Here is a 57,671-nt window from a genome sequence, read left to right as displayed (position 1 = left end):
TTTTTGTACCTGAATATATTTATGAAATTCATGGTGTTGAAGATCCAAGAATTACAAAAATTGACGACAAGTACTATCTGACTTATGTCACATACGATGGTATAAATGCCTGCGGAGCTGTTGCAGTATCAAAAGATCTGGCTTCATTTAAAAAGAAAGGAATTATTACTCCAAAATTCATTTTACATGAATTTACGAATTTAATCCGCAAACATTTACAAAATCCAAGTGTTGCTAAAATACTGGCTTTTAATACTGCCAGAAATTATCCTTTAAGCGAAACAATTAAGGAAAATTTATTAGTATGGGACAAAAACGTGGTTCTTTTCCCTAAAAAAATAAATGGAAAATTTGTGGCTTTACACCGCTTATTTCCTTCAATTCAGATAGTTTCATTTGAAAAGAAAAAAGATTTAACAGTAGATTTTTGGAAAGATTATCTCAAAAACCTGCCGGATCATATTATTATGGAACCGAAATTCGATCATGAAACAAGTCATATCGGACCCGGCGCTCCGCCAATTGAAACTAAAGACGGCTGGCTCTTAATTTATCATGCCGCCGAAAAACGCGAAAAAGGTCTTGTTTATCATGCCTGTGCCGCTTTGCTGGATCTGAATGATCCTTCAAAAGTAAAAGCCCGATTAACAAAACCTCTAATATCGCCAGCAGAACATTATGAAAGACACGGTTATGTAAATTATGTAGTTTTCCCAACAGGAACTGCCATTTTTGATGACCAATTATATATTTATTACGGTGCCGCCGATGATAAGATTGCGGTGGCTTCTCTGAACCTTAACGACTTATTAACCGAATTAAAACAGAACTCCCATGAAGAAGATATCAAATAAATCGAAAATTGTTTTTCTCTCTACATTCCCTCCTACACAATGTGGAATCGCAACTTATACTCAAGATACAATTAAAGGAATTACCGATGTTTTTGGTAAATCCATAACTTGTGAAATTTGCGAATTGGTCGATAAGCCAAAGGATGTGCCAACACAAGCCTTTACCTTAAATACAAAAGACAGAACTCAATATACTAAAGTTGCCGAAGAAATCAACAAAGATGAAAATGTAAAATTAGTTCATATTCAGCATGAATTTGGTTTGTTTGGCGGTAATTATGGTGATCATTTATTAGATTTTTTAAATACCATTAAAAAACCGGTAACGTATACTTTTCACAGCGTTATTCCTAACCCAAATGAAGAATTAAGAACATTTGTAAAACTGCTTTTAAGCTACAGCAATTCGGCATTTGTAATGACTAACCAATCAAAAGAAATTTTGATAAAAGACTACGATATTAATGAAGAAATAATTACTTGCGTACCACACGGAACTCATATTGTTATTTACGAAACTCCAGAACACGCAAAAGCTAAGTTCGATATTCAAAACAAAATTGTATTATCGACTTTTGGACTTTTGGGCGAAGGAAAAAATATCGAAACCGGATTACAGGCTTTAGCAAAAATTGTTAAAAAAGAACCAGATGTATTGTATTTAATTATTGGCAAAACACATCCAAATTTAATTAAAGACGGCGTCGACGCTTATCGTGATAAACTCGAAGCACTTGTAGACGAATTAGACCTGCGCAAAAATGTTCGTTTTATAAATCAATATTTAGATACCGAAGAACTTTTAGAATACCTAAAAGCAACAGATATTTATTTGTTTACATCAAAAGACCCTAATCAGGCTGTAAGCGGCACTTTTGCTTATGCCATGAGCTGTGCATGTCCATTAGTGGCATCAAAAATTCCGCATACAAAAGAAGTATTGACTTCAGACTGCGGTGTTTTAGTTGATATTGGAGACGCAGACCAATTTGCAGAAGCCACTTTAAAACTAATTGCTGATGAAGAACTTAGACGTGAAATGGGTATTCAGGCTTTTACAAAAATGAGAGCTTCATCTTGGGAAAACGCCGGATTAACTCACATGAATACGTATAAAAAATTAATTGAAAATCCTGCTGATATTAAATACAGCTATCCGGACATTCAATTAAGACATATTAAAAAACTAACTACAGATCTTGGTATTATTCAGTTTAGCAAAATTTCTATTCCAGATCTGGATTCAGGTTATACTTTAGATGATAATGCGCGCGCTTTGATTGCATTTTGCATGCATTACAAATTAACGCGAGACAAAGACGATTTGCCATATATCTTAATTTATCTGGATTTTATTGAAAGATGTCAGAAACCAAAAGGAAACTTTATTAACTATGTCGATCAGGAATACCGCGAACACATAGAACAAAATGCCGAAGTTAACCTGGAAGATTCAAATGCAAGAGCAATTTGGGCTTTAGGAACCGTTGTGGCAAATGCAGATATCCTGCCTGAAAATATTTCAAAAAAAGCTTCAAAATGTTTTTTAAACTCATTAAAATGGGCAGAAAATATTCAGTCGCCTCGTTCTATTGGTTTTGCTACAAAAGGATTGTATCTATACCACACCGCGATTCCAAATTTATATGTAGCAGCAATTATCAATAAATTAAATGCAAAACTGCTGGCTAATTACGAAGATACTGCAACAGAAGACTGGCAGTGGTTTGAAAATTATTTAACTTACGGAAACGGAATCCTGCCGGAATCTATGCTGTATGCTTATTTAGTTACCAATAAACCTGTGTATAAAAAAGTAGCCTTAGATTCGTTAGATTTCCTAATGTCAAAAACTTTTATCGACGGAAATTTCAAAGCCATTTCAAATCAAAGCTGGTACCACAAAGGTTCTGAACCGCAGCAATACGGAGAACAGCCAATTGATGTTACATACACTATTCAGACTTTAAATGCCTTCTATAATGAATTTAAAACTCCTGAATATAAAAAGAAAATGAAAACAGCATTTAACTGGTTTTTAGGAAAAAATCACTTAAATCAAATTATGTACAATCCGGTAAGCGGAGGCGGTTATGACGGTCTTGAAAAAAACAATGTAAACTTAAATCAAGGTGCAGAATCGACTGTATGTTATTTAACCGCAAGATTATTAATGGAAAAGTTTGCACTTTCAGAGTCAAAAGTTATTCCCTTAATGAAATCCAGAACTGGTGTTGCGATCAACTTATAAAAACTCAATTTTTAAAAATCTCAAATTCAAGTTTGTAATTTGATATTTAAAATTTGTAATTTTTGAAAAGCAATAGACTGACCAAAATTCTATTAAACCCGGAAAATCCCTTTCTTAATGAAAGGGATTTTTTGTTTGTAAAACCCGTAACGCCAATTCAATATAAATATTGTAATCAAATGAAAATTATATAAGGCTCAAAAAAAGTTTTGTAAAATATTTTAACAAGTATTGAGGTAACTTTCATATATGATTATAAAACTGAACAAAACTGTTAAATAATTGATTTTGAATAGATAACTAACTTAAATAAAAACATTTTGATTCTCAGCTTAAAAAATACATTCGCACAAATTGGTGATGTCACATTATTTGCCAAGAGGTTTTTTAAGGAGGTTTTTATCCCTCCTTATGAGGCAAAAGAGTTTTTAAAACAATGCTACATCATTGGTTACAAATCATTGCCTTTAGTTGCCATTACTGGATTTATTATGGGCTTGGTTCTTACAATTCAGTCAAGGCCGACATTAGTAACATTTGGAGCCGAAAGCTGGCTTCCCGGAATGGTGGCACTTTCATTAATTAGAGAAATTGCGCCGGTTATTACAGCCTTAATTTGTGCCGGAAAAATTTCATCCGGAATTGGCGCCGAATTAGGCTCAATGAAAGTAACCGAACAAATCGACGCCATGGAAGTTTCCGCCATTAACCCCTATAATTATTTGGTTGTAACCAGAATTCTTGCCTGTACGCTTATGGTTCCCTTATTGGTAATTTTTGCAGATGCAATAGGCATTATTGGTGGTTATGCCGGAATCAATATTCACGGCGATGTTAATTTCTACCGTTACTTAACCCAGATTATTCAGTCACTGGAATTTTCAGATTTAATTCCGGCAACGATAAAAACATTCTTCTTTGGATATTTTATAGGCATGATTGGATGTTATAAAGGATTTAATGCTGCAAACGGAACAGAAAGTGTAGGACGCGCTGCAAACTCGGCCGTAGTTACAGCTTCATTAAGCATATTTATTATTGATATGGTGGCCGTACAATTAACTGATTTAATTTATTAAGATGATTAAAGAAGAAAAAAATATCGAACCAAAATCAAAAGATAAAAAAGGTGCACCAATCATCGAGATTAAGGATTTGCATAAAACTTTTGGCAATGACAACGAAGTTTTAAAAGGCGTAAACCTTACCGTAAATAAAGGGGAAGATCTTGTTATTCTGGGGCGTTCAGGTTCTGGAAAATCTGTTACCATAAAATGCATCGTAGGATTAATCGAACCGGATCAGGGAGAAATAAAAGTTTTTGACGAAAACGTACTTCATCTTCCAAAAGAAGAATTAAATAAAATACGTGTTCGAATTGGCTTTTTATTTCAAAGCGGTGCTTTGTATGATTCAATGTCCGTTAGAGAAAATCTCGCTTTTACACTTCGAACCCACAAAAGAGAATTAAGTACCGAAGAAGTCGAAAATGAAGTAATGGAAGCCTTAGAAAATGTAGGCTTGGCAGATGCAATAGATAAAATGCCTTCTGAATTATCAGGCGGTATGAGAAAAAGAATTGGTTTGGCAAGAACCCTGATTCTAAAACCGGAAATCATTTTATATGACGAACCAACAACAGGTTTAGATACGATTACTTCGAGAGAAATCAGCGAATTAATCCTCGATATAAAACACAAACAAAAAACATCATCGATCATTATTACACACGACATGGCTTGTGCAAAAATGACCGCAGACCGAATTATGGTTCTAAAAGACGGTGTAATTCATGCCGAAGGAACTTATGAAGAACTTGAAAAAGACGAAGACGAATGGGTACGCTCATTTTTTGAATAAAGCAAAATAAAATAGTAGAAATCATGGAGAAGCAATCTGGATATACTTGGAAATTAGGAATGTTTGTAACAGTGGGTCTGTTACTTTTTATAATGGCCATTTATTTTATTGGGAAACAAAAAAACTTGTTTGGCTCAACATTTCACATTACATCAAAATTTAAAACCGTAAGCGGTTTAGAAGTCGGAAACAACGTTCGTTTTTCAGGAATTAACATTGGTACAGTCGAAGAAATCAGATTAATAAACGATTCATCGGTTGTAGTATCAATGGTTATAAAAGAAGACGTACGCGAATTCATTAAAACAGATGCCCGTGCCAGTATTGGTTCAGACGGATTAATGGGCGATAAAGTACTTACCATTACTCCTGGTACAAAATCTACAAAAGTTATTGAAGACAACGGAGCCATTGCCTCTATCAACGGAATAGAAATGAACGACATTATGAAAAGCGTTAAAAAGAGCGTAGATAATGTGGGCGTAATTTCTGAAGAGTTAGCCATTTTCAGCCACAGCATGAACAACGGAAACGGAGCCTTAGCAAGATTAGTCCGCGACGATAAAATGGCAAACAGCGTATCAAATACACTTTCAAATCTGGAAACCGGAACAAAAGGTTTCAGTGATAATATGGAAGCCGCAAAAAGCAATTTCCTGTTTAGAGGCTATTTCAAGAAAAAAGAAAAGGAAAAAGCTAAAAAACAGGAAGAAATAAAAGAAAAAAAAGAAGAACAACAAGAAAAAGAAGCTAAAGAAAAAGAAGCCAAAGCCAAAGAAGATAAAGAAAAACAGGAGAAGGCTAAAGAAGAAAAAGAAAAGCAGGAAAAGCAAAAAGCCGAAGAAGCCAAGAAAGAGTCCGAAAAGAAAAAATAAAACTCTAAGCCATGAAAACCTCATTTAAAAATATAAGCCTTAAGATACTCAAATGGACAGGGATAACAATAGCGGGAATTCTATTATTACTTTTTCTAATTCCCCTTTTGTTCCCCGGAAAAGTAGCCTCAGAAGTTAAAAAAATTGCAAACGAACGATTAGACACAAAATTGGATTTTTCAAAGTCCAATCTTTCGTTTTTTACCCATTTCCCATCATTGACCGTTTCGCTCGACGATTTATCAATGACAGGTTCTGCCCCATTTAGTAACGATACTTTATTAAAAGCAGATCAGGTAGCATTTGGCATCAATTTAAAAAGACTAATTTTTGACAGTGAAGTCAAAATCAACAAATTGTATGTTTCAAATGCCTTAATAAATGTAATGGTAAACGAAAAAGGTCAGGCCAATTACAATGTGTATGTCGCGCCGGAAGATCGAAAAGATAAAAAAGAAGATCCTAACGCACCAGAAGAAGGAACTGCTATAAAACTGGAACGAATTGATTTAAAAAACTGCCACGTAAAATACAACGACAGATCGGCTAAGATTTTGGTCGATGCAAAAGGTTTTAATTATATAGGAAAAGGAAATTTAAGCGACGATATTTTTGATTTAAATACCGATGCTAAAATTGATACTTTGGATTTCTATTACGACAGAACTGCATATCTTAGAAAAAAAGCCGTTAGAGCTGATTTAATTACCAGAATTAATACGCACGCCCTTTCATTTATTCTTCAAAAAAATGAATTGCAGATTAATAAACTGCCGCTAAAGTTTACCGGCTTATTTACCATTTTAAGAGACGGATATAAAATTAACATCAAAGCCGCTTCAGAAAACACAACCGTAAAAGATTTACTTTCTGTTATGCCTCCGGAATATTTAACCTGGCTGGAAAAAACAGAAGTTTCAGGAAAAAGTGATTTAGTACTTTCGTTTAAAGGAGATTATAATGTTTCGAAAAATCAAAAACCCAATCTGGCTTTTAATTTAAAAGTTAAAGACGGTGCGGTCAGCTATCAAAATGCACCCGTTCCGTTAACGGATTTCCAAATGGATTTAAACGCAATTCTTCCGTCACTTGATACAGAACAATTATTGGTAAATCTAAGAACACTTCGTTTTAAAGTTGGCGAAAAAGATTATTTCAACGCCTATCTGCGCAGTAAAGGTTTAAGCGAAATGAATATTGATGCCATCATAAAAGGTGCTCTCGATCTTGCTGTTGTCGACGCAGCCATTGGTTTAGAAAAAATTGATGTAAAAGGAATTTTAAAAACCAATATTCAGGCAAAAGGGCTTTTCAGCACTTCAAAAAAACTGTTTCCTAAAACTATTGGCGGAATTTCGCTTAGAAACGGCTGGTTAAAAACAGACTACTATCCTAACCCAATCACCGATATTACTTTTGTGGCCAATGTACTTAACAAAGCCGGAACTTATGAAGATTTGATTGTCGCCGTCGCACCAGCCTCTTTTGTTTTTGAAGGAAATCCAATGTATGTAAATGCAGCTTTATCTGACTTTAACGATTTGGCTTACAATGCAAAAATTAAAGGCGAATTAAATGTCGGCAGGATTTATCAGGTCTTTTCACAAAAAGGTCTTGACGTATCTGGTTATGCAAAAGCCGATCTTTCGCTGAAAGGAAAACAAAGTTATGCCACAACCGGGCAATACAGCAAACTCGATAACCGCGGTACAATTCTGCTGAAAAATATCAAAGCTACTTCAGAATTATTTCCGAAATCCTTTTTTATCAAACAGGGTAATTTCCGTTTTCAAAATGAAAAAATGTGGTTTGAAAAATTCAACGCCTCTTACGGAAAATCCGATTTTGACATAAACGGTTATCTTTTAAACACGATAAATTATTTCCTTGAATCGCACGGAACACTGAGCGGCAATTTCAACATGAAATCGAAATTGATTAATGTTGATGAATTTATGGCACTTGAAAAAGGCGAAAATACAGATCGCAAAATTGAAGTTGATTATGCAAAAGAAGATCACCCAAAAATGAGCGGCGTTGTTATGGTGCCAAAAAATCTAAATGTTTCGTTGACCGCTAATGCTGACAAAGTTGAATATAACGGATTAAACTTAAATAAACTTTCCGGAAAAGTTGGAATTGCAAAAGGCGGATTTTATTTAGAAAACACCACTTTTAACATCATCGACTGTATTTTAGGAATTAATGCTTCATATAAAGATGAATCTCCTGTTTCAGCACATTTTGATGCACATTTCAGCGCAAAGGATTTCAGCGTACAGCGCGCTTATAAAGAAATCCCAATGTTTCACGATATGGTTACCGCAGCAGAAAAAGCACAAGGAATTATTTCTGTTGATTATAAAATTAAAGGTGATTTAAACGGAAATATGGGCCCAATTTATGAATCGCTGGAAGGAGGCGGAACCATTAATCTTAAAGATGTAAAAATCAAAGGTCTGAAATTATTTGAAGGAGTTAGTTCGCAAACCGGACAAAAAGGTTTAGATGATCCAAAAATGGAAGGAATCGAAATTAAATCAAACATCGATAATAATTTAATATTTATAGAACCTTTCACCTTTAGCGTTGCCACTTTTAAACCAACAATTAAAGGAACTACAAGTTTCGACGGACTTTTAGATTTGCGTATGCGTTTAGGTCTTCCGCCGGGCGGTATTATTGGTTTTCCAATTGTGATTACCGGAACGCACGAAAATCCTAAAATTAAAATTTTTAGTAAAACAGGTCAAAAAATTGTGGGCGCAGTTTACGATGAAAAAAAGAATAAAGTAGTTAAAAAAGAAAAAGCAGTGCCCAAAAAGAAATCTTAATTTATAAAATGCCATGAAAAAGAAAAAACAAAATGGAGGGAGCGCATTTGAAAAGTTTGCAACAAAAGTTTGTAAAGCAGCCGGCAGCACTCCAGCTTTTATTGGTGCTTTTTTGATTGTTGCTGCGTGGGCTGTTTCAGGACCTTTTTTTAATTATTCAGAAACCTGGCAGCTTGTTATTAATACCGGAACTACCATTATTACCTTTTTGATGGTTTTTCTAATTCAAAAAGCACAAAATAAAGATTCACTGGCGATTCAGTTAAAATTAAACGAGTTAGTAGCTTCAAACGAACGCTCAAGTAATAGTCTGGTTGATATAGAAAACATGACCGAAGAAGAAATGATCATTATCCAGAAATATTATCATCGTTTAAGTGAATTAGCCAAAAAAGATGAAAGCATAAGAACTTCTCACTCCATTGCCGAAGCACATTCGCAGCATGAGTTAAAAGATAAAAACAGAACCAAACATCGTGCTGCACGAAATACAGATAAAAAATGAAATTACGCTCAACAGAAACTTTTTGGCCATTAAAAAATGCCATGAATACCAGTTATCCTTCTATTGATGCCGATATTAAAACCGAGATTTTGATTATTGGAGGCGGTATAACGGGCGCATTAATGGCCTATAAATTAATTACTCAGGGGAAAAAAATAGTGTTAGTCGACAGACGCGACGTTGCAAACGGAAGCACGGCAGCAAGTACAGCTCTGCTTCAATATGAAATCGACGTTCCTTTGCACGAACTCATAAAACTTCGCGGCGAACAATGTGCCGTGGAAAGTTATCAAAATGGTAAAAAAGCTATTTTTGATCTCCGAAATATAATTGATACCGTAGAAAGTGACTGCGGATTTGAATTTAAAAAAAGCATTTATTTTACCTCATACAAAAAGGATATTCCTTTTTTAAAGAATGAATTTAAAGCCCGAAAACTGCATGATTTTGATGTTACCTGGCTCAATAAATACGAACTCGAAAAAATGGGCTTAAATGCCATTGCTGCTATCGAATCTAAAACAGCTGCAGTTATGGATCCGTTTAAACTGGCTTGCGATTTATTATTTTATTGTCATGAAAACGGCATGCAGATTTATGACAGAACAAATGTTACTTCTATCCAGACTCAAAAAGGAAAATGCGTAGCCAATACCGATAGTAAATTTACCATAACGGCAGATCATGTCATTCATTGCACCGGTTATGAAAGCACTGAAACGGTTGAAGAAAAAATAGTCGATCTAAAAAGCACCTATGCTCTCGCTTCTGAAGCTGTAGCAGAACTTCCCGCAATTTTAAAAAATGCTGTGATTTGGGATACTTCTTCGCCGTATTATTATTATCGCGCCACTTCTGATAACCGAATTATTATGGGCGGAGGCGATGAAGAATTTAGAGATGCTAAAAAACGTGATAAATTAATTCCGAAAAAAGAAGCATCTCTTCTAAGACAATTTAAAAGGCGGTTTCCTAATATCGACTTCAAATTAGATTATTCCTGGGCAGGAACTTTTGGAGAAACTAAAGACGGACTTCCGTATTTTGGAAAACCAAATCCAAAGAAAAACGAACATTATGTTTTAGGTTTTGGCGGTAACGGAATCACGTTCAGCGTCATTGGTATGAACTCAATAGTAGATTCTATAAACAATAAAAAAAATCCGGATTTGGAGTATTATGGTTTTGGGAGATGAGTTTAATTTATGAGATGCTAAGTTTCTAAGCATCAAGTTTAGAAACTTAGCAGCTTTCCTAAAAAACTAACTCCATCTGTATGTTACATCGCTTATAAGGTGTTTCAAGACCAAAAACTTTCTCGAAACCAAGTTTATAATAAAGATTTATTGCAGGTTTTAAGATCGTGTTACTTTCCAGATAAATCTTTTTGGCTCCCATTTCTTTTGCATTTCTTACAACTGCCTGCCCTAAAAGCCAGCCTATATTTTTGCCCTGCGCTTTTGGTGAAACTGCCATTTTTGCCATTTCAAAATCATAACCATGAACATTGGTTTTTATAAGTGCACACACTCCAACAGGTTCATTTTCGTACAATGCCACGAAAATTTTGCCGCCTTTGTTTAAAATATATTCTTCAGGATTATCTAAAGCTTTATAATCTGCTTCTTCCATTTCAAAATAAGTCGAAATCCATTCTACATTCAACGCTCTAAAAGCTTCTTTATATTCTGATTTAAATTCGACGATTTCAACATCTTTGCTTTCACGAAGCTTTTTCTGTTCGCTTACACGTTTAAAAATTGATTTTTGCTGCAACAGAAATTCCCATTCTTCCAGCGCTGCCCAAAGATTGTGTTTCGATTCTGAAATTAAACCGTCAATAGCTACCTCAATGTCTGCTAATTGCTGCTTCATGTTTTTGGCAAACGAAAGCCCTTTATCAGTCAAAACAACATTATTCTTCCTTTTATCATCCGTTTTTAAACTTTCCTGCACTAAACCTGCAGTAGTCATTTCACGAATAATCTTGCTTACAGAAGGCTGAGAATGTCCAATTTCATTTGCAATTTCGGTAATTGTCAGTTCCCTTTCTTCTGTTAAGGTATAAAAAACAGGAAACCACTTTGGCACAAAATCCACACCATAAAGTTCATAAATTTTAGAAGCATCATCTGTAATTACCGCTGTCATTAAACGCATACGGCTTCCTAATGCCGCCTTGCCTACTTTATCAAAAAAATCCATATTATAATTAATTATATAACTAGTTATGCAAATGTATAAAAAAATCTTTTTTTGCAAAAAGTTTTTTTTAGGTTCTGAGATGTTAAAGTTTAAAGCAGCTAAGCTTTTTATTTTGATAGTAAGCTTAGAAACTAAGTGACTTAGGAGCTTAGAGACAAAAAAAAACTAAGCCTCTAATTGTGGAGCCTTTAAGTTCTCACTTAAAACCTCAGCGAATCAGAGCCTTAGCATTTTTAGTATATCTTGCTTAGAGCTAACGACATTAATTTTTGAGTTTCTAAGATTCTCAGCTATAAGGAAAAAACTCAGCTTCTCAGTATCTTAGAACCTTAACTATTTAAAAATAATTAAGCTGTAATAGCCATTGGATTCAAATTGAATTTGTATTCTTTTGGACTGCAGTTGAATTTTTGCTTAAAAATTTTAGAGAAATAGCTTCTGCTGGTAAAACCAATGCAGTAAACAATTTCAGAGATATTTAAATCAGATGTTCTAATAAGGATTTCTGCTTTTAGAACACGCATGTGTGTAATATAATCGTTTACAGTTCTGTTGTGAATCATTTTAAAACCTTCCTGAAGTTTATTTGGCGAAAGTCCAGATTTTTTACTTAATGATTTAATTGTAAAAGGTTCTTCGGGATTTGCTTTTATAACTTCCGAAAGTTCTTTGATTTCTTCCATTTCGCGCAGATTCAGGCAGTTTGTTTCTTTTGGAAATGCGTTTAAATCGTCTGTATGCTGCTGGATCTCCATTGCCAAAATAATTCTTAAAATTCCTTCCTTCAATAAATTCCTAACAACTCCGGTTTGTGTTACGGCGTTTAACTGCTCTATTTTTTCGCCGATTTTTAGGTTATAAGATCCGGCATAAAAGAATTCTTCGCTTTGGCTTTCCTGAAAAAAGGTTTCTCTTACCATTTGGTTTAAAGAGTTTACCTGACCCTGGGCTGGCTGTGTACCAACAATTATTAAAGTAAATTTTGTTTTTTTATCTTTTTCAAAATATAAAACATTATCCTGATTGAGTTTTGAAGTTACAATAGCAGTTTGAAACATTTTTAGTTTTCTTTCTTCACCATGAAGTCCAAAACTGTGCGAAAGATTTCCTTTAGAACAATATGCAAAATATAATGGTGATGCAGTTCCGCTGATAACATTCAGTTTTAAATCTGCTGAAAAAGTCATGTCAAACTGAACATAGGAAATATTATCGTTAAAAGAAGCACCAATAATAGATCCTTTAGCGAAGTTATTATTAACTTCGAGTGTATATTCATCAACGTCAAAAGTTACTTTTCCGCCGAAATTTGTATTCAATTCTTCAAATATGTTTTGAATTTTCTCTGTATGTATAGTAACTATTTTCATTTTTGTTTCGATTTAAATTCTGTAATTTTAATGAGATTATTAAACCTTGATAATTACGTTTAAAACCCAGATCCAAAGTTCGCCCAATCATGAACCAAAAATGTTATATAATTTTCTGCAATTGTTTTATAATTACTTATCAAGGAAAATTTTAACTCAAATAGATTATTTCTTAATTCAATAAATGAAAAGCTACTCGTTCTCTCCAATAAGTTCTCCTGATTCTAAAATGTTGATTTTAGGCACAATGCCTGGAACAAAATCTTTAGAATTAAATCAATATTATGGACACAGCCAGAATAATTTCTGGAAGTTTATGTTTACTATTTTTAATGAAGATTTTGCAGCTGACTACGAAACAAAAAAAGCGCTTTTACTGAAAAATAAAATTGCGCTTTGGGATGTTCTACAATACTGCGACCGCGTAGGAAGTTTAGACAGCGCAATAAAAAATGAAATCGCTAACGATTTTGAAAGTTTTTTAAAACTGCATCCTAATATAAAGACGATATTATTTAACGGACAAAAAGCAGCTGTATTTTTTAAAAAATATATTCATTTAAAAAAAGAATATACTTTAATAACACTTCCGTCTACAAGTCCGGCCAATGCAGGCAAAACATTTCAATCTAAATTAGATGAATGGAAAGTGATCAGCACTTTATAGATGGCTTTTAATACTTGTTTTTCAATTTTAAAATAATTCAGTTTTGATCATAAAAAAAACAAAATGTTGAAATAATATAACTTTTGAACTTTAAAATATAACACGAAATTTCGCAGCCTGATATAATTTTACAATCAAGAAATCAAAGCCAAAGTTAATACGGATTGATGCTGAAGAAAGGCTTTTTTAAATTATAGATATTACTAAGACAAACTGTTACAAGTTTTGATTATAAAGAGAACATTGGTTATGTTAGTTTATTTTTGAGAAAAAAGCTATTCTAATTTTTTTAGGGTAGCTTTCTTTTTTTAATACAAGTATCTAATTATGAAAATTCAAACCTATTACAATCATATACGATTTTATACACCGCACCATTTTGTATATTATCCTGTTTTAACGCTGTTTTTAGCATTTAGCGTTTACTTTGCTTTTACTACAAATGAATGTCTTATCTGGTCATTTATAAGCGCTGTTTTTGTATTTCTATTATTTCTCGCTTATATGCTTCGCCAGCATTATGCGCTTACGCTGCAAAACAGAATTGTACGACTGGAAACCCGTTATCGCTATTTTACCCTTACAGGAAAACGTCTTGAGGAATTTGAACATAAATTAACAGATGATCAAATATTTGCGCTTCGATTTGCTCCAGATGAAGAATTTCTGCCTTTAAGATGCTTTAAAAAACAACCTCAGCGGTGACGCCATTAAAAAAGCAATCGTACACTGGAGAGCTGATTATCACAGGGTTTAATTCTAGATTGTTGATTTTAGATTTTAGCTTTTTTCTTCGAATTGAATAAAAAGTAAAACAGAAATAAAATAATCCAAACTGAAAATACAACGGCAAAAAATATTGGCATTATAGATGGATGCAGATAATTTGGCTCGTAAAAATAACGGTCTAAAGTCTGGAATTTTTCATTTAATGCCTTATGATCAAAATTATTATCCAGCCCGCCAAACAGCCTGTCCGGATTTTCTACATAATAGAAAATTTCCGGAACGAGTATTTTTGGTTTTACATGGCTTTCAATATTATATTTTTTAAATAAAGTATCCAGTTTAGCAAACTGATATTCCAGCGAATCCTGTTTGTATTTGTACAATAATTTATATCGTTTTACTGCTGCATTGTATTGCTGTTTATTTACAGAATCATTATGAACCGATTTATATAATGATTTGTTTTGCAGAAAAATACAAATATCATCATCATATTCAGGACTTACTTCCTGACCTTTAAAAATAACCTGTGTACTGTCTCCAATAATCGTTTTTTTGATTATTCTGTCTTTTATAATATTTTTATCAAGACCCACAAAATCAAGAATCGAATCTGTTTTGCCTGAAACTTTATTAAAGGTTTCAGTTAAAACTTTTAAGGTATCGATACTATAGTAAGTTGTTTCGGTATTAAACTGATCGTGGTAAAGTAAAACCTGTTTTTCTTCTTTAATTACAGGATATGGTTTTGGATATAAAATGTTTTCGTAATTGAACAATTTCTCAGAATGATAGGAATTCGAACTATATAAAAACGGATTTAGAGTATTTAAAAGCGTTTTGTCTTCATTGTAACTTTTCTGCGATAATTCGCTTCTTAGTTTTGCGTTTTGTCCAAAACTAAAACTGATGAAGAATGTAAAAGTAAAAAAGGAAATCAGCAGCAAAAAGAATCCTATGAGAGATAATTTTCCAAAAGAATACTGTTGTCTAGTATGATTTTTTACTAGAAAAATCAAAAAGAAAAGCAAGAATAAACCGCTTACAAAAAAGTGAGAAATCGACACATCATCATAAAACTTAAACCTGTAAAATTCAGAATATATATCGATGTTTTTAATTCCTTCAAAAGTAAAATAGCCGTATAAAAAATACGCCAGATGCACTATTGCCAAAATAATAAAAGACTTAACGAAATATTGCTTAAGATTTTTGTTCATATCACGAGGTTTATATTCAAATATAGGCAATATGAGCGGGAATGACAAAACAGAAATCTTAATTGGTGTGCGTATTTACAGCACTTTTTTTTCTATAGCTGAAAACAAAATAACTTATCTTATTGAAAATCAAAATAATAACCAAACATATAATTAATTTGAATGATTTTTTTTGTTAACTTTAAATGTTAAAATTTCATTAATAAACCTAAACATCAATCTCATGAAAAAATTAGTTTATTTTTTGATAATTCTACTTTCCTGTATATACGCCAATGCGCAGACTACTGCTGCAATAACAGAAGAAAATATTTTAACCGAAGTTGAGACAAACGACAGGAAAATTCAGAATTTCCAGCCAGATGACCTGCCTTGGCACGGCAGACGTTTTAAAGCCACAGCAGGAATGTTTTTTCCTGTAAATAATACCGAAGTTGAAGTAAACGGAACAAATGGAAACATTGGAACTGATATTGATTTTGAACGGGATTTGGGTTTTCAAAATAATACGGTTTCTTTTTTCGGCACTTTTGAATGGCGCGCTTCCCGTAGATCACGTTTTAATCTGGAATATTTTTACTTAAAAAGAGATTCAAGAAAAGTACTTCAAAAAGAAATAGAATTTAAAGATCATGTGTATCCTGTAAATGCAGAAATTGCGGCTTTTATGGATAACCAAATGATTCGTTTTGCTTATGGTTATGCCATTGTTTCTAAACCTAAATATGAACTGGGACTTTTAATTGGTGCTCATATAATGCTTGCTGATGTTGGAATAAGTCTGGCAGGAAACACCGCTCAGGTTGGATACAGAGATAATGTGAATTTCACAGCTCCACTGCCTGACATTGGTATATGGGGTGAATTTGTTCTGGGAAAAAAAGTGGGACTGTATGCCAACGTAAATTATTTTGCGCTTAAAATTGATGACATCGACGGACGAATTATAAGTTATAATTTATCGGTTTTGTATAATGTTTACAAAGACTTCAGCTTAACGGCAGGTTATACGGGATTAAATTTCAGACTTGATGTTACAAGACCTAAAATTGACGGTTTCTTTAAATGGGGTTATAACGGTCCTACTATTGCGGCAACCTATAGTTTTGGTAATCACGTGAAATTTTACAAACACTAAAATTTATTTTGAATTTAATACTTGTTAAGATTTTGACCGCAAGGCACACTAAGCTTTTAATATAGATCGCATTAGAATCTGTAAAGGTTCGCAAAGCTTTGTATTGATGAAGCTTTGCGAACCTTGCGTTTTTTTTATAAAATACAACAAATAAGAAACTTGGCGTGCCTTGCGGTTAAATTTCAAACCTAAAACCAAAAATAAACCCGATACCTGCACTGATATCGGGTTTATCCACTCAAACTTAACTCAAAATAAACTTATTTTTCTATTGGAGTAAATTTTATAGCTGTTCCTCCTCCAGCTGCCAGTTTTATATTTAACACGCTTTTGTTAGTTACTTTTTGTTTAGAGATTGTAACCGGATACGGATTTGTTTTGTAATTCGCTCCTGCTCCATCGGCATAAATTTCGGCTTCGTATTCTTTTCCGGCATCAAGGAACGATAAAGTTACTTTTAGTTCTCTTGTATTTTGATTTGTTATAGAACCTAAATACCAGTTTTTCTCGTCCCAGTCTTTACGCACGATTGTTGTGTATTCACCAATTTTAGAATCTAAAACTTTAGTGTCAGACCAAGTACAAGGCACATCTTTTATGAATTGAAATTCTGGTTTGCCTACATAATTTTCCGGTAAATCTGACGCCATTTGCAACGGACTGAAAATAATAACATACAATGCCAGTTGATTTGCCAGTGTTGTCTGCACTCTCGCTCCAGATGGTGTTTTGTAATCAAAATTGAAATTCCCCGGCGTGTAGTCAAAAGGACCAGAAAGCATTCTTGTAAATGGCAGGGTTGTTAAATGCTGTGGTGTATTTCCTCCATCTACAGACCACGCATTGTATTCCTGACCTCTGCCGCCTTCCTGAGACATAAAGTTTGGAAACGTACGCTGTAAACCTGTTCCCTTTATTGGTTCGTGATTATCGATCATGATATGATATTTAGCCGCTGTTTCGATTACTTTTCTGTAATGACGAGATGCGTACTGGCTGTCGTGCCATTCTTTTTTGTCTAAATATTTGTTTACATAACCTGTTTTAACCGAGTTTACACCCATTTTTTGATACAGTTTAAAGGCATCTTCAAGCTGGCTTTCGTAATGTTTAGAAGCACCTGCAGTTTCGTGATGTCCTATTAAACGAACATTTTTCATGGCCGCATATTTTGTAATTTCTTCCAGATTAAAATCAGGATATGCTTTTACAAAACTAAATGCACTTCCATCGGCAGTCCAGTCGCCGTCCCAGCCCTCGTTCCAGCCTTCAACCAGAACGCCGTCAAAATTGTTTTTCGCAGCAAAATCAATATATTCTTTTGTGTTTTTTGTAGTGGCACCATGTTTTGGTCCTTGCCCCCAAGTGAATTTTTCTAAGTGCATTCCCCACCAGATACCAATGTATTTTGAAGGTGTAATCCAGGAAAGGTCTTCAATTTTTGAAGGTTCATTTAAATTCAGCATGATCGTGGAAGTTGCAACTTCTCCCGGATTATCACCTACAACAACGGTTCTCCATGGTGTTTTAAACGGAGTTTCGGCATATACTTTTACACCGTCTGCCCAAGGCACCAAATCACTTTTATATTGTTTATCGCTTGTTTTTAAAAGTGTCATCGAAGCAAAATCAGTTAAATTAGCTTCGTGAATGGCAACGTATAATTTCTCTTTTGTTTCAAAAGTAGCCGGTGTATTAATTGTATCCGTTTTGCTGATTGGTGTTTTTCGGTATTCACTTTCATAATAACTGTTTTCACGGTGCACCGGAATCCACCAAACATCATTATTTGATTTGAAAGTAAACTGTGTAATTTCATTCGAGATTTTGACTTTGCCTAAATTAGGCTGTTTTGGAAATTCGTATCGAAATCCTAAACCATCATCAAAAACTCTGAAAATAATATCAACCAGACGCTCCTGTCCTTTTGATTCTTTTAAATGAACAATCAATTCGTTGTGATGATCGCGGACTTTTTTGAATTCTCCCCAAGGCTGTTCCCAGGTTTCATCTGCTGATTTTTCCTCAGTGGAAACCACTTCAAAACCTTCTGTCATTTTTTGGATTCCCTGAAATTCAAATCCCATTAAAGAAGGCTCAATAACTGATTTCCCTCCTTTAGAGAAACTGTACTGAGGCTGTCCAGATGGAGTTAATTCAAAAACTAATTCGGTAACTTTTCCGGGCGAATTGATTTTATATGTTGTTTTAGTACTGCAGGCAAATAACAGCATTGAAGCTAAGGCGATTATACAGTATCTATATCTTATTTTTTTCATTATGTATTGGTATTAATTACGGCTCTTATTTTATTTCGTTTATTAACTGTTTTGCTTTTGCTGGCTGCATTGAAACAAAATAATTAAAGGCCTGATCCAGCTTTTTCTGAACATCGGCATTCCCTTTCTTTTCTACACGCAGATTGTACATTTTGCTTATTTCCGGAAAAACAGATTCGGTATTTTTTACTCCGGCAAATGCTTTTACTTTTTCTATATAAGTGTATCCAAATTCAACGGTTGGTTCGAACATTGTTCCTTCGCCAAAGTCATTCCATGTAATTAGCTGCAGGTAATTTAAATTGGCATTTTTAGCCAGAGCAAGTGTTTCGTCGAGTGTAGCGCCGTTATTATGGTCAATTGTCCACCCAATTGCTGCACCGCCTCCGCCTTCGGCATAAAAATCTTTAAAACCAGGATAAGCACTTCCCATTGCTACACCAAGTTTTGGTTTTGTATTGGTATAATAATTTGTCAGGTAACTATTGTCTTTATAAACCCAGGCATATTCTCCAGAAGCATTTGCACCTGCATCAGAAGACTCGCCCCACAGAGTTAAAAATGTAGGTTTTGTAGTTAATGTATTAAAAACGTTTGTCCATTCGGCAGGCGTTTGCAATACAATAGGGCCAAAATTAAGCAGTAATGGTTTTCCATTTACTTTGATGTAATTGGCATTGTTAAAACAGTTTTTTTCTAAATAAGCTAAATCTGTTTTGGCAGCGCTTGTTACCGAAATTGCTTTTCCGGCATTTACAACATTTGTAGTAACTCTGTCTTCATAAACAATGGCATACTCTAGTCCAACTTTATCAAGAACTGCTATAAGCTGTTCGGTATTTTCTTTTACCATTCGGTAATCATTTACGTCATAAGTTCCGTACCAATCAATTAGAACTCCATCAATTCCTGAATATTTCATCAATAATAAATGGTTTTCAATCACATCTTTATCTCCCGAATGATACGGGCCGATAAGCGGATAATAATAGGAAGCAATTTCTCTGCGGTTGTTTGCTCCTATCGTATTTGGGTTTTTGTTTGCCATTGTCCAGTGATAGCCCCATTTTTTATCGGCACTGCTTTCATTGGTTTCAAACCACGGCATATAATGAACGTAAATTTTGGTACTGTTTGTTTTTTCTATTGCAACTGGTGCAAGTATTTCTGGTTTTACAGGCTCATCTGAACCTTTGTCGTCACTGCTGCATCCGACAATCATGACAATATTCATTAAACCGAAAACCAATGCTGTAATATATCTTTTCATATCGAGGTACTATTTATAATTAATATTTTGAAGATTTAAACACATAGAGACATAGCTTTTTAATCTCAGAAAAAAGGCATTTCATTTGCATCAACAAGTTTGAGAAACGGGTTTCTTTCTTGATTTTATTCTGCACATAAAAATTCTATGTTTCTATGTGTTAGATACATCTTTTACAAATGTGGCTCTGTTAAAATAAATATGTTTAAAAATATGTCAGCCTTCCACGACTAACCAACATGGAAGACTGACAGTATAGTAACCTAATTTACAGGATACCCAGGATTCTGTTTTAAGTTTTTATTTGTTGTTAAAACGGTGCTTGGAATTGGGAAAATTGATCTGTATTCTGGTGTAGCATCTTTTTCCCACCATGGCAGGAAGAATGTTCCAAAACGAATGTTATCTGTTCTTCTTCTTCCTTCAAAAGTAAATTCTCTAAGTAACTCTCTATCTATAAAGTTAAGGTCGATTGTTGCTGGTAATTCTGCACCTGCACGCGTAGTGATCTGCTGCACAAATGGTTTAGCAAGATCCGGAGAACCTAAACGAACGTAACATTCTGCCTGCATCATTAAAATTTCGGCATAACGAATTATAACTAAATCATGATCACGCTCCCATGTTTCTCCTGCTTTCATTTCATATTTTCCTAAACGAACGCCCTGATTATCTTTTGCATCTGCAACGCTGTTAACTTCTTCTGTATAAGTAAGAGGTTCACCGTTATCCATAATAATTACAGTTCCTGTTGCCATGTTGATTTGATCTCCGGCAACCATACATTTCTTTCTTTTATCTGTATCTGCAAAAGAAGAGTAAACACCCGGCTCTGCACACATTCCGTTTGCGCTCCAAGGATAATCATTACCAGAAACAGACATTGTTAATCTGTGCAGATAGTGGCATGACATTGAGTTCATGTAATTTCCAACTGTTCCTGCTTTTGAATCGTAAGGAATTGCAAAAATGATTTCTGGTGATTTTTCATTTTCTGTTGCAAAATTGGTAAAGAAATCAGGAGTCAATGTATATCCAGAAACTTTTTGACACATATTGATACAATCCTGCCAGCGCGGTGTTCCAATGTATACTTCTGAATTAAGATATAATCTCGCCAGCATTGAATAAACCACATTTTTTGTCATTTTAGAATACACCACATTTGATGATAAATATGGAATTGCATCTAAAAACTCTTTTTCAACAAAATCATAAACTTGTTTTCTTGTAGAGTTTGATGGTAATGAAGTGTCTTCAAAATTGGTTACGATAGGCACATTTCCAAATGCATCTAAAAGATTGTAATAGTAATATGCTCTCAATGCTTTTAATTCTGCATAAATTGGTGCTTTTGCCGTTTCTGTTAAACCAGATTTATCGATTTGATAAATGATTGCGTTGATTTTTGCAATTCCGGTGTAGTTGTAACGCCATGCTGCAAGAATTAAACGGTTGTCTGCTTTCCAGGTATGCTTTTGTGCATCCTGATATTGTCCGCCGTCGTACCAGTTTGTTCCTCTTGTTGGAATAGTTGCTTCATCTGAAACTGTTTCATTCAAAAAGAATACAAATTCGCAGGTTGGATAGTTATTTGATATATTATCAGCAAATCCTCTTAATGACGAATAAGCTCCTCCAACTAATGCTTCAACTTCTTTTGGAGTGTTTCCAAAATTTCCATCCTGTACCTTATCATATAAATCCTCATTTAAATCTGTACATGATATCGTAAAAAGCATGCTTACTAATAATGCTGCTGTTATTTTGATTTTCATTTTTTCTATTTTTGAGTTAATCGCCTAGTTGTTAAGCGTAAAATTTAATCCAACAGAAATTGTAGTTGGTCTAGGATAATTGTTGTACTTGTCGATACCTGGAGCTGCTAATCCGGTTTTATCCATTACTCCGGTTTGACCAATACCATCCTGCGCATTTAATCCAATTTCAGGATCTACTCCTTTGTATTTTGTAAATACTGCAAGGTTTTCTCCCATGATATACATTCTAAGTTTAGAATTTTTGAAGTTCAATGGTAAAGTATATCCAATTGAAAGTGTCTGTAATCTAAAGAAAGAAGCATCTTCAATCCAGTAATCCGAATATTTAGGAGCCGATGTAATACCGCTTCCTAAGAAATCATCCGGTACATTGTAAGTTGGCAGCCTGTTAGGATCGTTAAGCATCATGTTTGTAGCATTAAGCGCTTTTTGTCCAAACATTCCGTAACCAGAAATTCCAAGATCAAAGTTTTTGTATGTAAAATTCATTCCTATACCTAAAGTTAAATCCGGCTGAATGTTTCCTAAATCTGTTTTATCAGCATCAACTAAAGCATTTTCTGCTACGATATCTCCTGCTGCATTGTAATACTGAATTTTACCGTTTGCATCAAGTCCGGCATTTCTGAATCCCCAGAAAGTTCCAACAGGATATCCTTCTGCAATAATTTGAGAATACTGTCCAGACATACCCGCTAAACCGTGTAATGATCCGCTGTAAATGACATCTGTTTTATATGTTGGATTTGATAATTTCTCGATTTTCTGAACGTTGTGTCCTAAAGTTAAATTAGCATTCCAGGTAAACTTATCGCCTCTTACGATATCAGCATTTAAAGTTAACTCAACTCCTTTATTAGACATTTCGCCAACGTTTGCCAGCATTGTACCCACTAAATATGGAGGCTGAGGAACTTCATAGGTGTACAATAAATCGTCTGTATTTTTTTGGTACCATTCTAACGAACCCGTGATTCTGTCAAACAAACTAAAATCTACCCCAATATTTAATTGTCTTGTCGATTCCCATTTTAAATCAGGATTTGGATTTTGTGTTGGAGAATATGCTAAACTCCATCTTCCTGTAGCCGGATCGTAGTAACTGTCATTTCCAACTCCTAAAATTGATAACGATTTATATTCGCCAATTCCATCCTGATTACCTGTAACTCCGTATCCTACTCTTAATTTTAAAGAATTTAACCAGTCTTTTGTGCCGCTCATAAATTCTTCATTAGAAATTCTCCATGCAGCAGATGCAGATGGGAAAGTTCCCCATTTGTTATTTTCACCAAAACGGCTTGAACCATCTCTTCTTACCGTTGCAGTAAGTAAATATTTCCCATCGTAACCATAATTAGCACGAGCATAAAGCGAAACTAAATTTGATTTTCCTTTGTATGAGTATACATCTCCTAAACGATAATTAGAACCCGCACCTAAGTTGTTATAACTAAAAGCATCTGTAACAAAACCTGAACGCTGCGCTCCAAATCCCTGATAAATATTTTCAAGATAAGAATAACCTGCAAGCGCGCTAATGTTGTGTTTGTCGATTACTTTAGAATAATTTACATAAAGTTCTCCCTGAGCATTTGTGTACTCTTCATAAGTTCTTTGTGCGTATCCAGACTCAGAACGACCTTCCATAATAGCATAAGTTGGTTTGTAAGTACCGCCTTTCATGGCATTATGTTCTAAAGAAACATTGGCAACTGCCAGAAAATCGTTTAAGAATTTCACTTCTGTTTTAAAATATCCTAATAATCTGTGTCTTTCATTATCAACTGTTCTGTTGGTCAAAATTTCAACCGGATTTTCGTAAAGCGTATAATTTACGTTCGTAAAATTTCCGTTGCTATCATAAACTGGAATAGTTGGATTTAAGTTATAAGAACGCTCAAAAATTCTATAATCAATAGGATTCCATTTGTCGATGTTGGCAAATAATCCCATATCAAATTTTACATCTTTATTATCGCCAAGATATTGGTAAGCAGTAACGTTTCCGCTGATTCTTTCTAAACCAGATTTTTTAATAACACCTTCGTTATTTAGGTAAGAAATCGAAGCTCTAAAACCACTGTCTGTTTTTCCTGAATTGATACTTAAAGTATGTGACTGAGAAATCGCTGTCTGTTCAATAGCTTTCTGCCAGTTTGTATTTCCTCCAAAATCAATGGCATCCATGTTTCCTGTCTGGCGAACATAACCTCTCCATTGGTTTGCGGATAAAAGATCTAAATTATCAGCAACGTATCCTATACTTGACTGACCATTATAAACCACAGAAACTCCTTTTGTTCCTGATTTTGTTGTAATAATAATAACTCCGTTTGCTCCTCTTGAACCATAAATAGCCGTTGCAGAAGCATCTTTAAGTACATCTACTGATTTAATATCTGCAGGCTGCACAACGTTGATATCTACACCAGCAATTCCGTCAACAACAATAAGCGGACTGTTGCTTGCTGTTAAAGAAGTTCCTCCACGTAAACGAATTGTTGAACCCGCTGCAGGATCTCCAGAAGGACGAATAATATTTAATCCCGCCACTTTTCCTTGTAAAACCTGTTCTGTAGAAGAAATTGTTCCTTTTACTAAATTATCTGCCGTAACAGTCGAGATAGCGCCCGTTAAATCAGATTTTTTCTGCGTTCCGTAACCTACAGAAACCACCTGAACTTCATTTAACTGATATCCGTCATTTTGAAGATGAATCTCTAATTTTGAAGAAGAAGCAGTAATTTGAACTTTTTGAGTTGATGATCCAATAAATGAAACTTCAATTGAACCTCCTACGGCTACCTCAAGAGTAAATTTACCGTCAAAATCTGTTGTTGTTGCATTTCTGGTTCCTGTTTCTAATACCGAAGCTCCCGGCAGAACAGTACCCGTATTATCATAAACGGTACCCGTTACCAGCTTTTTTCCCTGAGCAAACATTCCTGCCGAAATAAAAAGCATGAAAATCATGAATACCAGCGATTTAGTAGTCCACATTTGATGCAGGACTATTCTTTTATTTTTACTATTCATTAGAATGATGTTTAAATTTGATAGTGAATTATTTGTCTAAAGTTTTAAGCGGAATCGTTGTGTCTGAAATCGTTTTGTCTTTGTTGTCTTTAACCAAAACATGAATTTCACTTAAAACTGGAGAATCTTTTAGTTCTGAAACTAAATTGACAAATCCTTTTATCTCTGCAACTCCACCGGTAAACTCACCAGAAATCACTTTTGTTCCGGCAGTAATCGTGTAAATTAATTTGTTTACACCCGGTTCATTATTTTTTCTATAAATTCCCAAGAAATCTTTTTGGCTTATTTGTAAAGGGAAAAATCCAAAAACAGGTGCCGGCGGCGGTACATAAGCTCCGGCATATAATACCTGATCCGGAGTAGTTCCTGCCCAGTCGTCTTTTACCATCAGGAAAACTAAATTTTCCATAACATAACCTTCCGGAGCATTGTAATAATCTTTAGGAACTAAATCCATTTTATAGAAACCGTTTCCTAAATCTTTTAATTTTGTTTTTTCTGCTATTTCCGGCAGCCATGACTGATATTCTTGCTTAATATCCCAATCATTTAACCCGCTATGCATGTGAACACTTGTTGCACCTGCAAATCCCGGAGCTAAATTGGCATTAAAAAGAATACTCACACCTTTATCTAAAGTTGGCTTTGTAGGATATGATCTGATTAATTCATTTGCAGTATAAAATGAAGAAAAATCAGTGTAAGGCATATTCGCCACTTCAGATTGTCTTGAACCGTTTTTGTTTTTTAAACGGAACCAGAAACCAGCACTTGCTGCAATTTCTGCCGGAGTTTTAGAAAAATATAATGTTGGAGTAAGCGTAAAGCTCCAAATTTTATTTCCTTCATATTTAAGTTTGGCAAAATCAGATGAGTTTTCCCAGTTTCCAGCGTCTGGTTCAGATGGAGACCAAATCCAAATGTATAAATCCTCATTTTCAGCGAATGTAGTACTCGATAAATCGAAATACCATGTTACTTTTTCATCATATTTGTAAACTACCGGAAATGATGACATTGCACCTACAGCTCCTGCGGCTTCTTGTGCCTTAGTAAAATTAGGAGCCATCAAAAGGGCAAGTAAAATTGTATATAGAAATTTTTTCATATTACTTTTTAATTAATAGCATTTAATTTAAATACATAAGACACAAACGCAGTTCCTCCTGAAGAATGAACTAATTGAAATTCCATTTCGCCATTCTTTCCAGGAACCGATGTTAATCGAAGTTCGTCTGTTTTTTGAGTTTTCTGTGCGTCACTGTACAAGTAAATTAAAACAGCACTCGCATTAGTCTGCTGAAAAGCTGAGCTAAGTTCCCAGTATCCTTTTGGAGCAAATAAAGGAGGAACATTTCCCGTTACTTCATAACTTGTAGGATTGTTTTTCTCGTCTACGCTGAAGTTGATTTTAAAATCTTCGTAGTTAAAAAAAGTACTCAAGTTTTCTTCGTTTGGTTCGATCTTATTTGTCTTTGCAAATTCATCAACCATTTTCAAATTTGTTAATCCCCAATTTCCATTTACTTTCTCATAAATAGTAATTGGGTCAACATAGCTGCCGTCTTCTGTATTATCGCAGCTAATGGCGAAAAAACACATAAAAAGAGCTAACCAGTAATAACTTTTACTTCTCATAAATTTTTGGTTTTTGTTAGTTTTCCATCCTTTTAAAAGGACAGTACGAAACTATATCTTAAATAAATCTAAAAAAAAATATCTGCGAAAAATCAAGATATAATTCAAGCTTTTTAAAACATAAAAAACTAATAATCAATAATTTAAACTTTTAAAAGAAATACAAAAATCAAGGTCGTGTTTAGATCAAAAACAGCAAATAAATAATGGTAAATATGACAATATGAAAATTTTCTATCAATATTTTTTCACTATACACATATATAATCACATTTTATTGTATAATTGCAAATTATTAGAGTACTTTTAACATTTCAAAGCCGTTTCTAGGCGCCTGAGAGGCTTTTTTAAACAAAACATCAACTAACTGCTCTTTATTCTAAAAACTGAAAATCATCAGTTTTAATTAATTTTGTACATAAAACGAATTAACTCAACCTATAATTATCTTATCTTAAAACCACAACCAAACCATGCAAAAAATATTCATTTTATATTTTTTCATTATGGGTTTTTCTCTAACTGCGAAAGAGACAAATCCAATTCTTGAAGAATTAGATAAAGTACTTCTAAAAAAAGAAGTTTACCTTAAACAGAAATATCGCAAAATAGAAACTTTAAAAAAGAATGTATCAAAGTATACCGTAAGTCAGAACAACGAACAGCTTTATAATACGTATATGTCATTGTTTGATGAGTACAAATCATTCAAATACGATTCTGCATATTACTATTTAGAAGAAGCAAAAATCAAAGCCAAAATTTTAAAAGATCCAAAGTATCTGGCAAAAAGCCGTATTAAAGAAGGTTTTGTGCTGCTTTCGTCTGGATTGTTTAAAGAAGCGATAGACACGCTAAATGTTATTGATGACAAAAAACTGGATCAAAAAAACAAATTCGAATATTACAACATAAAAGCCCGTGCTTATTATGATTTAGCCGATTATAATCGTGATCAGCGTTTTAATATTCATTATGTACAACAGGGAAATCATTTCCTGAAAAAAGCTTTAGAATTAATTGGAACCAACACAAACGAATATTGGGCCGCCGAAAGTTTAAAACGTTTAAAACAACAGGACTGGCGCGGTGCCGAATTTGCTTTCAGCTACTGGATCAGTAATTATCATCTGCCTCCTGATTATTACGGAATTGCAACTTCGAGCCTTGGTTATATTTATTCTGAAAGAGGTTACACAAAAAAAGCCATTCAGTACCTGGCACTCGCCGCAATAGCCGATGTAAAAAATGCCACCAAAGAAACCGTAGCGCTTCGAAATCTTGCCAATGAACTCTTTAAAATGGGTTATTTAGACAAGGCAAATGAGTATATTAATATAGCCATGGACGATGCGACGTTTTACAATGCCAGACATCGTAAAATTGAAATTTCGTCGATTCTTCCTATTATTGAAAAAGCACAGTTGAATAATGTAAAAGACAAGAATGATAAACTGGAAAAGATTATTATTCTCCTAACGATCCTGACTTTGATTATTATTTTGTTCTCGATTATTATTTTCAAACAGTTAAAAGAAAAGAATAAAGCCCGAAAAATTATGGCTTCATCCTATGCGCAATTGCAGGAAATGAATGTAAGTCTGAGTGAAGCTAATGCAATTAAAGAAGAATATATAACATATTTTATTAAAGCGACATCGGCGTTTATTAATAAAATAGATCATATCCAGAAAAGTACGCTTCATAAAATTATTACCAAAAAAACCGACGAAGTTATTGCGAGTTTAAAACGCTATAATGTAAAAGAAGAAAGAGAAAATCTTTTTCATCAGTTTGATGAGATTTTCTTAAAACTGTTTCCAACTTTTGTAACTGATTTTAATAATTTGTTTCCAAATGATCATAAATCCATTGTAAAGAAAGGAGAACTTTTAAATACCGAACTCCGCATTTTTGCATTATACCGATTAGGGATTCAGGACAGCAGTCAAATGGCCGAATTTCTGGAACTTTCTGTAGCTACCATTTATACGTACAAAACCAGAATTAAAAGTAAATCTGATTTTAAAGATACTTTTGAAGAGAAAATTATGGCGATTAAGACGATTTAAGGTTCTGAGATTCTGAGAAGCTAAGATTCTAAGTTTTTTTATCATTAAAAAGCTTCGGAGAAGTGAAATAGTTATAGAAATATTCATTCTGCAAAAAAAGAGCTTCGGAGAAACTATATATTTATAAAAAATATTAATCTCATAAAAGAGCTCCAGAGGAGTGCCACGTTTTCTATGTCGCTCCGCTGGAGCTTTGCTGTATAGATAAAATTAATTGTTATAAATATTTCATCCCGCGGGGATTTATTCATTCTGCAAAAAAGCTTCGGAGAAGCCATATATTTATAGAAAAAACATTCGTCTCATAAAAGAGCTCCAGAGGAGTGACACGTTTCTATGTCGCTCCGCTGGAGCTTTACTGTATAAAATAAAATATTTTCTACAAATATTTCATCCCGCTGGGATTTATTCATTCTGCAAAAAAACTTCGGAGAAGCCATATATTTATAGAAATATTCATTCTACAAAATGAGCTTCGGAGAAGCGATATATTTATAAAAAAGCATTCATCGCATAAAAAGAGCTCCAGCGGAGCGACACGTTTTTCTATGTCGCTCCGCTGGAGCTTTGCTGTATAGATAAAATTAATTGCTATAAATATTTCATCCCGCTGGGATTTATTCATTCTGCAAAAAAGAGCTTCGGAGAAGCCATATATTTATAGAAATATTCATTCTACAAAATGAGCTTCGGAGAAGCGATATATTTATAAAAAACATTCATCTCATAAAAGAGCTCCAGCGGAGTGACACGTTTTCTATGTCGCTCCGCTGGAGCTCTGCTGTATAGATAAAATTAATTGCTATAAATATTTCATCCCGCTGGGATTTATTCATTCTGCAAAAAAGCTTCGGAGAAGCCATATATTTATAAAAAACATTCATCTCAGAAAAATAGCTCCAGCGGAGCGACACGTTTCTATGTCGCTCCACTGGAACTTTGCTATATAGATAAAATTAATTGCTATAAATATTTCATCCTGCTGGGATTTATTCATTCTGCAAAAAAGCTTCGGAGAAGCGATATATTTATAAAAAACATTCATCTCAAAAAAATAGCTCCAGCGGAGCGACACGTTTTTCTATGTCGTTCCGCCGGAGCTTTGTATTTAAAATAATTCGTGAATTCGCGGCGAAAACTCTTATTCCGACGTTTCTAACTGCAAAATCATATTTTGATAATATTTGCTGAGCGAAAACAACTGCTCTGCAAAAATCATAACAGCCAACGGCACAAAGAAAAACATGATTAAATTTTCTTCATATAAAAATAAGTCGTCAGCATAAAAATACGGGTGTATTCGAGATAATAAATCCATTTTCGCTGTTCTAAAATAGCACCGCAGTTAATCAGGGTAATTATTACGATTGCTAAAACAAAAATCTTATCATAAGTTTCTAAACTCTCAAAATAATAGGTAAAAACAGTCAGCAGTAAAGTGCAGACTGCAAGCTGAATATAAAGATAATTTCTAAAGCGTAATCTTTGGTGCGGATTGCTTTTATCCTGAAGAAAGCGTTTTTCAAGAGTTGGACGAATATCCTGATCCATATTAGCCGGACTGCCAAAAACGGCCTGCCATCTGGCTTTAAAACCTTTAGAACGTTTCCATAATTCATATATTTCAAAATAATAATGAAAATGCTGCCAAAGAAAACTATAACTTTTAAGCGGATGTGTTAATCCGTATTTAGGTTTTTCTTCTTCTTCCTGAAAAGTTCCAAAAAGACGATCCCAAAATGTAAACATATCGCCGTAATTTTTATCCAGATATTTTTCGTCAGAAGCGTGATGAACGCCATGAACTGAAGGCGTAACAAAAACATACTCCAGCCATTTTATTTTCCCGATAAGCTGTGTATGTGTGAAAAAAGAATAAGCTCCATGTACAATAAGCATTGTAATTACCATTGTAGGATGAAATCCAATTAATGGCAGAATACACCAAAATCCTGTTCGTATTATGGCCTGAAAAGTAGTGATTCTGGCCGCTGCGGTAAAATTAAATTCTTCGCTGTGATGATGCACAATATGCGCTGCCCAGAAAAAGTTGACTTCATGTCCTAATCTATGATACCAATACCAGACAAAATCTGTAGCAAGTATTAAAGCAATCCAAACTAAAACCCCGCTTGGAATTTCAAAAATTCGATAATCGTCATAAATCAAATAATACAATTGATAAAAACTTGCGGCAACAAATAGATTAATCAATCGCTCTGCAATACCAATACTTATATTAGAAACTGAGCTTTCATAATTAAAAATTTCAGGTCTTTTTTTTCGTTGTGCCAGTTTATATTCCAGAAATAGAAAAAGAAAGAAAGCTGGCATAGCAAAAGCTAGAAAATTAATATTTTTCATTTTTGAAGATTACTTTATATTGATTTTAAAATTAAAAAGACAATTTCATCAATCAATAACACCTGTTTTACAAATGATATTGACTGATGAAACTCATCTTAACTATAGTTATAAAAATTAATTCTGTTTAAATTGCGGCGCTTCCAGAGCGACTTCTTTTACAGATTGTGTTTCGGCTACTTTTTTCAAGGCAATAATATAAGCCGCTATTCTTGGCGTAACATCGTGTTTTGCCGCAACTCTAAATACAGTTTCAAAACCTTTCTCCAAAATATCTTCTAAACGCTTATTGATCTGATGAATTCTCCATGATTCTAAAAGCGAATTTTGAAGCCATTCAAAGTATGAAACTGTAACACCGCCGGCATTTGCCAAAATATCCGGAACTACTAAAACACTGTTTTCATGCAGAATTTTATCAGCATCTGATGAAACCGGACCGTTTGCCGCTTCGATTATTATTTTGGCACGAATATCTTTGGCATTTTTTTGTGTAATAACATCTTCTTTTGCAGCAGGAATTAAAACATCGACATCTAAAAGCAATAAATCTTCATGTTTAATTGCAACTGAATTTGGATATCCTTTTATAGTTTTATTATTGAGATTGTAATACAAAATCAATTCAGGAATATTAATTCCGTCCGGATTATAAAAAGCTTCCGAAACATCGCTCACCGCCACAATCTTCACTCCTTTTTCATATAAAAATAAAGCCGAATGCAGACCCACATTTCCAAATCCCTGAATTGCTGCCGTAGACTTTGCAGGTCTGATTTTTAATTTTTCAAGTGCCAGCAGCGTAATAATGCTTACTCCTCTTCCTGTTGCCTCAACTCTGCCCAAAGAACCGCCGGAATGTAAATGTTTTCCGGTAACAACAGCATGAATTGTTTTTCCGTGTACCAGCGAAAATTCATCCATAAGCCAGCCCATTTCGTCAGGTCCTGTTCCCATATCCGGAGCAGGAACATCTTTTTCAGGACCAAAAATATCGGCTAAAGCTTTTGTATATGCTCTTGTAATTCTTTCTAATTCAGTTTTAGAAAGAGTTCTTGGATCGCAGATAATACCGCCTTTTGCTCCTCCAAACGGAATTCCTGTTACAGCAGATTTCCAGGTCATCCAGGCGGCAAGTGCTTTAACTTCATCAAGATTTACGGCAGTATCATAACGAATTCCTCCTTTAGAAGGTCCTAAAGCAGTATTGTGAATCACGCGGTATCCTTCAAAGTTTTTTTCTGTTCCGTTGTCAAGCGTAATAGAAAAATTAACAACAATTTGTTTTTCCGGGCGCTGCAATTTTTGTTTTATAGATTCGTCTAAATTAAGAATGTCAGCCGCTATATTAAACCTGTCAATCATAGATTGAAAGGGATTCTGTTTTATAATTTCTGTACTCATAGTATTTACTTTAAATTTTTGGTTTATAGAATTTGGGTTTTATAAATGTGTACCTGAATAAATCAAGAATTGAAAAGGCAACACGGAATTTTCGTCCTGAAGCACTGCATCATACTATTAAAGTTTCTATTTGATCTCATTTGAGTTGTTTTTAAAAGTTTTAAAAAAAAGCCTTCCATGGTGCATGAAAGGCTAAAAAAAAAAATAACTAACAAGTACTTTCTCTATTAACGCCATTTCACCGCATTGTTTGACATACAGCACATCGCTAAGCTGCACATAAACGGGATGATATTTGGAACATAGTTTTTCATTGTTATGACAAATTTATAAATATATTTTATTAATTCTATCGAATTAGTATAGTTTGTTTTAAAAAATTTTCAAACAAAATCAAAATCCTTTAAAAATCAACACCTTAAAGAATAAAAAAAATTACATTAATTGAGAAAAAACAATAAAAACGATAGCTATTAAGGCTAAAATAATTCCTGCGAAGTTCATTTTTGATAGTTTTTCTTTGAAGAAAAGAAGACCAACAAGACTTCCTAAAACAATAACTCCCATATTCATTCCAGCAAAAACTGTAGATGGATTTTCGGCAAATGCTTTGTGGGCTTTTAAATAAAATAGAATATTTCCGAAATTAAATATCCCAACCAAAACTCCAAAAAGAATATTTTTATAATGAAGCTGTACTTTTTTTAAGACTACATTATATATTACAATTAAAAGAGAAACAGCCAGTGAAATATCAAAAACTATAAATAACGATGTTGTATAAGGCAAAGCGGTAAAAAGTGCAATCTGTTTAAAAAGTATATCAATGATACCAAAACCTATAAATACGGCAGCCGGATAAATCCATTTGTTTTGATCGTTGGTTGATTGCTTGCTTAAAATGAACAAAAGTGCAATAAATCCAATTACAAGCCCTATAACTTTATAGGAATTAAAATCTTCTTTAAAAATTAACCATGCAGCAATTATAGGAATAAATAAAGATAAACGCTGTGCAGCATCAGTCTTAACGATTCCCATATATTTTATAGAAGTAAACAAAAACAAGAAAACTATTGGCAGTAAAACACCAACCGCTGCATAAATATTCCAAGGTGCATCTGCATGTACAACACCCAAATCCGGACTAAATGTAAAATAGCACAAAATAAGCGCCATTACATAATTGAAAGTAATAATCTGGATAGGATCTGCATTGTATTTTCGGGTTATTTTGAAGATTACACCCACTGTAACACTGCATAGAACACTTAAAATAAGAAACAACATAAATTTATTTTTTGGAAGGTAAAAGTAAACTATTCTAAATTGAAAAGGCCCAGCCGGTTTTAAAAAACCGGCTAGACCAGATTAAAATTCTAAAAAGAAAGATCTTTAAAGTTTGCTGATATAACTGCCGTACATATCTTTAAACTGATGGCCTTGCGCAAAACGATCTTTGCTTAATTTATTATATTCTACCAATGCCCATAAAACAAACTCTTTCATGAAATATTGGTCTTTTTTATCTAATTCTGGCTGGTATTTTTTCAGAAGTGAATCTAAAGGTGTTACTTCATTCAAAATATTTTGATATTCAGCATCAGAAGCATCATCTAATAATTCGAAACCACTTTCGGCAAAAAACCATTCTATTAAATCAGAATATGGCGTTTTTTCTCCCGGTTTTTCCAGCTTTTCAATTTTAGGAAAAAATGTTGGAAACAAAGTCCTAATGGCCGAACCTATCAAATGTTGCGCAACCACAGCAGCTCCCTCCTGCTCTCCTTCGTAAACTAATTCTACTTTTCCTGTAATGGCTGGAATAATTCCCATAAAATCAGACAAACGCAAATTTGTTGTATCTGCTCCCGTTTTTAAAGCGCGGCGTTCTGCTGTACTAATCAGGTTTTCAAACGCAGTGATGCTCATTCTGGCACTTACACCGCTTTTGTTATCGATATATTCGCTTTCGCGTGCTTCAAAACTTATTTGTTCTAAAATGTCTTTTGCCAGACTTGGCACATACACAATATCACTTTGGCTTTGATCCAGTTTTGCTTCCTGTTCTGTAATAGTTCTTGCAATTTGTACACTTTCAGGATAATGCGTTAAAATCTGTGAACCAATTCTGTCTTTTAAAGGTGTTACGATGCTTCCTCTGTTTGTATAATCTTCTGGGTTTGCCGTAAAAATAAACTGCATATCAAGCGGCATTCTTAACTTGAAACCACGAATTTGAATATCACCTTCTTGCAAAATATTGAACAGAGCTACCTGAATTCTGGCTTGTAAATCCGGTAATTCGTTGATTACGAAAATACAGCGATTTGCTCTCGGAATCATTCCGAAATGAATCACGCGGTCATCTGCATACGAAAGTTTTAAATTTGCTGCTTTTATTGGGTCAACATCACCAATTAAATCTGCAACGGTAACATCTGGCGTCGCCAGCTTTTCGAAGAAACGCTCGTTTCTATGCAACCATGAAATTGGAGTTTCATCTCCTTTTTCATCAATTAAATCTTTGGCAAAACGCGAAATTGGATTAAGCGGATCGTCATTAATTTCTGAACCGGTTACAAACGGAATATACTCGTCTAATAATTCAACCATTTTGCGCGCCAGACGCGTTTTTGCCTGTCCGCGAAGACCTAATAAATTAATATTATGACGAGAAAGAATAGCACGTTCCAATTCTGGAATTACTGTGTTTTCAAATCCGTGAACACCTTCAAAAACCGGTTTCCCCGATTTAATTTTTTCACGCAGATTATTTCGCAATTCGTCTTTTATACTAGTGCTTTTATATCCTGCAGCTTTTAACTGCCCTAATGTTTTTATATTGTTTATTTCCATTTTATTGAAATGTATAATTTTAATTGTTTTTGATAATGATGGACAATATTGTGTCATATCTTTGTGTAGACGCACAGCAGTGCGTCTCTACGATATGCATTGTATATATTTTTTTCAAAAAGAGACCTTTGAACCTTTGAACCTTAGCACCTTTCTAACGAACCCTCTTCTTCCTATTCGTTTCATAATCTTCAAAAATCATTTCACCCAGACCTTTTAATCCTGTATAAAATGCTTTTCCCTGATTGGCTTCTGTAAAATGATTTACAAATCGCTGTAAATAAGGATCTCTGGCAATCATAAATGTTGTAATAGGAATATGCAGTTTTCTTGCCTGCTGCGCCTGTGTATAACATTTATCTACAATGTATTCGTCGAGCCCGTTACTGTTCATGTAATATGAACCGTCTCGCTCACGGACACAACTTGGTTTACCATCGGTAATCATGAAAATCTGCTTGTTGGTATTTCGTTTTCTACGCAAAATATCCATTGCCAATTGCAACCCAGCAACTGTATTGGTATGATACGGTCCAACTTGCAGATATGGTAAATCTTTAATAGGAATTGTCCAGGCATCGTTTCCAAAAACCAAAATATCCAATGTATCTTTTGGATATCTGGTTGTTATAAGTTCAGCCAAAGCCATTGCTACTTTTTTAGCCGGAGTAATTCGGTCTTCTCCGTATAAAATCATACTGTGGCTGATGTCGATCATCAAAACCGTACTCATTTGTGCTTTGTGCTGGGTTTCTTCAACAACCAAATCATTTTCGGTAAGCATGAAACTTTCAACTCCGTTATTGATTTGTGCGTTTCTAAGACTTTCCGTCAAGGAAATACGTTCTAAACCATCTCCAAAATTAAATTCACGGAATTCTCCGGTATGTTCATCTCCGTTGCCGGCATGTTTAGTTTTGTGATTTCCGTTTCCAGAACGCTTTAAATTTCCAAAAATCTGGTCTAAAGCCTGCTGGCGAATTGCTCGTTCTGTTTTTGCAGTTATACCTAAACCATTTGAACCATCTGGTTTAACTTCGTCTTTTATGTAACCTTTCTTTTTTAAATCTTCGATAAAATCATCGATTGTGTAGTTCTCATCGGTCAGTTTATATTCTTTATCTAACTCCCTAAGCCAATTAATTGCTTCATCAAAATCCCCCGAAGTATGGGTGATCAGCTCTTTAAAAATGCCAAAAAGTTTCTCAAACGGAGACTGAAAGGGAGCTTCGTACGACTTAAAATAAAAACCTTTTTTAAATTCGTTTTTCATAATTTTAAAATTACATCTTTTTAGAATTATGAAAAACGAAACGTTTATTAATTTTTAGTTAAAATATTTAACCAAAATCAACAGCTAACAGTGTTAGATATAATAATTATTCAAACTTTCCATCAACATAATACCAAGCGCCATTTTCGAATTTAAAAGTAGAAAATTCGTAATGAACCTGTGGTTTTTGATTAGAATCTAAAAAATAAGCTTTAAATTCTACGGTGTTTTCAGTAAAACTCAAAATTTCGAGTTTCTGCCATTTATTAGCTTCCGCCCAATTCAGGATTTCTGCTTTTGAATAATATTTTCTTTCAGAAACATGAGTGGTTTCTAAGAGATATTCTGCATTATGAGTTGCATAACCTGAATATCTGGAACGCATTAGAGCTAAAGCCGACGGCGCTTTTTGATTATTCTGAAGATATAATCCACAGCAATTTTCAAAAAGTAATCCTGTATCGCAGAAACATTTTTTACTCTCCATCAACTGGTTCTTCTCCATTAATTTTAACGTGCAGCTGATTCAGCAAAACCTGATAACGGCTTATTTCTCTTACTTCTTCATCTTCTTCAGCAAAATCAATCATTTCATCTAATGTTTCACTTACTTCAAGAAGTTTATTATTAGCTTCTCTATCATTTTTTTCAGCAATCAAATCAATGATTTCCTGTACTCTTGGTTTTAATTCTTCAAATTTACTATTCATGTGTGCTTTTGTTGTTTTTGTTTCAGGTTTCAGGTTTCATGTTAACTTGGAACATGAAACCTGAAACTATTTTTTATTCCTCTTCGTTTTTATTTTCGTTGAATTTTTTCACAATTTCTTTAAGTTTTTCTTTTCGCGAAACTTCGGCTTGTTTTTTCTTAGCCTGGGCTTTGTGCAATTTATCATTGTGAATTTTAATATTTCGTTCGTTATTGCGTCCCATTACACTTCTCTTTTAATTTGTTCTAAAGTTTTTTCGGTAAAAATCAATTCGTTGATAATTTGTTTTCTTAAATCATCAATATCATCATAATCAAAATGTTTTGCCCAAGATGTTAATTGCTGCAAATTTCTAATTTGTTTTAACCTTTTGGTTGTTTCAAAACTGGTTCTTAAAATTGCTTTTCCATCATAAGCGGGATTATTTTTATGCTGATAATTAGCTAGATTTTTGTCAAAGTCGGCTTCTATATAATAGAGTTTTTCTTCTGCATTATCAGTATAAAACTCTTCCCAGGCAGCAAATCCAATTTTTGTTTTTGAATCTGTTTCCGGTTCAAGAGCCAATAAACGCCATTTGCTGTTTGCTAATCTTCCCCAATGGTTTGAAACACGGTACATTCCGGCTTCGGTATAATAATATGAACTTCCTGCTTTACTTTCAAACTGTTTTTTTAAACCTTCTATTTGATCTGGAAGTACTTCATTAAAAACACAAAACGTATTCTTAAAAGAATTAGGATGTGGTTTAAAATTTTTCTGCATGTGCAAATATACTCAGATTGAGGCGAACTCCCTAAAACAAACCTAAAATGATTAACTTTGCATCTTTAACTTAAAATATAAAAACATGTCTAAAGATTCACAAGAAAAAATGCCGCAAAAAGGAGTTTATACCGGCATTATAGAAAAAGATGAGAACAACAATTATTTCTGTGGCGAATATCTTTTAGATTATAAACTTGCAAGCACAAACTTTGAGGTTGGTGACTGGATTACTATTAAATCAGTAATCGAAAATCCAAGCGATATGAGTTATGAGAAATATCCAAAGAAATCGAAAAATTTCGACAAGGCTAATCATAAGCCTGAGAATAAGTAATTTGCATTGATTTAACCGCAAGAAACACTAAGATTTATGCAGAGGTTCACAAAGTTTTTTATACAAAGCTTTGCGAACTTTTGTGTTTTATAATACTTTTTAAATCCTTTGCGTTCTTTGCGGTTAAACTTAAACACAGAATTGTAATTTGAAACAAAAACAAATATTTTTCTGCTCAAAACTGAAAAGTTAAAAAAAAGTGTACCTTTGCAAAAAATTTGTCGATTTGAACTAAAAAGATCAAATTTAAACTAATAGACAAGTAGTTATCTTTTATTTATGAAAAAAATAGTTGAATACCGTAAATTATTAAACGTAGAAAAAACTGCAGAGTTAAAAGATTTAAAAACAATTTATCGCAATGCGATGAAAGAATCTCATCCTGATAAATTTGTAGGAGATGACGCTGGTTTAAAAGCTGCAGAAGAAAAAAGTAAAACAATTATTGAAGCTTATCACTTTTTAGTAAGTATTCACCCTGATACCATCAAACTTAATTTACCTGAGTATACAGAAACAATTTCAACTTGTTCTATTACTGATTTTAAATTTGTTGAAGGTCGTTTAATTATCGATTTTTCTAACGGAAGTGTTTACGAATACATTAGTGTTCCTAAAGCAACTTATGTAAAAATGGTAAATGCAGATTCTCCTGCGAGATTTGCAAAAAGACATATTTTGAACGCTTTTACTTGGAGAAAGAAAACAAATCAAGAATAATTTATTCTAACAATAGTATACAAAGCACTCTTTTTACAGAGTGCTTTTTTTATACATTATTATTACAAAAACGCTATCTTCACGTTACAAACTAAAAATAAATAAGAGTTTTAAATCAAATAAAAGCAACAAAACCCTTGATTTTAGGACAATTAGACCAAAAAAAACTATAACAAAATTTTAGGTTACAAAATTCTATATGTTTTATAATTTTAGATACTTTTGTTGCACAAATCAATTAACTAATTAATTTTTTATAATGAAAAAAATACTTTTTTTACTTACAGCTTCTGCAGCTATAATTTCATGCAGTAAAGTTAAAGATGGAGAATACCTAATTACAGGTACTGCAAAAGGAATTGAAAACGGAAAAACTATCATTCTTCAAGGTTTAGATCCTGCTACAAGAATGTCAGTTGCGCTGGATACAGTAAAAGTTGAAAATGGAAAATTTGAAATAAAAGGAAAAGTTACTGAGCCTGCTTTTCATACATTAATTATTCAAGGTGCTAATCAGCCATATCCGTTTATATTAGAAACTGGAGAAATTAATATTGAAGTTGATAAAGACAGTATCCACAAATCTAAAGTTTCTGGAACTTACAACAATGATGAGTACACAAAATTCAATGAAGAGCTTACTAAAACTCAAAAGAACTTAATTGATTTCCAGAAAAAAAATACACAAAAAATGCAGCAAGCTCAACAAGCTCAAGATACAGCAACTATCAACAGCTTGATGAAACAATACATGGAAATCCAGACAGAAGTTCAGGCTAACAGTAAAAAGAAATATTTAGCTTACGCAGAATCTCACCCAAAATCATTCATTTCTGTATTAATTTTACAAGGAATGATTAATGATCCAAGTACAGATATGAAAAAAGCTGAAAGTTTATACAATGCTTTAGACGAATCTGTAAAAAACACAACTCCTGGTAAAGAAATCAAAACTAGACTAGGTCAAGCAAAAATGCCTGCGGTTGGTGCAACAGCTCCTCCAGTTGGCAGTGCTAAATGAAGAGCAGATTTTTCGGCTCCTAATCCACAAGGTAAAGTAGTTTCGCTTAAAGAAAGTTTAGGCAAAGTAACTATTGTAGATTTCTGGGCTTCATGGTGCGGACCATGCAGAAAAGAAAATCCAAACGTTGTGGCTATTTACAAAGAATTACATTCAAAAGGATTAAATATTGTGGGTGTATCTTTAGATAAAGATGCTGAACACTGGAAAGAAGCGATTGCTGCCGATGGTTTAACCTGGACGCATGTTTCTAATCTAAAATTCTGGGATGAGCCAATTGCAAAACAATATAATGTTGAATCAATCCCAGCTACTTTTATTCTTGATGCATCTGGAAAAGTGGTAGCTCAGGATTTAAGAGGTCCGGAATTAAAAGCTAAAATTTTAGAATTACTTGCAAAATAATTCTATACTTCAAAATAAATAAAAAATCTCCTTCGGGAGATTTTTTTTGTTTCATGTCGATCCAAAAAGCTTCGTTAGTAAAAACAAAACTCGCTTTAAAAAGAATTTACAATGAATTAATCCTACTGATATTTATTTTGTTTAGAAATGTGATCACAAAACAATATTAAAATGGATTTTTTCGTGGGTATTTATTCCAAAATACCCAATAAAAACAATCAATGACAACTTTATTGAAGCAAAATTCAAAGCAAAATCCACAAAATAACCATAAGAAAAACACTACTTTTGAAAAATAAATTAAAAAATAATGTTTTTTATTTTATTCAATTCCAACGAATTAAAAAATAACTTTAAAATAACTTAAAATTAAGTCATTTTTTTGTTTGGAAATCTAGAAAACGTTGCTATCTTTGCCACCGCTAAGAACAACTAAGCACAACAAAAAAGCTGAGATCGGGGAGATACTCAAGCGGCCAACGAGGGCAGACTGTAAATCTGCTGTGTGAACTTCGCAGGTTCGAATCCTGCTCTCCCCACTAAAAGGGTAAAAGAGGCAAAAATGAAAGTTTTTCAATCTTTTCAAAAGCCCGCAAAAAACGTGGTAAGACCTGCAAATCCAATGGATTCGCAGGTTTTTTGCTTTTACGGCATTTTTCAATTTTTTAAAAAGCGCTCAAAACTTCTGTGGCAGAATCGTGGCAGTTTGGTCTGTCGGCAAAACTGCCACAGAATTTGGGCTAATCCTGTATAAACACAGGGGTTAAAGAGGTTAACGACTTGTTTTTTACACGCCATAATTCTACATTTATTAACCTAAAACATTGAATTATGTTAGAAAGCAGCTTTGGGTTGGTTTTCTTCTTGAAAACAACCAGTAATGACAAAAAAATTAAAACCGTTTACTTCAGAATTACCATAGACGGCATTCCAAAGGAATCATCCACCAAGCGTAAATGGGATCCTGCCAGATGGGATCAGAAAATGGAAAGAGCCGTCGGCTCTAAAGAAGATGCGAAGTCCCTAAATTTCTTTTTGGATTCATTGACCCTGAAGATTAATGAAATTAAAACAGAAATGATGTACAGCGGTAAATCAATAACAGCCGAGAAAGTGATGGATCAGGTTCTGGGAAGAACAGCTCCTAAAATTAAGGTACTGGAAGAATTCCAAAAGCACAACGATGAAATGCAGGCTCTTCTCGGACGAGGTTATGCCGAAGGAACCCTTGACCGCTTTACAATCACTAAAAACCATTTAACATCTTTTATCAAATTTAAATTTAAAAAGGATGATTATGAATTTGAAGATTTAAGTCTGGAGTTTGTTAAGGATTTTGAATTTTATCTTAGAACAGTCCGTAATTGCAGTAATAACACTACCCTGAAGTACATTGCTAATTTCAAAAAGATTGTCATCCGCGCAATTGACAAAGAACTGCTGGCGAAAGATCCTTTTAAAAATTTCAAAAGCCGAAAGACTAAGCTTGTAAAGAAACCACTTACCACTCAGGAATTATATGAGCTCGAAAGACACTATTTTACAACAGACAGGCTTAATGTAGTCCGAGATGTATTTGTGTTCCAGTGTTACACCGGACTGGCTTACATTGATGCCTATCAGCTTAAAAGAACAGACATAAAAGACGGCATTGACGGCAATTTATGGATTATGTCGGAGAGACAGAAAACCAATTCCACCACCAACATACCGCTGCTTCCTCAGGCGCTTAATATAATTGAAAAATATAAAGATCATCCTCTCTGTGTTCAGCGTGGTACTGTATTGCCAGTTTCATCCAACCAGAAAATGAATGAATACCTAAAAGAGGTAGCTCATCTATGCGGCTTTCCCTTTACATTGAATACCCATATGGCGCGTCGTACATTTGGAAGCACCGTGACATTGAATAATAATGTACCCATACATGTAGTAAAAGAACTGCTGGGACATGCATCCGTCAAACAAACAGAAGCGTATGCCATTACCGAGCAAGCCTCGATAGGCAGAGAAATGTCACTGCTGAACAAAAAACTCAACAAAAAGAAGCCCAAGATTTCTGAATCTGATATTGCAGTTCTGCAAAGGTTAGAGAAAGAAATAGAGGCAATAAAGAAAAAATACGACGTACCTCTATACTAATTTACTTAACATAAAGGCGGTTATCCTAAATAAAATAACCGCCTTTTTTTCTAGTAAAATAATACCGCTTTTGGAGCCTGATAACTAAGCTCATTATCTGCTGTACCTATAGAAATTGAATTAAAAATGCATCGTCAGTCAATAGTACAGTGAATTATATACATAAACGCTCACAGCTAAATTTACGCAAGTGAAGATCATTTAATCAGCCGTCCAACTTCTAAAAGAATCGCATAAAATTTAGAACCATTCTAACAGCCTAGATATCTGATTGTAAACAATTTTGAAGTAACTTTATTCATAAAAAAGAGTATAAAAAATGGATACCAAGACCGACAAAAAAGATTTTAATGAGACGCTTGATAAAATTGATCAGAGGATCAAACTGCTGAACAATCAAAAAATAAACGCTTTTTTTGAATCACTTGGATTTAATGAAAGAGAGGACATTCCAAAAGACTATTTAAAATGGGAAAATATACTTATTGTTGTGCCCAGCCGGACTATTTTGCATAATTTAAAGCAATACAAAACACTAATCTCCGGAATTTCATTTGTTGTCAATCAAAATGCCGAACAGATTCATATCTATGATTTTAAAGAATGGAAAAAAAACACATCCAATAAAACACAATTTCAGATAAGGGAACTTCTTAAAACTAATTTTGGAGGCGTTCCTAAAAGTACCGCAGATCGCGACTGGACCAAATTACGATAAAATACTGATATGAAAACGGAAAATCATTATATCAATCGAAGCGGCTGGCTCAGAGCTGCTGTTTTGGGAGCCAATGATGGTATTTTATCCACATCAAGCATTGCTATAGGTGTCGCCGCTGCCAGTGTCACACGAGAACCTGTATTACTGGCCGCTGCTGCAGGTTTAACCGCCGGTGCTCTTTCCATGGCTGCAGGGGAATACGTATCGGTTAGTTCTCAGGCTGATGTAGAAAATGCTGATCTTCAGCGCGAAAAGGCCGAACTTGAAAATACGCCGGAATCTGAACTTGAAGAATTGGCGCAAATTTACATTGAAAGAGGTCTGGAGCCAGAACTGGCCAGGCAAGTCGCGGTGCAGTTAACAGCTCATAATGCACTTGAGACACATGCCAGAGATGAACTTGGAATCAATGAAATTACGCAGGCAAATCCTTTCACAGCTGCCTTTGCCTCTGCTTTTTCCTTTATCATCGGCGGGATCCTGCCGCTTTTGACTGCTGTTTTTGCTCCAATACATCAAATGGTCTTATACCAATACGGGTTTTCAATTATCTTCTTAGCCTTATCAGGCATCCTGGCCGCTAAAGCTGGAGGTTCGCAAACCGGTAAAGCGGTGCTGAGAATCTGCATGTGGGGTACTTTCGCAATGGCAGCTTCTGCTTTGGTTGGACATCTTTTTGGCGTACAGACTCCCTAATATGTATAACTGCAGCCGTAAAAATTAATGCAATCTTAAGCATTAAAAAAAAATAACAAACCCAGTAATGCGTTATTTCGTATATAATTAAAAATGCAGCACTATGAAACTCATCTCCTTATTTTTTATTCTTGCAGTGCTTCCTATAAATTGGGAGCCCGATTTTAATACTGCCAAAAAAAATGCAGCTCAAGATCATAAGCTGATACTTCTTAATTTCTCGGGATCCGATTGGTGCGGTCCATGTATTGTCCTTCGTAGGGACTACTTGGAAAATAACGCATTCACACAAATGGCTGACAAAAATTTAATCCTGGTGAATGCTGATTTTCCTCGAAAAAAGAAAAATACCGGAACACCTGAACAGGTAAAACGAAATGAAGGGTTAGCCGAAATATACAATAAGGAAGGCAGTTTCCCCCTGACACTGCTTTTGGATTCGCAGGGAAAAGTGATTAAAACTTGGCATGGGAAGCCTGATATCACACCAGAGCAGTGGACCGACGAAATAAAAACGATCTGTGAAAGCCGCCAATAAGCCCTCAGAAAACCACAAATATTCTCAAACCCTAAAGCTCATGGGCAACAGCTTTACCATCACAGTGGTATGCGGAAGCGAGCAAAAGGCAAACGGATATATTGATCTTGCAGTTGCCGAAATCAAGCGCATTGAAAAACTGCTGACCACCTACAATGAAGAAAGCCAGACCAGCCTTATCAATGCCAATGCAGGCATAAAACCAGTCAAAGTAGACTTGGAAGTTTTTAATCTTATCGAAAGATCGACAGGGATTTCGAGAATCACGCAGGGAGCATTTGATATTTCCTATGGAAGCATTGATAAAAGTCTTTGGAATTTCGACAAGACCATGACCAGACTCCCCGATGCTGCAACGGCCCGAAAGATGGTGCATCTAATAGATTATCGTAATATCATTTTAGACCCTGCAAACACAACAGTATTCTTAAAAGAAAAAGGAATGCGGATTGGATTTGGCGGAATAGGAAAAGGTTATGCCGCAGAGATGGCTAAACAAATTCTCATTGCAAACAATGTCCACAGCGGTATTATTAATGCCAGCGGGGACCTTTCTGCATGGGGACTGCAGCCCAGCGGTCGTAAATGGACTATAGGCGTTGCGGATCCTGATTCCCCGACTGCTGCTTTCTCGTATATGGAAATATCCAATAAAGCTGTAGCCACTTCAGGAAATTATGAAAAGTTTGTCCTCATAGACGGAAAAAAATATTCACATACCATTGACCCAAAAACAGGACTTCCCATAACCGGCATTAAAAGCGTAACCATTATAGCATCAAATGCCGAATTTGCAGACGCAATGGCTACCCCCATTGCTGTTATGGGCATTCAAGCAGGCTTGTTTTTAATAGATCAGATTCCAGATCTATATTGTATCATTATTGACGACAACAATACAATTTACACTTCTAAAAACATTAACCTGAAATGAAAAAGCCAAAACAAAAAAATATGAAACTTTTATGCTGTACAGCCTTGACGGGGTTGCTGCTTACCTCCTGCACTCCTGTCAAAGAATATCAGAAAGGAAAACTTAATGATTCCGAAATGGTGCTCTCTAATAGAAAAATAGAGAAAACAGAACTTAGTTTTCAATCCTACCGCGAGGGAGCTTCCGGTGCCAATTCAGGAAAAAGCGGCGGCGGATGCGGCTGTAATTAATTTAATAGAATCCAGCGATGAAAAGAATATTTATTACAGGATTTGCGCTGCTGGCCTTATTACAGGCAAAAGCACAAAATATACCTCCAGATTCGACAAATTATAAAAGTAAAAAACTAAAAGTGGAAGAAGTAAATCTGGTTTCAAGTTATTACAAACAAAACGGGGATAACGCAGCAGTCACAGGAGGACGAGGTTCAGAACATCTTACAGATATTGCCAATACGATCGATGTTAAGCTTGTAAAATACGGACAAACAGGTATTAAGCACACCTTTGATATTGAAGCCGGTATTGACCACTATACCTCGGCATCTTCTGATATGATTGACCTGAGTGCAAATTCCTCCGCATCATCTTCTGACAACCGCTTTTACCCGTCTTTAACCTATTTGAGAGAAAACGAGCAAAAAGGCAGCACCCTGGGAATTGGAGTTTCTTCCTCAACAGAGTTTGACTACCAGTCATTTGGTGGAAATATCAGCTTTTCTAAGAAAACCGCTGACAGAAGCGGCGAGTTTACAGCCCGATTCCAAACCTTTATCGACCAGCTCAAATTAATACTTCCTGATGAACTCCGCGTCCTTGGAAGTGACAGTTACGGCACAGCAAATCGTAATACCTTTGCAGGAACTTTAAGTTACAGCCAGATAATAAATAAAAATCTTCAGATCATGCTTGTTGGAGACCTAATAAGCCAGAACGGATATTTAAGTCTTCCTTTTCACAGGGTATATTTTCAAGACGGATCAGTACATCAGGAAAAAATGCCTGACACCCGACTTAAAATCCCTCTTGGAATACGGGCTAGTTATTTTGCTGGAGACAACATCATTATCAGAGCTTACTATCGCTATTACACGGACGATTGGAGTCTGCGTGCGCACACTGCTGACCTTGAAATCCCGGTAAAGTTAACGCAGGCCTTTTCACTGAGTCCTTTCTATAGATACTATACACAAACCGGTACAAAGTATTTCAAACCGTATGGAGTTCATACTGCAGCAGATGAATATTACACCAGTAACTATGATTTATCAAAATTCGACAGCAGTTTCTTAGGAATGGGTATGAAATTCACTCCTCCTAACGGCATCTTCGGACTTAAACACTGGAATACTGTAGAGATTCGTTACGGGCATTACAGCCGTACCACTAATCTGGTTTCAGACATTATCAGCATTAATATAAAATATAAATAGACAATAAGTACGATGCATTTCTTTATAAAAAGCAGCTTGACATGATTTCTATTAAGAATAGGTTTAAAATAATGAGACAAGGGAATAGAAAAGTAATAAAACAAAAGAAATGATTACTCTGAGCATAATGATATGGAATTTACTTAGTTGAAAGATCATTTAAAATTAAAAAAATGCCGTTTGAAAATCAGACGGCATTTTTATTTTGCTCCTTAATTGTGGAAAATAAAGCTGTACGAAAATGTTTTTTCTCAATAACACACTAATACAGATTGCTCTTTGTTAATCAGCAGCAGTATAACATTCCTTCTCTATTACAAGTGCCGCCGGACTGTTAGGTTCATGCACTCTGCTCTATTTTTCATTCTAAATTATCAAAGAAAAATTTAGTATTCAAAAAAAATATCATAATTAAAAAAGCTTTGTATACGATCTAAATGATTTAAAACTGCTCAAAACAATGCGATCTGCTCAGCAGTTAATCTGATACGAAATAGCAGGTTGAAACTGAAGTATCAATTCAATCATATCCCTTCTGGAGGATTTTCTTAAATGTGCCTGCTCTAGAATCAAAACCCTAATTTTGTTTAACTTATTTGTAAAAAATTAAACAAATCACTATATTTATACTAGTATAGCTGACTTTTAACTTCTTAGCCAATAAGCTGAAATTAAAAGCCCTTTTTTACTGCGAATAATTTAAATTATTACAGCTATGAAAAAAATTTTAATTGTCGGAGCAAGCAGAGGCATTGGAAATGCAATATTGTCTGAGCAATTGCAAAACAGCATTGTTTACAACCTGAGCCGCAGGGCACCTGAAATTATCCATCATAATCTTATTCATTACCCAGTTGATATTTTGAACGATGCACTACCTGAAATAGATCATATTGATTCATTAATTTACTGTCCGGGATCCATCACGCTTAAACCTATCCAAAATCTGCAGATTGAGGATTTTAGAAATGATTTTGAAATTAATGTTATAGGAGCTGTAAGGGTAATTCAGAAATATCTTCCCTTATTAAAAAAAGGAAAAAATCCTTCGATAGTACTATTCAGTACTGTGGCAGCTAAACTGGGAATGCCTTTTCACAGCAGTATCGCTGCATCAAAATCAGCAGTTGAAGGTCTGGTAAAATCCCTTGGCGCAGAACTCGCGGGCCAGGTGCGCATCAATGCTGTTGCGCCTACTATTACCGAAACAACGCTTTCAGCATCTATTTTAAGAAACGATAGAATGAAGGAAAACATGAGGGAACGTCATCCCATGAAGAATTATCTGCAGCCCCAGGAAGCAGCACAAATGGTTGATTATTTGATTTCTGAGCGAGCCGGTTCGATTTCGGGACAGGTTTTTGTAATGGATTACGGTCTTGTAAGTTTTAAATTATAAGGATTAAAATATGAAAATTCTTTTAACAGGCGCAACAGGATATATAGGAAAAAGGCTTTTACCCCTGCTTCTGCAAAACGGTCATGAAGTTATCTGCTGTGTAAGGGATATAAGCAGGTTCCAATATCCCGCATTATCCAAAGAACATGTCAAAGTGATCGAAATTGATTTTCTTGAGCCCGAGAGTCTTATAAATATTCCTGAAGATATAGATGCTGCTTATTATCTCATTCACTCGATGTCAGATACATCGGTTCACTATGATTCCATGGAAAGTGCCTCGGCTGTTAATTTCATCAGCAGGCTCCAGCTCACCAGCGTTCAGCAGATTATATATCTCAGCGGTATTTTTAATGATAAATCTTTATCGAAACACTTATCTTCCCGAAAAGCGGTCGAAGATATTTTACACAGCTCCTGTATTCCACTAACCACTCTCAGAGCGGGCATTATAGTAGGTTCGGGTAGCGCATCTTTTGAGATTATACGGGATCTGGTTGATAAACTGCCTGTGATGATTACACCAAAATGGCTCAATACCCGGTGTCAGCCCATAGCAGTTTCCGATGTATTAGAATTTTTATCCCGGTCACTTTTAAATCCTCAAACATACCGCCAAACCTTTGACATAGGCGGACCTGATATACTTACCTATAAAGAGATGCTGCGGGGATTTGCCAAAGCAAAGCAATTAAAACGTTATATTTTTACCATTCCGGTTATGACCCCAAAATTATCGTCATACTGGCTCTATTTTGTTACATCCACCTCTTATAAACTCGCATCTGCTCTGGTAAGCAGCATGAAAGTCGAAGTAATATGTCACGATAATCGTATCAATACGCTTTTAGAAGTCAAACCGATATCCTACAGTATGGCTTTGAGCCGGGCCTTAGAAAAAATACAGCAGGGTGTGGTTATATCAAGCTGGAAAGACGCTCTGGCCAGCAGCCGCTTTCATGGAAATATGAATCAATACTTAAAGGTTCCAAAGAAGAATTGTTATATAGACAGAAGAAAAAGAGCGATAGTAAACCGCGAAAATACGATAGAAAGAATTTGGTCCATCGGCGGAGAAACCGGATGGTACTACGGCGAATGGCTGTGGAATCTGCGCGGGTTTATTGATAAACTGGCGGGAGGTGTCGGCACAAGAAGGGGAAGAACCCATAAAAATGCACTGTCTGCCGGAGATGCATTAGACTTCTGGCGGGTAGTGTATGCCGACAAAAAACAGGGAAAATTGGTTCTCTATGCAGAAATGAAGCTGCCCGGAGAGGCATGGCTTGAATTCAAGATTATAAATAACACCTTATATCAGGCTGCTACTTTCAGACCCAGAGGTTTTCTGGGAAAATTGTATTGGTATTCTGTGCTTCCTTTTCATGGCTTTATTTTTAGCGGGATGCTTAAAAAAGTGGCGGATTGAAATCAGCAAGTTCTTTAAAACAGATTACAATATTGCATCAAACAAAGTTCTCAGCTCCTCGAATGTATCAGGCTTTGAAATATATTTCACCGCTATATTATTTTTTTCAAGCCAGGGAAGCATTACATTTTCATCAGGTGTTGAAAACATCACAACTTCAACGTCTGCAAGATGGTTATAACTTTTTAGCTTACGAAGAAATTCCATTCCGTTTATATACGGCATATTATAATCCAGCAGTATTAAATCCGGAAGTATTGGGGCTGCTGCCAGTTCTTCAAGAATTTCTACAGGATTATCAGAGCTTCTGCAATGAATCTTTTTTGGGAGAGATTCAATGGCATCCATAAAATTCTTAATATCATCTTGATCATCATCAATTAGAAGGATTTCTTTTGTCTGCATACTGATAGAATAAGTTTTTGGACATTTATATTTTTATAAAATATACCATTATTCAGAAATAATAAAAATAAAAAAAAATGGTAAAAAAATCATGAAAGAAATAGTAGCCATCACATCACAAGTAATGACAGCTGTAAAAAAAGCACGAATAATTTTAATATTAATAAAGGATCTTTAGGATAGATTGATGTGGTATTTTTCTTCAAAAGCAGAATTATTCTTCTCAGGCCCGTACTGACCAAGCTGAAATACTTTTTGCATAAATTGAATACTCTCCTCAATCGAACAATCGTCATTTTTTAAGTAACTGGCAAAATGACTTGTTATCTTTTGAACAATTCTAGAATTTACTGCATCGGCCTGAACTTGATCAAAATTTATCGATTTTCTTTTCTGGACAGCCGCTTCAGCAGCCGCAATATCATTTAATTTTGCTTTTAGTGCTTGTAGAAACGGAGCATACTGCCGTGTATTCATCCAGGTATTAAATTCCATTTTCATGTCTTCAATTACAGCTTCGGCAGCCGGAATATGCTGTTTTCTTTTCTCCAGCGTATCATCTTTCATCTGTGACAGGCAGTCCATATGAATCAATGTCACTCCCGAGAGCTCCTGCACATTCGGGTCTACATTTCTTGGAACAGACAGATCAAGAATCAATAAGGTTTTATTGGACTCAAGCATTCTCTTAGAAATGGTTGGCTGCTCGGCTCCAGTCGCTACTATCAGAATATCACACTGCTGTAGTTCTTTTGGCAGTTCGGTGTAATCCCTGACAGTAATATCCAATTTTCCCGCGAGTGCTTCTGCTTTATTTTTAGTTCTGTTTATCAGGGTAATCCCTGCGTTTTTACTATGCTTCACAAGATTCTGGCAGGTATTCCTGCCGATTTTTCCCGTTCCCAGCAAAAGTATTTTTTTGCTGCCAATCTCCGGCACAGATGCCATGATATAACGCACCGCCGCAAAAGAAACAGATGCCGCCCCGCACGAAATTCCAGTTTCTGTTTTAACTCTTTTACTGGTTTGGATCACGGCGTTTATCAACCGGTCTAAGAAAGTATTGACCAGCCCTGACTGCTTACTGTTATTGAAAGCTGTTTTAATCTGCCCGATAATTTCAAAATCCCCCAGGATCTGGCTGTCTAAACCACTTCCCACTCGGAAAAAATGATCTACCGCGCCTTTATTTTTATAAATATAACCTGTCTGCTGAAATTCTTCCACACTGCCTTTCGTATTCTCACAAAGGAGTTTTATTAACTCGTAAGGATGACGAGCAAAGCCGTAAATTTCGGTTCTGTTGCAGGTAGAAATGACAATTAATGCTGCAATGCCTTCGTTTTTAGCTTGTGCAAGCAGATCTGACTGTGCTTTAGAATTTAAACTAAATTTTCCTCTGCAGGCCGCATCTGCTTTTTTATAGCTTACTCCTAAAGCATAAAATGTGGTGGTTTGGGACAGGTTGAAATTTTCCATAGGATCAGGTTAGTAATTAAAAGATTCAAAAAATCAATGTCAGCCGTTTTTATAATAATTACGACAGAAAAGCGTCTTGTTGATTCTGTAAAAATGGATTCAGGAAAAAGCCGCGCGCACGGCAATAGTTCAATACTGAACTAAATACATTAAATAATTTACACTATGGTATTAACCATAATAAACATGAAGCAGCATTCTCCAGACAGCAAAACAGCATCATTTGCAGATATAGCACTGCCCGTAAATTCAGGCAGTGCTTTTGGAAGATTACTATTTTTGGACGATAGGAGTTCTTAACGATTCTAAAACCGCTACAATATCGGTATACAATTCGGTGTTTGAAGCCACTCCATTGGCATTGGCTGCCGCTCCAACATAACCTTCGAATTTGGTATAATCGGCATTGCTGGATTTTGTACCCATTCGAGGATTGGTTGCGGGATTATGAGCAGCGCTCATGCTCAGGCCTGAATAAGTATTCACGGCATTGGTCCCTCCTGTATTAAAAGAAAAGAAATCAGTCAGATTATCAGACAGCTTCGCAATATTAGTAGACTGGGTTGTACCTGTTTCAGCCAGAAGAGGTGCAAAATGCGCCTGAAGATTCCCTGCCGCATTAGATTGAATGTCAGCCACAATTAGTCCGATAGTGGAGTTCACCACTTTTCGGAAGCTTAGACGCCCCTGTTCGATCATCTGTCCAGAATTATCGGGATCAGCAACCATTTTTGTACCTCCTAAACGTTCATATATAGAGGCTTTTACAACTGGTTCCGGACTGTCGTTATCATTACTGCAGGAAGTAAAAGCTGCTGATGAAATAAATAATACACTTAAGGCAATTTTGGAATAATTTTTCATAACAAAAATATTTAAAGGTTAATTAAAAAAATGATTAATTTTCTGAGATAATTTATAACTCATACTATTTTGGTCTATAGGACAAACTTCTTTTCCTGCTAGATCAGCAGGCAGAATATAAGGCTTTGCATCATAATGTCTTTTGGCCATAAGCTGTGCATAAACCTTTTTAGAATTGGTAATTTGGTTATTATGAAAGTAAACCACCACATTTCTTTTCACAATAATAGAATCCGAAGTTAGTCCTTTAATGGATCTTAAGTCGGTACAAATCTGTCTGGCCTGAACAGAATCAATATCGGTTTTAAAATCAATTCGACTTACCTGCAGGTTTGGAGTATCATAGACAGCCGGCTTAGCAGTAATAATATGGAAAAGAAGAATTGCAGTGAATATGAAGGTAATCACTGCCGTAATCATAAGTCCTTTTTTTATAATCTTGTTAATTTTCATAGGTCAATTATTATAATGGTTAGATTTTAATAATTATATACGAAGGTATGTACAAGCAGGTTTTTAAAATTTGCTGAAAAATATTAGTTTAGAATAATTTTAAATAATATTTAAAGGAATCATTAGTAAAATTAACAACATTACTGGTGAATTGTCTGAACCGTTAATATTGGCTTACGAAGTGTTGTCGGCGTAAATCTGCCATACTCATCCGGTCGTTATAAAGTACAAGCGGTACCCCCTTAAGGAGTAATCTTGCGCCATTAGTTTCGGTCAACTGAAAAATAACCATACAATTTGGTAAGATTGAGTAGAAATTTCCGTACCCAATACGAGATTTAATTTGTATTTTTGTACGCGTACCGGTCAATGACCGCGCTATTTTATCCCCTGCAAATAAAACATTTAAGGAAGGTTATGTTTATGGACAAGGCCCGCAGATCACAGAGAAAAACACTGCGATATCTGTCGGGCTTTTTCCTTTCTAGTCGATTGTATGCAAAAAAAAGCCCGAAAAAATTTCGGGCTTATTCGATCATATCACGACCATAATTAAACACACTGCGCAGCGGCAGTTATTGACTGCAAAAGTTATAATTTTTTTTTTGTAGTTCGAAAAAATACTCTTAGATAAATAAGCGATTAGAAAAGAACCTTTCTTGTCTGTACTTCTTCATTCTCTAAGGTCGCTTTCACGAGTAATATCTGCGGGCCTGCTTGAATACTTGTAATCTCATGTTCAGATGTTCCAACCTGAGGACAGTTGTAAAGTAATTTACCGGTAATATCAAAAACAGAAACTTTCTTTAAGGCAGAAGGTGACGATTTTAAACTGATAATTTGATTTCTTGAAGCGGCGCTGAAATGCTGGGGTATTTTTTCTGCATCGTGCAGTCCTAATTTTTTATCCGCAATATAACGGATTACAAAACGCTCGGTAAAAGTCCCTTCAATGGTAGAAAACGTGTACCCGCCGTTTTTTAAATTGTGAAGACTGCCCGTGGCTTTGTCTTCTAAATAAATATTGATGACATCCAGATCACCATCAGCATGATCGATTGAAATGGTGAGGTCTCCCTTAATTATGGATCTGTATCCCAAAGGAACAGTATCAGACGCATCAAACGGCACAGCACGACCCTGAATAGCCAGCTTATCCGCTTGGCTGATGCTGTAAAAATCTGCATACTTATTGGCGTCCATGGTAGGCGCATCATAATTATGATCATACCCGTTGGTAGCTCCTGTCACATACGCAATTAAAATCTGTTTAAACAGTCCCTGGGAGTTGGTCAGATTAATCCATACCCGATGTCTTTCATACTCGAATGTCTTATCGGTGTAAGCAGGACAGCCGGCTGGATCTAGGGATTGATCGCCATGCGCTCCGCGTGCAGGGCAGGCTGCCGCAGAATTGAATACTAGAACTGATTGCATAAGAAAAAGCAGCACAAAGAACACGTAATTTTTTTTCATAAGACAAAGTTTAAAGATTAATTAAGTATAAAAATTAGGTACAATTCTAATATTCAGATACAGCACACTATGAGCCGATCTCTCAGCGGTTGAAGCTAAAAGAAGACTGAAAGCATATCTTTCTCTAACAATAAATAAAAACACATGATGTATGGTACAGCAGAAAAGCAAATGCTGTACACTATATTAAACAGCCGAGATGCTGTTTATCTATAAAATCTGCCTTTGAACGATCAGGCACATCACTAATATACGAATTATTCGATATAAATAACAAAATATTCTTAAAATTTTACCTGAAAAGTTTTAATCCTATAGATACTCTGGAGGCCTTATATGCGTACCATTCCAACAAAAGAATTAAAGTATTGAACATCAGAAGCTGACATATATAAAAGAAAGAACATTCAATCTGCCTCTTTTTCACGAAAACCGATCACCAAAAAAGATTTCAATTTTATTCAGTACCAGCAGAGCAGACTGTATTGCGTTATCTTTTATGACAACATCGTACATCTGCGGTTTTATATTAAATTTGTTTACGTCTTTTTAGAACCTTAGAAGTTCTGCCTTTTATACATCAAAGGAACTATTACTACAGAACTTCTGCACCCGGAACATCTTTCCAATCTTAATTTTTAAAGGCAGATCAAAAAAAATGCACGTTAGAAATACAATTTACTGCATCTTGACGCAGAGCATCAGCTGTTTTTGATAAAATGAAAAATCCACATTAAAATTAATGTGGATTTTTGCTGTAAATCAATTCCTGGATTATCATCAGCCAGACAGTAGTCAAAAACATCGTGAGGGTAATTACCGACAAGGTCAGCTGATAGGTATAATCTTCTACAAGTTTTAAAGCCGCTGCCATAGACATTAAAACAAAGCTGAACTCTCCTATCTGGGCTAAAAGCGCACCGCCGTATATACTGTCACGCCAGGAATTTTTTACAATCTTAAATACAATCGCATTGAGAAAACTATTAATGAGAAGAACTGCTAGAGAAATTACAATAATGGTCAGCGCGTTTTTGGCAAAGAAATGAACATCGAGCTGTAATCCTACTGCCATAAAAAAGAATGCCATAAAAAAAACTTTAAAGGGAGTAAGTGATTTTCCCAGCCAGCGTGTTGCTTTATCATGACCTATAACAATTCCGGAAACGAATGCGCCAAAAGCGGTAGACAGCCCAAACCAGCCGCTTAGCCATGACATACCGAAACATAGTGCAAAACCAACAAAAATCTGCAGTTCATGGTCCGATGCTATTTCTTTCCCAATAGGAAACTTAAACCTTTTGCTGCTGACGGCAATTCTTAAAAAAACAATCATCAGTACTCCTCCCAAAAAAACTTTCAAAAACTGGACAGAGGAAACAGCAGTGCCTGACATATAATTAAGCACCAGCATCATTGGGATTACCAAAATATCCTGTATCAGCAAAACACCGCAGGTTATTGTACCAAGCCGGCTGGTAATCTCACCTGTCCTTTCCAAATACTGAAATACAATAGCCGAACTGCTGAGACTAATTACAAAAGCTGTTAATAGTATAGTCGTACTTTTCCATCCTGCATATGTACCTATAAAATACATGAACGTTAAACTTAATATAAGCTGTACCAGCGCAATTAACAAAGGCTTGAAAAAATTATGCTTTAGATACTGCAGATCAATTTCATTCCCTATAGAAAAAAGTAAAAAAACAATGCCAATTTCACCTAGTTCTAAAATTACATCAACTTCATGAATGACATTAAAAACATAGGGGCCTAAAAGCACTCCTGATCCAATATAAGCAATAAAATAAGGCTGCTTTAAACGTCGAAGCAGCAGAATAAGCAGCAGTATTACAAAGGACATCACCGATATCCCTGAGAATAATTGTGATAACATAATGAAGTATTTATGAAGAAAGCTGCCTTATTGGGCAGCTTTCTTTTTTTTGCAGTTAATGAAATTAAGATATATCAATCATCCTTGGGGCTTTTTGTTTAGCCTGTTCCATTTTTGGAATCGACAGCAATAAAAGTCCGTTTTCATAACGCGCACTTATTTTTTCCTCATCTACCACATTTTTTGGAAGTACAAAACTTCGCTGAAAAGATTGATAGCTGAACTCCCTGCGGGTAAAATTTTCTTCTCGGCTGTTCACTTCATTTTGTTTCACCGAAGAGATAATCAGCTGCCCATTATCCAAGGTAATTTTAAAATCATCCTTGTTCATTCCAGGAGCAGCAACTTCGACTTCATAATTATCAGCTGTTTCTTTAATGTTCACTGACGGCAGTGTTGTGCTTGTTGTTGAAAAATTGTTGTTTTCCCAATTGAAAAGATCGCGGCCAAAAACATCATCAAAAAACAAGCTTGGAAGAACCGGCAGATGGTTTCCATTTCTTTTAATAAGATTCATAACAGTAATTTTTAAATTGTTATACAATAAATTTTTGAACTTGCACGGTGTGCATTAAGCAAAAAACAAAAAATATGCCAGTGGATAAATCTGACATTTTTTCAGAATTAGATGGTGAAAAAATGTCATTTAGCACCTCTTTTAAAAAAAAAGTCTAATAGGAACAGTATGCGGGAGGATCAAATATAAAATCCATGATACTTCCCCATTTATTTACGGTTGATACTGCCGCTGAATAGTATATGTGATACAGGATATCACAAGCTCATTTTATATCTTTGACAACGTAAGAATAATTTAGTATGCAGACAAAGCTATGTTCAGAGATTTTAAAAATACTTAATGGTCAACCTGCCAGCACGATGACTGTACAGGAACTTATCAAAATTATAAATCCCCCGCTGAGTTTCTCTGCTGCATTATCAGACAGAAACTCCTATGAAAAAATTCAGGAGATGGTCATTATTGAAAATTTGACATTCCTGCAAGATCAGGGACTGGTATTTTTAAGTGATGCTCAAGAGATCCGTTGGGCTGCAGTGAGCGGTTCAAAAATTTCAATCCAATCATTAGATCAATAAGCAGGACAGCCTGTCTAAATCAAGTACAAATACAGCAGTAATCGGAACCCGTCAACGAGCACCTGTAATAAGTAATGCCGTAATTCAATAAAGTATTTAGGAATTCAGAATATGGTAAATAAAAAAAGCCTGAAAAATATTTTCAGGCTTTACATTTATTTTACCACACTTATATAGATAAAATTAAAAACTCACTTCTTCTGTTTTTTAAATGCTCTTCTTCAGAACATTTAACACCGTCTTTACAACGATTAAGT

General features: G+C 34.9%; 51 protein-coding genes, 1 tRNA gene and 1 pseudogene (1 of these 53 running past the window's edge). 28 read left to right on the top strand and 25 right to left on the bottom strand.

Annotated features, from left to right (window positions below):
- The 8 genes from ABD859_RS22365 to ABD859_RS22330 all read left to right on the top strand — a co-directional run.
- Positions 1–854 carry the 3' portion of a glycoside hydrolase family 130 protein gene (locus ABD859_RS22365; RefSeq protein WP_345146977.1) on the top strand. 226 nt of this gene lie to the left of the window's left edge, so the window shows 854 of its 1,080 coding nt (coding positions 227–1,080); the start codon falls outside the window, past its left edge; its stop codon occupies positions 852–854.
- Positions 835–3,105 (top strand): glycosyltransferase, encoded by a 2,271-nt coding sequence (locus tag ABD859_RS22360; RefSeq protein ID WP_345146975.1) that lies wholly within the window; start codon positions 835–837, stop codon positions 3,103–3,105. Before ABD859_RS22365 ends, ABD859_RS22360 begins: the two co-directional genes overlap by 20 nt.
- A gap of 320 nt (positions 3,106–3,425) precedes the next feature.
- The gene (locus ABD859_RS22355; protein ID WP_345146973.1) at positions 3,426–4,184 is read left to right on the top strand and encodes an MlaE family ABC transporter permease; all 759 of its coding nucleotides are present in this window, start codon (positions 3,426–3,428) and stop codon (positions 4,182–4,184) included.
- Between the two features lies 1 nt (position 4,185).
- On the top strand, positions 4,186–4,965 hold the full coding sequence (locus ABD859_RS22350; RefSeq protein WP_345146971.1) for an ABC transporter ATP-binding protein: 780 nt from the start codon (positions 4,186–4,188) through the stop codon (positions 4,963–4,965).
- Positions 4,966–4,988: 23 nt separating this feature from the next.
- Positions 4,989–5,840: an MlaD family protein gene (locus ABD859_RS22345; protein ID WP_345146970.1), complete on the top strand. Its 852-nt coding sequence runs from the start codon at positions 4,989–4,991 to the stop codon at positions 5,838–5,840.
- Positions 5,841–5,851: 11 nt separating this feature from the next.
- Entirely contained in the window at positions 5,852–8,674 is a 2,823-nt protein-coding gene (locus ABD859_RS22340) for an AsmA family protein (protein ID WP_345146968.1), read from the top strand.
- A 13-nt stretch (positions 8,675–8,687) separates the two neighbouring features.
- Positions 8,688–9,179, top strand: a complete 492-nt coding sequence (locus tag ABD859_RS22335; protein WP_345146966.1) for a low affinity iron permease family protein — start codon at positions 8,688–8,690, stop codon at positions 9,177–9,179.
- Positions 9,176–10,375 (top strand): NAD(P)/FAD-dependent oxidoreductase, encoded by a 1,200-nt coding sequence (locus tag ABD859_RS22330; protein ID WP_345146963.1) that lies wholly within the window; start codon positions 9,176–9,178, stop codon positions 10,373–10,375. Before ABD859_RS22335 ends, ABD859_RS22330 begins: the two co-directional genes overlap by 4 nt.
- 58 nt (positions 10,376–10,433) lie before the next feature.
- On the opposite strand, the gene ABD859_RS22325 is transcribed toward ABD859_RS22330, so the two are convergent.
- Both ABD859_RS22325 and ABD859_RS22320 read right to left on the bottom strand, forming a co-directional pair.
- Entirely contained in the window at positions 10,434–11,384 is a 951-nt protein-coding gene (locus ABD859_RS22325; protein ID WP_345146961.1) for a bifunctional helix-turn-helix transcriptional regulator/GNAT family N-acetyltransferase, read from the bottom strand.
- Between the two features lie 347 nt (positions 11,385–11,731).
- A complete protein-coding gene (locus ABD859_RS22320) occupies positions 11,732–12,754 on the bottom strand; it encodes a helix-turn-helix domain-containing protein (RefSeq protein WP_345146960.1) in 1,023 nt (340 codons plus the stop codon).
- Positions 12,755–12,938: 184 nt separating this feature from the next.
- Here ABD859_RS22320 and ABD859_RS22315 point away from each other — a divergent pair, with 184 nt between their 5' ends.
- The 3 genes from ABD859_RS22315 (at position 12,939) to ABD859_RS24175 (ending at position 14,178) form a co-directional block, all read left to right on the top strand.
- On the top strand, positions 12,939–13,421 hold the full coding sequence (locus tag ABD859_RS22315) for a DNA-deoxyinosine glycosylase (protein ID WP_345146959.1): 483 nt from the start codon (positions 12,939–12,941) through the stop codon (positions 13,419–13,421).
- Between the two features lie 327 nt (positions 13,422–13,748).
- Complete coding sequence (locus ABD859_RS22310) at positions 13,749–14,126, top strand: DUF6526 family protein (protein ID WP_425554265.1); 378 nt, start codon at positions 13,749–13,751, stop codon at positions 14,124–14,126.
- 4 nt (positions 14,127–14,130) lie between these two features.
- On the top strand, positions 14,131–14,178 hold the full coding sequence (locus tag ABD859_RS24175; protein WP_425554266.1) for a hypothetical protein: 48 nt from the start codon (positions 14,131–14,133) through the stop codon (positions 14,176–14,178).
- 16 nt (positions 14,179–14,194) lie between these two features.
- Here the strand turns inward: ABD859_RS24175 and ABD859_RS22305 are convergent, their stop codons facing one another.
- On the bottom strand, positions 14,195–15,370 hold the full coding sequence (locus ABD859_RS22305) for a hypothetical protein (protein WP_345146958.1): 1,176 nt from the start codon (positions 15,368–15,370) through the stop codon (positions 14,195–14,197).
- Positions 15,371–15,593: 223 nt separating this feature from the next.
- Here ABD859_RS22305 and ABD859_RS22300 point away from each other — a divergent pair, with 223 nt between their 5' ends.
- Positions 15,594–16,508: a hypothetical protein gene (locus ABD859_RS22300; protein WP_345146957.1), complete on the top strand. Its 915-nt coding sequence runs from the start codon at positions 15,594–15,596 to the stop codon at positions 16,506–16,508.
- Between the two features lie 260 nt (positions 16,509–16,768).
- Here the strand turns inward: ABD859_RS22300 and ABD859_RS22295 are convergent, their stop codons facing one another.
- The 6 genes from ABD859_RS22295 to ABD859_RS22270 form a co-directional block, all read right to left on the bottom strand.
- Complete coding sequence (locus ABD859_RS22295; RefSeq protein ID WP_345146955.1) at positions 16,769–18,787, bottom strand: glycoside hydrolase family 97 protein; 2,019 nt, start codon at positions 18,785–18,787, stop codon at positions 16,769–16,771.
- Positions 18,788–18,812: 25 nt separating this feature from the next.
- Positions 18,813–20,057: a glycoside hydrolase family 99 protein gene (locus ABD859_RS22290; protein ID WP_345146953.1), complete on the bottom strand. Its 1,245-nt coding sequence runs from the start codon at positions 20,055–20,057 to the stop codon at positions 18,813–18,815.
- 263 nt (positions 20,058–20,320) lie between these two features.
- On the bottom strand, positions 20,321–21,835 hold the full coding sequence (locus ABD859_RS22285; protein ID WP_345146951.1) for a RagB/SusD family nutrient uptake outer membrane protein: 1,515 nt from the start codon (positions 21,833–21,835) through the stop codon (positions 20,321–20,323).
- A gap of 24 nt (positions 21,836–21,859) precedes the next feature.
- Positions 21,860–24,877: a SusC/RagA family TonB-linked outer membrane protein gene (locus tag ABD859_RS22280; protein ID WP_345146949.1), complete on the bottom strand. Its 3,018-nt coding sequence runs from the start codon at positions 24,875–24,877 to the stop codon at positions 21,860–21,862.
- Between the two features lie 28 nt (positions 24,878–24,905).
- Complete coding sequence (locus tag ABD859_RS22275; protein ID WP_345146948.1) at positions 24,906–25,988, bottom strand: antibiotic biosynthesis monooxygenase family protein; 1,083 nt, start codon at positions 25,986–25,988, stop codon at positions 24,906–24,908.
- Positions 25,989–25,996: 8 nt separating this feature from the next.
- Entirely contained in the window at positions 25,997–26,518 is a 522-nt protein-coding gene (locus ABD859_RS22270) for a DUF5004 domain-containing protein (protein WP_345146947.1), read from the bottom strand.
- Positions 26,519–26,991: 473 nt separating this feature from the next.
- Here ABD859_RS22270 and ABD859_RS22265 point away from each other — a divergent pair, with 473 nt between their 5' ends.
- On the top strand, positions 26,992–28,590 hold the full coding sequence (locus tag ABD859_RS22265; RefSeq protein ID WP_345146946.1) for a DUF6377 domain-containing protein: 1,599 nt from the start codon (positions 26,992–26,994) through the stop codon (positions 28,588–28,590).
- 1,248 nt (positions 28,591–29,838) lie between these two features.
- Here the strand turns inward: ABD859_RS22265 and ABD859_RS22260 are convergent.
- The 9 genes from ABD859_RS22260 to ABD859_RS22220 form a co-directional block, all read right to left on the bottom strand.
- Positions 29,839–30,954, bottom strand: a complete 1,116-nt coding sequence (locus tag ABD859_RS22260) for a sterol desaturase family protein (RefSeq protein WP_345146945.1) — start codon at positions 30,952–30,954, stop codon at positions 29,839–29,841.
- Positions 30,955–31,071: 117 nt separating this feature from the next.
- The gene (locus ABD859_RS22255; RefSeq protein WP_345146944.1) at positions 31,072–32,358 is read right to left on the bottom strand and encodes a Glu/Leu/Phe/Val family dehydrogenase; all 1,287 of its coding nucleotides are present in this window, start codon (positions 32,356–32,358) and stop codon (positions 31,072–31,074) included.
- Positions 32,359–32,793: 435 nt separating this feature from the next.
- Positions 32,794–33,648, bottom strand: coding sequence for an EamA family transporter (locus ABD859_RS22250; RefSeq protein WP_345146943.1), 855 nt, complete (start codon positions 33,646–33,648; stop codon positions 32,794–32,796).
- Between the two features lie 105 nt (positions 33,649–33,753).
- Complete coding sequence (locus ABD859_RS22245; RefSeq protein ID WP_345146941.1) at positions 33,754–35,217, bottom strand: AAA family ATPase; 1,464 nt, start codon at positions 35,215–35,217, stop codon at positions 33,754–33,756.
- Positions 35,218–35,371: 154 nt separating this feature from the next.
- Positions 35,372–36,490, bottom strand: a complete 1,119-nt coding sequence (locus ABD859_RS22240; RefSeq protein ID WP_345146940.1) for a vWA domain-containing protein — start codon at positions 36,488–36,490, stop codon at positions 35,372–35,374.
- A gap of 106 nt (positions 36,491–36,596) precedes the next feature.
- Entirely contained in the window at positions 36,597–36,995 is a 399-nt protein-coding gene (locus ABD859_RS22235; RefSeq protein ID WP_345146939.1) for a YchJ family protein, read from the bottom strand.
- Positions 36,967–37,200, bottom strand: coding sequence for a hypothetical protein (locus tag ABD859_RS22230; RefSeq protein ID WP_345146938.1), 234 nt, complete (start codon positions 37,198–37,200; stop codon positions 36,967–36,969). The genes ABD859_RS22235 and ABD859_RS22230 overlap by 29 nt, the downstream gene beginning before the upstream one ends.
- 73 nt (positions 37,201–37,273) lie before the next feature.
- Complete coding sequence (locus ABD859_RS22225) at positions 37,274–37,423, bottom strand: hypothetical protein (protein WP_345146937.1); 150 nt, start codon at positions 37,421–37,423, stop codon at positions 37,274–37,276.
- Entirely contained in the window at positions 37,423–37,965 is a 543-nt protein-coding gene (locus ABD859_RS22220; protein WP_345146936.1) for a hypothetical protein, read from the bottom strand. The genes ABD859_RS22225 and ABD859_RS22220 overlap by 1 nt, the downstream gene beginning before the upstream one ends.
- A gap of 85 nt (positions 37,966–38,050) precedes the next feature.
- Here ABD859_RS22220 and ABD859_RS22215 point away from each other — a divergent pair, with 85 nt between their 5' ends.
- The 14 genes and pseudogenes from ABD859_RS22215 to ABD859_RS22150 all read left to right on the top strand — a co-directional run bounded on the left by ABD859_RS22215 (position 38,051) and on the right by ABD859_RS22150 (position 49,739).
- Positions 38,051–38,302, top strand: a complete 252-nt coding sequence (locus ABD859_RS22215) for a hypothetical protein (protein ID WP_345146935.1) — start codon at positions 38,051–38,053, stop codon at positions 38,300–38,302.
- A 279-nt stretch (positions 38,303–38,581) separates the two neighbouring features.
- Complete coding sequence (locus tag ABD859_RS22210; protein WP_345146934.1) at positions 38,582–39,022, top strand: KTSC domain-containing protein; 441 nt, start codon at positions 38,582–38,584, stop codon at positions 39,020–39,022.
- Positions 39,023–39,281: 259 nt separating this feature from the next.
- Positions 39,282–40,043 (top strand): DUF4369 domain-containing protein, encoded by a 762-nt coding sequence (locus ABD859_RS22205; protein WP_345146933.1) that lies wholly within the window; start codon positions 39,282–39,284, stop codon positions 40,041–40,043.
- 18 nt (positions 40,044–40,061) lie between these two features.
- A pseudogene (locus ABD859_RS22200) lies at positions 40,062–40,448 on the top strand (peroxiredoxin family protein); the annotation flags it as partial.
- A 458-nt stretch (positions 40,449–40,906) separates the two neighbouring features.
- A tRNA-Tyr gene (locus ABD859_RS22195) sits at positions 40,907–40,987 on the top strand.
- A 292-nt stretch (positions 40,988–41,279) separates the two neighbouring features.
- A complete protein-coding gene (locus tag ABD859_RS22190) occupies positions 41,280–42,590 on the top strand; it encodes a site-specific integrase (RefSeq protein ID WP_345146932.1) in 1,311 nt (436 codons plus the stop codon).
- A 319-nt stretch (positions 42,591–42,909) separates the two neighbouring features.
- Positions 42,910–43,308, top strand: a complete 399-nt coding sequence (locus tag ABD859_RS22185; RefSeq protein ID WP_345146931.1) for a hypothetical protein — start codon at positions 42,910–42,912, stop codon at positions 43,306–43,308.
- Positions 43,309–43,317: 9 nt separating this feature from the next.
- Positions 43,318–44,007, top strand: a complete 690-nt coding sequence (locus tag ABD859_RS22180) for a VIT1/CCC1 transporter family protein (RefSeq protein ID WP_345146929.1) — start codon at positions 43,318–43,320, stop codon at positions 44,005–44,007.
- A gap of 103 nt (positions 44,008–44,110) precedes the next feature.
- Positions 44,111–44,545 carry a thioredoxin family protein gene (locus ABD859_RS22175; protein ID WP_345146927.1) on the top strand — a complete coding sequence of 145 codons (435 nt, stop codon included), beginning with the start codon at positions 44,111–44,113 and terminating at the stop codon, positions 44,543–44,545.
- Between the two features lie 40 nt (positions 44,546–44,585).
- The gene (locus ABD859_RS22170; RefSeq protein ID WP_345147066.1) at positions 44,586–45,479 is read left to right on the top strand and encodes an FAD:protein FMN transferase; all 894 of its coding nucleotides are present in this window, start codon (positions 44,586–44,588) and stop codon (positions 45,477–45,479) included.
- 20 nt (positions 45,480–45,499) lie between these two features.
- The gene (locus ABD859_RS22165; RefSeq protein WP_345147065.1) at positions 45,500–45,709 is read left to right on the top strand and encodes a DUF4266 domain-containing protein; all 210 of its coding nucleotides are present in this window, start codon (positions 45,500–45,502) and stop codon (positions 45,707–45,709) included.
- A 17-nt stretch (positions 45,710–45,726) separates the two neighbouring features.
- Positions 45,727–46,911 carry a DUF3570 domain-containing protein gene (locus ABD859_RS22160; RefSeq protein ID WP_345146926.1) on the top strand — a complete coding sequence of 395 codons (1,185 nt, stop codon included), beginning with the start codon at positions 45,727–45,729 and terminating at the stop codon, positions 46,909–46,911.
- A gap of 715 nt (positions 46,912–47,626) precedes the next feature.
- Complete coding sequence (locus tag ABD859_RS22155; RefSeq protein WP_345146925.1) at positions 47,627–48,310, top strand: SDR family NAD(P)-dependent oxidoreductase; 684 nt, start codon at positions 47,627–47,629, stop codon at positions 48,308–48,310.
- A 10-nt stretch (positions 48,311–48,320) separates the two neighbouring features.
- Complete coding sequence (locus ABD859_RS22150) at positions 48,321–49,739, top strand: SDR family oxidoreductase (RefSeq protein ID WP_345146924.1); 1,419 nt, start codon at positions 48,321–48,323, stop codon at positions 49,737–49,739.
- Between the two features lie 24 nt (positions 49,740–49,763).
- Here ABD859_RS22150 and ABD859_RS22145 read toward each other — a convergent pair whose 3' ends face one another.
- From ABD859_RS22145 to ABD859_RS22115, 7 genes are all read right to left on the bottom strand, one after another.
- Positions 49,764–50,144, bottom strand: a complete 381-nt coding sequence (locus tag ABD859_RS22145) for a response regulator (RefSeq protein ID WP_345146923.1) — start codon at positions 50,142–50,144, stop codon at positions 49,764–49,766.
- A gap of 174 nt (positions 50,145–50,318) precedes the next feature.
- Positions 50,319–51,623, bottom strand: coding sequence for a glutamyl-tRNA reductase (gene hemA, locus ABD859_RS22140; RefSeq protein WP_345146922.1), 1,305 nt, complete (start codon positions 51,621–51,623; stop codon positions 50,319–50,321).
- A 273-nt stretch (positions 51,624–51,896) separates the two neighbouring features.
- Complete coding sequence (locus ABD859_RS22135; RefSeq protein ID WP_345146921.1) at positions 51,897–52,487, bottom strand: globin family protein; 591 nt, start codon at positions 52,485–52,487, stop codon at positions 51,897–51,899.
- A gap of 18 nt (positions 52,488–52,505) precedes the next feature.
- The gene (locus ABD859_RS22130; protein ID WP_345146920.1) at positions 52,506–52,940 is read right to left on the bottom strand and encodes a hypothetical protein; all 435 of its coding nucleotides are present in this window, start codon (positions 52,938–52,940) and stop codon (positions 52,506–52,508) included.
- Positions 52,941–53,582: 642 nt separating this feature from the next.
- A complete protein-coding gene (locus tag ABD859_RS22125; protein WP_345146919.1) occupies positions 53,583–54,416 on the bottom strand; it encodes a T9SS sorting signal type C domain-containing protein in 834 nt (277 codons plus the stop codon).
- A 739-nt stretch (positions 54,417–55,155) separates the two neighbouring features.
- Positions 55,156–56,316, bottom strand: a complete 1,161-nt coding sequence (locus ABD859_RS22120; RefSeq protein WP_345146918.1) for a cation:proton antiporter domain-containing protein — start codon at positions 56,314–56,316, stop codon at positions 55,156–55,158.
- Between the two features lie 64 nt (positions 56,317–56,380).
- Positions 56,381–56,833 (bottom strand): Hsp20/alpha crystallin family protein, encoded by a 453-nt coding sequence (locus tag ABD859_RS22115; protein WP_345146917.1) that lies wholly within the window; start codon positions 56,831–56,833, stop codon positions 56,381–56,383.
- A gap of 302 nt (positions 56,834–57,135) precedes the next feature.
- Here ABD859_RS22115 and ABD859_RS22110 point away from each other — a divergent pair, with 302 nt between their 5' ends.
- A complete protein-coding gene (locus tag ABD859_RS22110) occupies positions 57,136–57,414 on the top strand; it encodes a hypothetical protein (protein ID WP_345146916.1) in 279 nt (92 codons plus the stop codon).
- Positions 57,415–57,671: the final 257 nt, after the last annotated feature.

Origin of the sequence: Flavobacterium ginsengiterrae (genome assembly GCF_039539785.1) — a bacterium.
Lineage (GTDB): Bacteria > Bacteroidota > Bacteroidia > Flavobacteriales > Flavobacteriaceae > Flavobacterium > Flavobacterium ginsengiterrae.
This window is presented reverse-complemented; position numbering and strand designations above follow the sequence as displayed.

Bases quoted from the DNA above. Each gene is read 5' to 3' on its own strand.
- ABD859_RS22160 (WP_345146926.1), top strand. From the start codon at position 45,727: ATGAAAAGAATATTTATTACAGGATTTGCGCTGCTGGCCTTATTACAG.
- ABD859_RS22325 (WP_345146961.1), bottom strand. From the start codon at position 11,384: ATGGATTTTTTTGATAAAGTAGGCAAGGCGGCATTAGGAAGCCGTATG.
- ABD859_RS22150 (WP_345146924.1), top strand. From the start codon at position 48,321: ATGAAAATTCTTTTAACAGGCGCAACAGGATATATAGGAAAAAGGCTT.
- ABD859_RS22310 (WP_425554265.1), top strand. From the start codon at position 13,749: ATGAAAATTCAAACCTATTACAATCATATACGATTTTATACACCGCAC.
- ABD859_RS22345 (WP_345146970.1), top strand. From the start codon at position 4,989: ATGGAGAAGCAATCTGGATATACTTGGAAATTAGGAATGTTTGTAACA.
- hemA (WP_345146922.1), bottom strand. From the start codon at position 51,623: ATGGAAAATTTCAACCTGTCCCAAACCACCACATTTTATGCTTTAGGA.
- ABD859_RS22220 (WP_345146936.1), bottom strand. From the start codon at position 37,965: ATGCAGAAAAATTTTAAACCACATCCTAATTCTTTTAAGAATACGTTT.
- ABD859_RS22175 (WP_345146927.1), top strand. From the start codon at position 44,111: ATGAAACTCATCTCCTTATTTTTTATTCTTGCAGTGCTTCCTATAAAT.
- ABD859_RS22250 (WP_345146943.1), bottom strand. From the start codon at position 33,648: ATGTTGTTTCTTATTTTAAGTGTTCTATGCAGTGTTACAGTGGGTGTA.
- ABD859_RS22305 (WP_345146958.1), bottom strand. From the start codon at position 15,370: ATGAACAAAAATCTTAAGCAATATTTCGTTAAGTCTTTTATTATTTTG.
- ABD859_RS22230 (WP_345146938.1), bottom strand. From the start codon at position 37,200: ATGAATAGTAAATTTGAAGAATTAAAACCAAGAGTACAGGAAATCATT.
- ABD859_RS22300 (WP_345146957.1), top strand. From the start codon at position 15,594: ATGAAAAAATTAGTTTATTTTTTGATAATTCTACTTTCCTGTATATAC.
- ABD859_RS22190 (WP_345146932.1), top strand. From the start codon at position 41,280: ATGTTAGAAAGCAGCTTTGGGTTGGTTTTCTTCTTGAAAACAACCAGT.
- ABD859_RS22155 (WP_345146925.1), top strand. From the start codon at position 47,627: ATGAAAAAAATTTTAATTGTCGGAGCAAGCAGAGGCATTGGAAATGCA.
- ABD859_RS22270 (WP_345146947.1), bottom strand. From the start codon at position 26,518: ATGAGAAGTAAAAGTTATTACTGGTTAGCTCTTTTTATGTGTTTTTTC.
- ABD859_RS22235 (WP_345146939.1), bottom strand. From the start codon at position 36,995: ATGGAGAAGAACCAGTTGATGGAGAGTAAAAAATGTTTCTGCGATACA.
- ABD859_RS22350 (WP_345146971.1), top strand. From the start codon at position 4,186: ATGATTAAAGAAGAAAAAAATATCGAACCAAAATCAAAAGATAAAAAA.
- ABD859_RS22285 (WP_345146951.1), bottom strand. From the start codon at position 21,835: ATGAAAATCAAAATAACAGCAGCATTATTAGTAAGCATGCTTTTTACG.
- ABD859_RS22265 (WP_345146946.1), top strand. From the start codon at position 26,992: ATGCAAAAAATATTCATTTTATATTTTTTCATTATGGGTTTTTCTCTA.
- ABD859_RS22295 (WP_345146955.1), bottom strand. From the start codon at position 18,787: ATGAAAAAAATAAGATATAGATACTGTATAATCGCCTTAGCTTCAATG.
- ABD859_RS22205 (WP_345146933.1), top strand. From the start codon at position 39,282: ATGAAAAAAATACTTTTTTTACTTACAGCTTCTGCAGCTATAATTTCA.
- ABD859_RS22215 (WP_345146935.1), top strand. From the start codon at position 38,051: ATGTCTAAAGATTCACAAGAAAAAATGCCGCAAAAAGGAGTTTATACC.
- ABD859_RS22125 (WP_345146919.1), bottom strand. From the start codon at position 54,416: ATGAAAAAAAATTACGTGTTCTTTGTGCTGCTTTTTCTTATGCAATCA.
- ABD859_RS22260 (WP_345146945.1), bottom strand. From the start codon at position 30,954: ATGAAAAATATTAATTTTCTAGCTTTTGCTATGCCAGCTTTCTTTCTT.
- ABD859_RS22170 (WP_345147066.1), top strand. From the start codon at position 44,586: ATGGGCAACAGCTTTACCATCACAGTGGTATGCGGAAGCGAGCAAAAG.
- ABD859_RS22315 (WP_345146959.1), top strand. From the start codon at position 12,939: ATGAAAAGCTACTCGTTCTCTCCAATAAGTTCTCCTGATTCTAAAATG.
- ABD859_RS22335 (WP_345146966.1), top strand. From the start codon at position 8,688: ATGAAAAAGAAAAAACAAAATGGAGGGAGCGCATTTGAAAAGTTTGCA.
- ABD859_RS22185 (WP_345146931.1), top strand. From the start codon at position 42,910: ATGGATACCAAGACCGACAAAAAAGATTTTAATGAGACGCTTGATAAA.
- ABD859_RS22145 (WP_345146923.1), bottom strand. From the start codon at position 50,144: ATGCAGACAAAAGAAATCCTTCTAATTGATGATGATCAAGATGATATT.
- ABD859_RS22255 (WP_345146944.1), bottom strand. From the start codon at position 32,358: ATGAGTACAGAAATTATAAAACAGAATCCCTTTCAATCTATGATTGAC.
- ABD859_RS22110 (WP_345146916.1), top strand. From the start codon at position 57,136: ATGCAGACAAAGCTATGTTCAGAGATTTTAAAAATACTTAATGGTCAA.
- ABD859_RS22240 (WP_345146940.1), bottom strand. From the start codon at position 36,490: ATGAAAAACGAATTTAAAAAAGGTTTTTATTTTAAGTCGTACGAAGCT.
- ABD859_RS22330 (WP_345146963.1), top strand. From the start codon at position 9,176: ATGAAATTACGCTCAACAGAAACTTTTTGGCCATTAAAAAATGCCATG.
- ABD859_RS22210 (WP_345146934.1), top strand. From the start codon at position 38,582: ATGAAAAAAATAGTTGAATACCGTAAATTATTAAACGTAGAAAAAACT.
- ABD859_RS22245 (WP_345146941.1), bottom strand. From the start codon at position 35,217: ATGGAAATAAACAATATAAAAACATTAGGGCAGTTAAAAGCTGCAGGA.
- ABD859_RS22225 (WP_345146937.1), bottom strand. From the start codon at position 37,423: ATGGGACGCAATAACGAACGAAATATTAAAATTCACAATGATAAATTG.
- ABD859_RS22340 (WP_345146968.1), top strand. From the start codon at position 5,852: ATGAAAACCTCATTTAAAAATATAAGCCTTAAGATACTCAAATGGACA.
- ABD859_RS22275 (WP_345146948.1), bottom strand. From the start codon at position 25,988: ATGAAAAAATTTCTATATACAATTTTACTTGCCCTTTTGATGGCTCCT.
- ABD859_RS22165 (WP_345147065.1), top strand. From the start codon at position 45,500: ATGAAACTTTTATGCTGTACAGCCTTGACGGGGTTGCTGCTTACCTCC.
- ABD859_RS22130 (WP_345146920.1), bottom strand. From the start codon at position 52,940: ATGAAAATTAACAAGATTATAAAAAAAGGACTTATGATTACGGCAGTG.
- ABD859_RS22135 (WP_345146921.1), bottom strand. From the start codon at position 52,487: ATGAAAAATTATTCCAAAATTGCCTTAAGTGTATTATTTATTTCATCA.
- ABD859_RS22120 (WP_345146918.1), bottom strand. From the start codon at position 56,316: ATGTTATCACAATTATTCTCAGGGATATCGGTGATGTCCTTTGTAATA.
- ABD859_RS22360 (WP_345146975.1), top strand. From the start codon at position 835: ATGAAGAAGATATCAAATAAATCGAAAATTGTTTTTCTCTCTACATTC.
- ABD859_RS22180 (WP_345146929.1), top strand. From the start codon at position 43,318: ATGAAAACGGAAAATCATTATATCAATCGAAGCGGCTGGCTCAGAGCT.
- ABD859_RS22290 (WP_345146953.1), bottom strand. From the start codon at position 20,057: ATGAAAAGATATATTACAGCATTGGTTTTCGGTTTAATGAATATTGTC.
- ABD859_RS22115 (WP_345146917.1), bottom strand. From the start codon at position 56,833: ATGAATCTTATTAAAAGAAATGGAAACCATCTGCCGGTTCTTCCAAGC.
- ABD859_RS22280 (WP_345146949.1), bottom strand. From the start codon at position 24,877: ATGAATAGTAAAAATAAAAGAATAGTCCTGCATCAAATGTGGACTACT.
- ABD859_RS22320 (WP_345146960.1), bottom strand. From the start codon at position 12,754: ATGAAAATAGTTACTATACATACAGAGAAAATTCAAAACATATTTGAA.